Below are 57,671 nucleotides of genomic sequence, written 5' to 3'. Positions count from 1 at the left end.
CGGGAACGCCGCCTACGCCGCTGCCGTCACCGGTGCCCCAATCGCCACCACCCCCATCGCCGCCACCCTCTGTGCCGTTGCTTCCGCCGCTCCCGACGTTTTCGCCACCTTGGTCGCTGCCATCAGCGCCATTTTCACCATTCCCGCCGACATCGGCGTCGTCCGCATGGGCGGCGGAAATCCAGGAAAAACCCGCGGCAAAACTCCCGCTGTCGTCGAGGCGTGGCAGATCTCCAGCGAGTGCCACAAGGCCGCCTATCGACAGGGCCGTCAGTCTCAGCAGGCGTGTCCTCAAGTCATTCTCCTCGTAAACGGCGTTTTTTTCGTCGTCCTGCAAGAGCGCCGCAGAGGACGGCAGCTTGGCGTGAATGACGGGTCCGCCGGCGGCGACTTTTGCGTGAGTTTTACATATCGTTCAACCGATAAGGGAGCAAGCTATTCCCCCAGGGCCCAGCATCCGCCTTGCCGTCGGAAGGGACTACGAGGCGTCCCTCCCGACGTGTTGCGCTTTAACTCTTAGCTTCGACCTCAGCGACCGGCATATAGAGATCGCCGCCCTCGCGGTATTTCGCGGCCATTGCCTCCAGCCCTTCCTTCTGCGCTTCCGCACGAATGTCGTGCGAGATCCGCATCGAGCAGAATTTCGGGCCGCACATGGAGCAGAAATGCGCGACCTTGTGTGCCTCCTTCGGCAGGGTCTCGTCGTGGAAGTTTCGGGCCGTCTCCGGGTCGAGAGAGAGGTTGAACTGGTCCTCCCAGCGGAACTCGAAGCGGGCGCGCGAGAGAGCGTCGTCGCGCACCTGGGCGGCCGGGTGACCCTTGGCGAGATCGGCGGCGTGGGCGGCGATCTTGTAGGTGATGACGCCCACTTTGACGTCGTTGCGGTCGGGCAGGCCCAGGTGTTCCTTCGGCGTGACGTAGCAGAGCATGGCGGTGCCGAACCAGCCGATCATCGCAGCGCCGATGCCTGACGTGATGTGGTCGTAGCCCGGAGCGATGTCCGTCGTCAGCGGCCCAAGCGTATAGAACGGCGCCTCGCCGCAGACGGCGAGCTGCTTGTCCATGTTCTCCTTGATCTTGTGCATCGGCACGTGGCCGGGGCCCTCGATCATCACCTGACAATCCTTCGCCCAGGCGATCTTGGTGAGTTCGCCGAGCGTTTCGAGTTCGGCAAACTGCGCCGCGTCGTTGGCATCGGCGATCGAGCCCGGGCGCAATCCGTCGCCGAGCGAGAAGGAGACGTCATAGGCGCGGCAGATGTCGCAGATCTCCTCGAAATGCTCGTAGAGGAAGCTTTCCTTGTGGTGATGCAGACACCACTTGGCCATGATCGAGCCGCCGCGGGAGACGATGCCGGTGACGCGATCGACGGTGAGCGGGATGTAGTGCAGGCGTACGCCAGCATGGATGGTGAAATAATCGACGCCCTGTTCGGCCTGCTCGATCAGCGTGTCGCGATAGACCTCCCAGTTGAGGTCCTCGGCAATGCCATTGACCTTTTCCAGAGCCTGGTAGAGCGGCACGGTGCCGATCGGCACCGGTGAATTGCGGATGATCCATTCGCGGATGTTGTGGATGTTGCGGCCGGTCGAAAGGTCCATAACCGTATCGGCGCCCCACCGCGTCGCCCAGACCATCTTCTCGACCTCCTCGGCCATCGACGAGGTGACAGCGGAGTTGCCGATATTGGCGTTGATTTTCACCAGGAAGTTCCGCCCGATGATCATCGGCTCGGATTCCGGATGGTTGATGTTGGCGGGCAGGATCGCTCTGCCGCTGGCGATTTCCTGGCGCACGAACTCCGGTGTCACATGGTCGGGGATATGGGCGCCGAAGCTTTCGCCGTCGCGAGCTATCGCGCGTGCCGCATCGCGGCCGAGGTTCTCGCGGATCGCCACGAACTCCATCTCCGGCGTGATGATGCCGGCGCGGGCGTAGGCAAGCTGCGTTACCGCCTTGCCGCCAGTCGCCTTGAGCGGCGCGTGCTGGAACGGGAAGGTCGGCGTCAGCCGGTCGCCGCTGGCAAAACCGTTGTCTTCAGGACGGACGATGCGCCCCTCGTAGGTTTCCACGTCGCCGCGCCCGACGATCCAGTTGCGACGGAGTCGCGGCAGCCCCGCCTCGATGCTGATCTCCGCATCGTCGGCGGTATAGGCGCCGGAGGAATCGTAGACGGTAACCGGCGGCTCGCCGGAGGTCGGGTGCAGCGCGATCTCGCGCATCGGCACGCGGATATCCGGGTGGAGGATGCCTGATTTGTGGACCTTGCGGGAGGCGGGAAGCGGGCCTTGGGTGACCGTGAGAGGGGTGGGCTTTGTGGCAATATTCATGACGAGGCTCCAAGTTTGCGATTGGAGACCCAGTTCTGATGCCGGAAGGATGAAAGACGCTCCGCCAGGTGCTGGACGCACGGAATCCTGGCTTCGATATCTGCACCGTCCCTACGCCAGTATGAACTGGATCAGGTTCAACGGGTCACTGCGCCACAGCCGGTAAGCCGGCCATCCAGCAGAATCTCAGCCCCTTGCGGGACCCCCCTGGTGAATGCCCAAGAGATAGCCATCGAACGGCACGGGTCGTCAAGCGCGAATTCGCCCGTCGACGAAGATGCAATTTTTGGGTGTATTTTGGCCGCTGACGAGAGTTAGCTGCCGGATTTTTCCGGAACGCCGCGCTCCGCATAGTCGGCTCGGTTGATGCCGTGGCGCTGGAGCTTGTCGTAGAATGTCTTGCGCGGAATACCGAGCGCCTCGATCGTCGCCTTGACGTCGCCGCGCTGGGCGCGAAGCACTTCCTTCAGGATCTCTGCCTCGTAGTGTTCGAGCCGTTCCGGTAGCGCGAAACCCGGCTGTTCTGCTGGCGCAACCGGCTGTCCCAGCGGGCCTTCGACGCCGAGCGCCACGCGTTCGGCAAAATGTGAGAGTTCGCGCACATTGCCGGGCCAGGCATGGGTCATCAGGTGTTGCTGCACTGCCGGCGAGACGTGAGGCACGTCCCGCTTGAAGCGCTCCGCCGCCCGCGTCAGGAAGTGCGAAAAGAGCAGCGGGATATCATCGCGGCGCTCGCGCAGCGGCGGGATCGACAGCGTTACGACGTTCAATCGGAAGTAGAGATCTTCACGAAAGTCCCCGCGCTGGGCCGGGTCGCCGAGATCGATCTTGGCGGCGGCGATGACGCGAATATCGACGGGGCGCACCTGGTTGGTGCCGAGCGGCGTGATCTCGCGGGCTTCGAGAACGCGCAGCATCTTGACCTGGGTCGCCGGCGGCATCGCCTCGATCTCGTCGAGGAATAGCGTGCCGCCGCTCGCGTGTTCGATCCGGCCCACACGCTTCTTCAGGGCGCCGGTGAAGGCGCCCTGTTCGTGACCGAAGAGTTCGCTCTCGATCACCGTTTCCGGCAGCGCGCCGCAGTTCAGCGCCACGAAATTGCCGTCGCGGCGCCGGCTCCAATTGTGGAGCAGCGTCGCGACCACCTCCTTGCCGCTGCCGGTTTCACCGGCGACGAGCACGTCGACATCCGTGTCGGCGATGTGCCGGATCGTCTGGCGCAAGCGCTCCATGACCGGCGTCTGGCCGATCAGCGGCAGGCTGTCGCCGGCCGTTTCGGCCGCCCGTTTGAGCGCGCGGTTCTCCATGACGAGACTGCGCTTTTCCAGCGCGCGGCGCACGCTCTGCACCAGCCGGTCGGCGGCAAAGGGTTTTGGGATGAAGTCGTAGACGCCATCCTGCAGCGCCTGAACTGCCATCGGTATGTCGCCGTGGCCGGTCACCAGGATCACGGGCAGGTCGGCATCGAAGGCAGCGATGCGGCGAAAGAGCTGCAGCCCGTCGATGCCGGGCATGCGGATATCACTGACGACAATGCCATCAAAATTCGCGTCGAGGGTTCCCAAGGCTTCGGCGGCGCTTGCAAGCGAAGTGACGGCGAATCCGGCGAGCTCCAGCGTCTGCGTCATCGCCTTGCGCAGATCGTTGTCGTCGTCGATGAGGTAGACGGATGGCTGCATCGCTCAGGCCCTCTTCAGGCGCACCGTGAAGACGGTGCCCTTGTCGCTGGTTTCGACTGATATCTCGCCGCCATAGTCGGCGACGATCTCCTGGGAGATGGCGAGTCCAAGGCCGAGCCCTTCGTCCTTCGAGGTGTTGAACGGCGTGAACAGATCCTCGCGGATATGCTGTGGTATGCCGGGGCCGTTGTCGGTAACGACAAGCAAGACCGTGCCGGAAGGGTCCTCCTCACAGCGCACGCGGATCTCGGCATCGCTGCGCTCGCCGAGTGCCTCCAAGGCATTCTGCAGGAGATTGATCAGGACCTGTTCAAGACGGATGCGGCTGCCGTAAACGCTGAGCCCGTTTTCCGGCAGGTCGATGACGATGGCATCCATGCGGCCGGCAAAGCGGCTGCGAAGCAGCATCAAGGCGCCCTCGATCACCTCGCGCATCGGTGTCGGCTCGGCGACGAAGCGGCCCTTGCGGGCAAAGCTGCGGAGTTCGTCGGTGATTGTACCGACCCTTTCGGTCAGCTCGGCGATGCTGACGAGGTTCTCCACCGCCGTTTGCTGCTGCCCCCGGTCGAGGAAGGTGCGGGCATTGTCGGCATAGGCGCGGATGGTCGCGACCGGCTGGTTGATCTCGTGGGCGACGCCGGCGGCCACCTGGCCGAGGATCGCCAGACGGTTCGCCTGAACCAGTTCCTGCTGCACGGCCTGCAGCTTCTCGCCGGTGCGCCGGTGATCGGCAATCTCCGTTTCGAGATGATCACGCGCAAGGCTGAGATCCTGGGTGCGCTCCGCCACGCGGTGCTCCAGTTCATCGCGCGCGGCACGCTCCCTTGTCGCAACCAAGGTCAGGGCCTGGCGACGACGCAGGAGGAAGGCCGCAAGCGCAAGCAGCGGCACGATCACGGCCAGCGCAATCAGCCGGGCCTCGCGGGTTGCCGCCGAGACCGCCCCATCCAATGGCGCCAGTTGCTCCAGCCGCCAGCTCGTGGTCGGAACCATGGTTTCGACCCGCAGGAACCGCCGCTCGCTGTCGCCGGGCAGCAGCGCATGCAGCTCGCTGGAGCCGTCGCTGGTCGGCCCGATGTCGCGGAACGGCAGCGGCAGCAGCGAGGCATCGCCGAATTGCAGGCTGTCGCGGATCGCAGCGACACGATCGCGCGGAATGGTTCTGGTGGTCATGAAGCGCCAGGACGGGAAACTGGTGATGAGCACGATGCCGCGCCGGTCGGTAACATAGACCGGCTTGCCGGAGGCGAGCCACTCCGCTTCCACATCGTCGAACTCGAGCTTGGCGACGACGACGCCGATCGGGCCGTCCTGCCCCTGCACCCGCCGGGAGATATAGAGTCCCGGCCGTTTGCTGACCGTGCCCATGGCGAAATGCTCCGCCTTGCCGTCCCGCATCGCCATGCGGAAATATTCGCGGAAGGCGTAGTCGTTGCCGACGAAGCTCGTCGGCTCACGCCAGTTGCTGGCGGCGACCGCGACGCCGTCGTTGCCGATCACATAAATGACGGCGGCGTCCGTGTTGGCGGCAAGTGCCTGCAGCTTCTCGTTCAACCGCTGCAGCGCCTGGCCGTCGCGGGTCGAAAGCGCTGCTTTCACCTCGACGTCGTCGGCCAGCACCAGCGGCGTCGAGCGCTGACGTTCGAGCACGGCGCGCAGCAGCGAGGCTTTCAGATTGGCATCGATCCGGCTCTGGGCGTCGACGGTTTCGAGCGCCTGGTTGCGTCCATATTCACCGGCGAACAGAAGGCCGGCGACGAGCAGCGCCAGAGCGAGGCCGGCGAACACCAGCCAGGTGCGGCGCATCGACCGGTCGAGATCTGCCAGGTTGAGGGGGGCGGATAGGGCACTGAACATGGCGCGATTGTGCATTTTTTCGCTCAGACTTCCAGGTGACCTGTGCGGAAATCCGCTCAACTCTTTGTGCGTGTCGAGCCGTGTGAACGAAACATCCACGTCGATTCAAGGGCTTGGCTCTCGCCGCAGAGAACTGGCACGCCCGTTGCAAATGACATCCTCATGACAGCCCGAGCTGTCGCGCATCGGAAATTGACCCGGGAGGCCCGGCATGACGCCGGACTGGGTCCAGTGGAGGATATCATGATTATCGACCAATCCGCGGAACCGCGCGGCAAGACACCTTTCTATCGTCATCTCTATGTCCAGGTGCTGGCGGCGATCGCCGCGGGCATCCTGCTCGGCCATTTCTATCCGTCGCTCGGCACCGAGCTGAAGCCGCTCGGCGATGCCTTCATCCGCCTCGTCAAGATGATCATCGCCCCGGTCATCTTCCTCACGGTTGCGACCGGCATTGCCGGCATGACCGATCTCGCCAAGGTCGGCCGCGTCGCCGGGAAGGCGATGATCTACTTCCTGACCTTTTCGACGCTGGCGCTGATCATCGGCCTGATCGTCGCCAATGTCGTTCAGCCGGGCGCCGGCATGCACATCGATCCGGCGTCGCTCGACGCCAAGGCGGTGACGACCTTTGCCGAGAAGGCACATGAGCAGACGATCACCGGCTTCCTGATGAACATCATCCCGACGACACTGGTCGGTGCCTTTGCCGATGGCGACATCCTGCAGGTGCTGTTCATCTCCGTGCTCTTCGGTCTTGCGCTGGCGATGGTCGGCAAGAAGGCTGAGCCAGTCGTCGATTTCCTGCACGCGCTGACGCTGCCGGTCTTCAAGCTCGTCGGCATCCTGATGAAGGCCGCCCCGATCGGCGCCTTCGGCGCCATGGCGTTCACCATCGGCAAATACGGCGTTGCCTCGATCGCCAATCTGGCGATGTTGATCGGCACCTTCTACTTGACGTCCTTCCTCTTCGTCTTCCTGGTTCTCGGCGCCGTCGCCCGCTACAACGGCTTCTCGATCATCGCGCTGATCCGCTACATCAAGGAAGAACTGCTGCTGGTTCTCGGCACATCCTCGTCGGAAGCGGCACTGCCGGGCCTGATGAGCAAGATGGAAAAGGCCGGCTGCAAGCGCTCGGTCGTCGGCCTGGTCATTCCGACCGGCTACTCCTTCAACCTCGACGGCACCAACATCTACATGACGCTGGCGGCCCTCTTCATCGCCCAGGCCATGGATATCCAACTGTCGCTCGGCGACCAGGTGCTGCTGCTGCTCGTCGCCATGCTGAGCTCCAAGGGTGCCGCCGGCATCACCGGCGCCGGGTTCATCACGCTGGCCGCAACGCTCTCGGTCGTTCCCGCCGTTCCGGTTGCCGGCATGGCACTCATCCTCGGCATCGACCGCTTCATGTCGGAATGCCGCGCACTCACCAACTTCGTCGGCAATGCGGTCGCGACGATCGTCGTTGCGAAGTGGGAAGGCGAGCTGGACGAGGCACAGATGGCGGCTGTCCTTGGTGGTCGCACGCCGGAAGCGCTGCCGCAGCCGGCACTGCAGCCGGCCGAATAAGCTTGCCTCCCAAGGCATGACTGCCTAAGCGCAGTCCGAACGCGGCCCGTGGCAACACGGGCCGCGTCGTCGTTTGGGCTCATTGCCCGCTCAGCGTCATCTTCGGTTTATCAGGCGCACCACCGTTCAAGTAGGCGATGAACTCCCTAAGCATCGGCACCCGGCGCGGGCGGAAGCTCTCGTCCGCCATGCGGACATCGGCGATGCGATCGACGCGGAATTTGCGGTAGTCCTGCCGGAGGCAGCACCAGGCGAGCAGCACCAGCACCCGCTCCAGATAGACGATCGCCAGCGGCAGCACCTGCCGGTCGGTCCTCTGTTGCCCAGCGTCCACATAGCCGATGACGACCGCGCGCTCCTGCCAGCAGGCTTCGCGCAGCAGGCTGACATCGGCCACCGGTGGATCCCGGCGTTCGAAGCGATAGACCTGCGATGCGGCGTGCAGCGCCTGGCGCTGCAACCGGTCGGGCAGCGTCGCCGTGATCTTCGAAAGCACAGCGCCTGCCGCGGCCGCGAGATCAGGCTCGCCCATGTGCTGCACTTCGGCGAGGCCGAGCACCAGTGCCTCGATTTCGAGACGTGTGAAGGTCTGGGGTGGCAAGGCGATGTCCTCCGTCAGCCGGTAGCCGAAGCCCCGCTCGCCATCGATGACGGCGCCGGCGGCGCGCAGGCTGTCGATGTCCCGGTAAAGCGAGCGCAACGACACACCGGTCTCCTCGGCGAGCCGAGCGGCCGTCACCGGGGAAGGGAGGGTGCGCAGCGCCTGCAGCAGGCGGAACAAACGATCACTACGGGCCATGACTGAAGATAGACGAAGCCTACTGACGGAAACTGACAGTTGGGCAACTGTATAGGTTCCGCATTCGCTAACGCAACCGAGGACTTCATCATGCTGACGCTCTTTCACGCCCCGCGCTCGCGCTCGTCGCGCATCATCACGCTGCTTCGCGAACTCGACGCCCTCGACAAGGTCGAAATCAAGATCGTCGACATCACCCGCGGCGACGGCAGTGGCCGGAAGGACCCGGCGAACCCGCATCCGGAAGGCAAGGTGCCGCTACTCGTTCATGACGGCGTCGTGCTGTGGGAAAGCATTGCGATCATTCAGTATCTGACCGATCTCTTTCCGGAAAAGAAGCTGGCGCCGCCTGTCGGCGACCCGCAGCGCGGCCGTTATCTGAGCTGGCTTGCCTGGTATGCCGGCGTCGTCGAGCCGGTGCTGATCACGCAGGCGGCGGGGCTTTCGCATCCCTATCTGGATAGCACCTTCCGCGGTCCGGAACAGATGGCACAGCGCCTTGAAAACGCGCTGAAGGACAGGCCCTATCTGATGGGCGAACACTACTCGGCGGTCGACCTGCTGCTGCATTCGCCCTTTGCCTGGTATCCTGCAGCGACACCGGACAGCGCGGTCGTCAAGGCGTGGGTCGAACGCTGCGGGCAGCGCCCGTCGCTGCAATGGACAGCCGACTACGACACTCGCACCGCGGCCGCGGCCTGACTGCGCTGAGTGGCCGCTCTCGTCGAGGGCGGCACTTTTTCCGCTATTTTCGCTTGAGGTTGATCTCGCTCGTCACCACCCGCTTGCCGGAAGCTGGGTCGACATCAACCGTCGTCAACTGCATGCCGTCGGCGCCGATCTTGCGTACGGTCAGGTCGGCGCGGCGGTCGCCGTTGACTTCCTTAGCCCAACGGATGGTCAGATTGATCGCATCGCCGCGGCGACTGCCGTTGAGACCGGCACGGCCGCCGCGCGGGCCGAGATAAGAGCCGCTATAGGTTGAGCCTGTATAGCGAAGCTTCGCGTCGATGGAGCGTGAGATCAGCAACATGCCCCGGCAGACACCGGCCATCGACAGCGCGAGGCCGATTGCTTCGGAATTGAAGCTGCAGGACACGTTGACTGGCGACATGTTGGTCCGGATACGGACGACGCCGCTGCCCGCCCAGCTCCCGCCCAAGGACTTCAGGAACGCGCCCTCGTCCGCGCGCGCAACGCCGGCGGCGCATGCGGTCATGACGACAAGCAACAGCCATCGTGGCATGGATGCAACCCTCCGTTCAGCGGCATCAATAGTACATCAGTGGGCATCTGGGTCACCAGCCGAACGTGTCAGCGTGGCAGATGTTCCGTTCTTCGCTTCAGATCCCGTGCAGAACCTGCGTTGCCTTGACGGCGGCCGATGCCCGGTTCTCGACGCCGAGCTTCACATAGATCTGTTCCAGATGCTTGGTCACCGTACGCGCGCTCAGGCCCAGGATCTCGCCGATGTCGCGGTTCGCCTTGCCCTTGGCGATCCACAGAAGCACCTCGGATTCCCGCTGCGTCAGCGCGAAGTGCTGGCGCAGCATTTCGTCGTCCGTCAGCCGGTTCTCGGCCGTCAGGCGGAAGAGATATTCATTCGGGCCGATGCCGCCGAGATAGGATATCTGCAGGCCCGCTTGGCCGGGTTGGTCGAGCGTGAAGCTCTCTTCGGGCGATGACGGCCCGCGGGTGCGGTTATCCATCCAGCGCGCTATGCGTTTCGTGACCGTGCTCAGTCCATCGTCACGGCCGGTTGCGGCATTGACGAGGCGGGTTGCCTGCGGCGTCGACCAGCAGATGCTGCCATCTGCGCGCACAGCCAGGAGATGGCGCCCGGCCGCATCGAGCGCGACGCGGGCGCTCTGGGCGGAGCGCGCGTTGGAGAGATGGACGCGGATGCGTGCCCGGAGCTCGTCGATGTTGATAGGCTTCGTCAGATAGTCGACGCCGCCGGCTTCAAGGGCGCGGACAACATGCTCGGTCTCGGTCAATCCGGTCATGAACAGTACCGGCGTCTGGCCGACGGCGGCGTTGGCCTTGAGGCGCCGGCAGGTTTCGAACCCGTCCATGCCCGGCATGACCGCGTCAAGCAGAATGACGTCGGGAGTAATGCGCTCCGCGATCGAAAGCGCGGCGTTGCCCGACGTTGCGATCAGCGCGGAGAAGCCCGATTGCTCCAGCGCTTCGGTCAGGAAGCCGAGAGCTTCCGGCGAATCATCGACGAGCAGAACGATGTCGCGGCGGTCATAGGTCTCAGCCACGGGCCTCGCCTCCTTCTTGGGTGTTGTTCCTGAGGAAGGCGTCGTAGCCGGAAAGATCGAAGGCCTGCACATAGGTCCGCGCCTCCTCGACGAAGGATTGGTGTTCGGGTGCGAGCGCGATCTCCGTCAATTTGGCCTCGATGCCCCTGATGTAACCGATCTCGCCGAGGCGGATCAGTTCCTGCACATGATGAAGATCCGGACGCGTCATCGATCGGACCGGTGGCGCGGCATGCGGCGGCTGTTCCTCGTCTTCGTGGATCCAGGTGAGGTCAAGATGCACCGCAAGTTTGTCGACGAGTTGGCCGACGACGAAGGGTTTGGCGAGCGTGTCGTTGTGGCCGGTGAAGGCGCCGGTGGTCGAGCCGTCGCCGATATTGGCCGACAGCATGATGATCGGCGCCGTTTGTCCTGCTTCACGCAGCCTGGCGGCGAGTTCCCAGCCGTTCATGCCCGGCATCGAGATGTCGATCAGGAAGAGGTCAGGGCTGACGTCCGCAAGGAGGGACAGGCAATCGGCCCCGGATGGGATGGCGAAGACCGTGAAATCCATGGGCACCAGGATCTCGCGCATCAACGTGCGATGATCGGCATTGTCGTCGACGACGACGATCGTGCGCCGCGAGCCGAGATAGGAAGTGACGCGCCGGACGGGTGCCGCGAGCGCCGGACGGTCGACGGCCGAAAGCATCAGCCGGACGCGGAAGGTGGTGCCTTTGCCAAGCGTGCTCGTGACGGCGATTTCGCCGCCGAGCGTCTGCGTCAAAAGCCGGGTGATCGTCAGGCCCAGCCCGAGGCCTGGCATGCTGCCTTGATGCTCGGCCTCGCCGCGCTGGAAAGGGTCGAAGATGCGCGGCAGGTCCTTGTCAGCAATGCCACGACCGCTATCGATAACGGTGAAGGTCGCCACCTGGCTTCGATAGGCGACATCCAGGCGGATGCCGCCGCGCTCCGTGAATTTCAGTGCGTTGGAGAGAAGGTTGACGAGGATCTGGCGCAGGCGCTTCTCGTCGGTTTTCACATAACGCGGCAGGCTGGCGGCGCGCTCGTGCTCAAAGGCGATGCCTTTTGCCTGCGCCTGCGGCCGGAACATTTCGACGATCTGGTCGAGGAAATCGAAAATGTTGATCTCGTTGGAATAAACCTGCAGCTTGCCGGCCTCGATCTTGGAGATATCCAGCAGCCCGTCTATCAGGCCGGAGAGATGGTCGGCGCTGCGCTTGATGACCTTGATCGCGCCCTGTCGCGCCGGCGGAATGGTCTCGTCGCGCTCCAGCACCTGGGCGTAGCCGAGCACGGCGTTGAGCGGCGTTCTGAGCTCATGGCTGAGGCCGACGACATAGCGGCTCTTGGCGCGATTGGCGGCTTCCGCAGTTTCTTTTGCCTGCTGCAGGGCGGCGTCCGTCTTCTTGTGGGCGGCGATTTCTTTGAGCAGCAGCGTGTTCTGGCGGGAGGATTCTTCTTCGGCCACCACGCGGCTGTCATGGGCGAGCACATAGAACCAGGAGACGATGCCCGCGAGCACGGCGAAGACAAAGAAGACGACGGCGACGGTACGCTCGACCACCGCGGCGACCTCTGGGGATGATCCGGCCGTCTGGTGGGCGATCATAGCCAAAATCAGGCCGATGCCGGCGATCGACAAAACGGCGGAGATCGCGTAGCGGCCGAGACGGGTCGCCAGCTTTTCGGTGATCGCGCTGGGCAGCAGCGTGTTGGCGACGGTCGCGACCTGGGCGTTGAAACGCGCCTTCGGCTTGCACATGTCGTGGCAGCGGCTGTCGAGCGAGCAGCAGAGCGAGCAGATCGGCGCCGCATAGGCCGGGCACCAGGCCATGTCCTCCGGTTCGAACGGATGTTCGCAGATCGAGCAGGTGATCTCGGTCTTGCTGGCCCAGCTCCGGCGTGGCTTGCGGGCGAGGTAGAACTTGCCGTCGGTACCCCAGGCAATCAACGGCGAGGCGATGAAAGCCACAACGAGTGCGATATAGGGTGCGAGCGAAGCGGCGATGTCGCCGAATACGCCGAAATGCGCCGTCAGCGCCACCGTCGCCGAAATCGCCATGGCGCCGAGGCCGACCGGGTTGATGTCGTAGAGATGCGCGCGCTTGAATTCGATACCGGGCGGCGATAGGCCAAGCGGCTTGTTGATGAAGAGGTCGGCCGAAATCGTGCAGAGCCAGGCCATGGCGATGATCGAAAAGACGCCGAGCGTTTCCTCGAGCAGCCGATAGATGCCGAGTTCCATCAGAAGAAGCGCGATCGCGACGTTGAAGATGAGCCAGACGACGCGGCCCGGATGGCTGTGCGTCAGCCGCGAAAAGAAGTTCGACCAGGCGAGCGACCCGGCATAGGCGTTCATCACGTTGATCTTCAGCTGCGAGACGACGACGAAGGCGACCATCAGCAGGAGGGCTGCCGTTTCCGACGGGATCATGTAGCCGAAGGCGGTGTAGTACATCTGCGCCGGATCGGCCGCCCTGGTCGAGGGCACGCCGGCAGAAAGCGCCAGAACCACGAGGAAGGAGCCGGCGAGCAGTTTCGGCGCGCCGACGAGCACCCAGCCGGAGCCGGCAAGAAAGATGGCGATGCGGTGATGCAGCTTGCGCTGGCCGTCCGGCGGCAGAAAACGCAGGAAGTCGACCTGCTCGCCGATCTGCGCCATCAGCGCGAAGATCACGGCCGATGCCGCCCCGAATTCGACGAGATCGAAAGGGGCGATCGTACCGGGCGGCCCTGATGCGTGATGAATGCCGGAATAGGCAAGCCAGGCGCCGACTTTTTCCCAATCGGCAAAGGCGATGAACGCGAAGGGCAGGATATTGAGAACGATCCAGAAGGGCTGGGTCACGAGCTGGAACTTGCTGATCAGCCGCACGCCGTGGGTGACGAGTGGGATGACCATGACGGCACTGACGATGTAGCCGATCCACAAGGGGATGCCGAGTGCGAGTTCGAGCGCTCCCGACATGATAGAGGCCTCGATCGCAAAGAGGATGAAGGTGAAGCTCGCATAGATCAGCGAGGTCAGCGTCGAGCCGATATAGCCGAAGCTGGCGCCGCGGGTCAGAAGATCGATGTCGACGCCGTGGCGGATGGCATAACGGCTGATCGGCAGCCCAACCGTCAGGATCATCAGGCTCGCGACCAGGATCGCGACGATTGCGTTGGTGGTGCCATAGGACATGGTGATCGCGCCGCCGATCGCTTCCAGCGCCAGAAAGGAGATCGCGCCAATCGCCGTCTGGGAAATGCGTTCGGAGGAAAAGCGTCGCGCGCTCTTGGCGGTGAAGCGCAGCGCATAGTCTTCCAGCGTCTGGTTGGCGACCCAGCGATTGTATTCACGCCGAACGGGGATAATGCGCTGGCGTGCCGCCATGGGGTTCCTAACGTGCCGTCGAGGGAGGTCCTGCCTTTTTTCTTAGCACGGATGTTTTCTGCTTAAAATTACTGCAACGGTGAAAATGTGCGGTGCAGCAAAGAAAAAGCGCGACCAGCGGATTCGGCTATGGGGATAGCCGAATGCGGTGATCCGGGCGCATTTGAGGTCTGATGGTCTCGGCGGTCAGGCGGGGATGCAATAAACCGGATTGCTGATGGCGCGGCGAACCGTGCGCTGCGCGAGATCGTCATTGGAGAGTTGCCACGGCAGGCTATTTCCGGGCAGCGCCTCGCGGAAAGCAGCGACGATGGCGTCTCGGCTCGCGAACGCGACGATCTCGGCTCGCAGGAAAATCGACGGCGAACCCATATAGTGGCCCGTCCAGTCGTCTGCCTCGATCATCTGCTCCCCGACGATGCCGGAGGCATCGAGCCACAGGAGTTTGTCGCCCTTGGCGCCGCGAACCAAAGCCTCTGCCGCAACTTGCCCGGTGACGGTCGATCCCATGGGCTGGCCGTTGGCGGTGAGTTCCAGATGCGGTCCCGTTGGGCCTTCGGTGACATAGCCGTGGCCGGATTTCATTGCGCCGAGCACGGCCTCTTCCGAAAGCTCTGCGAGAAAGAGCACCGTCGTCGGGCGTGCGAGCACCAGAGGCCCCTCCGGCATCAGTCGCGCCGGCTGATGGAAGTCGCTACCGCCGATGGCAGAGATCTTCAGGCCGGAGGCCAGCCGCTGCTGGTAGCGCTCCAGCGATACCCAGTTCCAGGCAAGCCAATGGGATTGCCAGACCTCCATGCAGTCGATCTTGGGCAGGTCGTAATCCCAGGGGATGGTCGGCTTGTCGTGGTTGATCGACAGCAGTCCGCCGCGCTCATGCACGAGACGTTCGAGCGTATGGGCATGCTCGGGCCTGGTCATGCGGAAATCGATCCAGTCGTCGACGCCGAAGACATTGGCGTGGCCGACGGCGGTGGTGATTTCCATGGCGCGGATGAAGACGAGGTCGGCGGAGGAATGCGGATGGAAGTAGCGCCGCTGGGTTATGGTGTTGTGGTCGGCGACCGCCAGGAAGTCGAGCCCTGCCTGTCGCGCGGCGGCGTGCAGCAGTTCCGGGGAACCGGCCGCATCCGAATGGAACGTGTGGCAATGAAGGTCGCCGCGATACCAGCCGGCCCCCTTGCGGACCGGAAACTGTCGCGACGGCTGCGGCGCGATCGCACGCCGGCTGCTGTCATGGTCTACGATCACCAGCACGTCGACGCCGCCTTCGGGGACTTTATAGAGACCCAACATGACCTTCCACCGCCCGGAGGGTATCTCGCCATGGATGTAGCCGGGGGTGGCGTCGTCGGTGGCGACGAAAAAGTGGTCGCGCGCGCCGCCGCTCCAGCCGCGAAATCCCTGATCGGTCGGATAGTCGGTTGCGCGCGGGTCAAGCACGCCGAGATCGATGATGCACTGCTCCGACTTCGGATAGCTCAGCGTCACGTCGATCCGCGTCACGCCCTCAGGTACATCGAAGGGGACGTAGAAATAGGGATCGGCCGCCTGATCCCTGCGGGTGATCCTCGCGGAAAATTCCAACATAGCGGCCTCAGCGCTCGTCGGCTGCGGGAATGCGCGCGCCGGTGTCGTCAAAGAGGGTGACGTGCCTGGCGTCAAAGGCGAGGTGCACGGAGGTTCCGACCTTGATTTCGTCATCGGTGAAAATGCGCGCCGTGACGCGGCCGTTGTCGCCGCGCTCGAGCGTAACGAGGCTTTCCGGCCCCATGTTCTCGTTGGCGAAGAGCTCGCCGGAAAGAATGTTGTGGTCGGTGGCGCCGGCGATGCGTAGGTGCTCCGGGCGCACGCCAAGCGTCATCTTGCCTGATCTCGCCGCCTTGGCGACGGCGTCGGTGAGTTCGATCGGCGCAACCTGAAGTCCGTCGGCGCGCAGATGCAGCGCGCCGTCGCCTACGGACGCCTCGACCGGAACCAGGTTCATCGGCGGGTTGCCGACGAAATTGGCGACGAAAGTGGTCGCCGGCCGGCGATAAATCTCGATCGGCGGGGCGAATTGCACGATCCGTCCCTTGTCCATGACGGCGATGCGGGTCGCGAGCGCCATCGCTTCCGCCTGGTCGTGGGTGACGTAAACGGCAGTCATGCCCATGTCGCGCTGCAGATGGTTGAGGAAGCCGCGGGCTTCGAGCCGGAGCTTCGCGTCGAGGTTCGAGAGCGGTTCGTCGAAGAGATAGACTTCGCTCGGATAGACCAGTGCGCGGGCGAGCGACGTGCGCTGCTGCTGGCCGCCGGAAATCTGGCTCGGCAACCGCTTCAGAAGGTCGCCGATCTTGAGCACGTCGGCCACATCCTTTGCCCGGGCATGACGCTTGGTTTCGGCCTCGCCGCGCACCTTCAGCGGATAGGCGATGTTGTCGGCGATGTTCATGTGCGGATAGAGCGCATAGTCCTGGAAGACCATGGAAATGCCGCGGTCCTTCGGATGCAGATAGGTGACGTCCCTGCCGCCGATCATCACCCGGCCGGAGCTTGGCGTTTCGAGACCCGCGATCATGCGCAAGCTCGTCGTCTTGCCGCAGCCCGACGGGCCGAGCAGGCAGATGAACTCGCCGTCGGCGATCTGGAAGCTGATGTCGGGCACGGCGACGAAGGCGCCGAAGGTCTTGGAGATGTTCTGGAATTCGACAGAGGCCATGACAGATTTCCGATTACGACTTGATGCCACCGAAGAACCGGAAACCGAATTTCCAATTCACGAAGAGATAGAGGGCGATGACGGGCAGCGAATAGATCAGCGAATAGGCAGCCAGCAGCGTGACGATTGGTGTGCCGGCCTCCGAATAGAAGGAGTAGATCGCGACGGATGCCGGCATCAGCTTGTCGCTGCGCAACAGGATGAAGGGGATGAGGAAGCTGCCCCAGATGTTGACGAAGGCCCAGACGACAACCACGACGATGCCCGGCCGGATGACCGGCAGCGCCACATCGAAGAACGCCTGCAGCGGCGAGGCGCCGGCGACCATGGCGCTCTCCTCATAGGAGCGCGGGATGGCGTCGATGAAATCGCGAAGAATGAACATCGCCGTCGGCAACAGCCCGCCGGCAAAGACGAGAATGACGGCAAGATGGGTATCGATCAGGCCTGCCGCCGAGATGATGAGGAAAATCGGCACCATCGCCGCCGAGCCTGAAACGACCGACGAGAAGAGCAGCAGGATATAGGTGACGGCGCCCTTGCCGGGGATCGGCGAGCGCGACAGTGCGTAGGCGGCAAGCGTTGCCGCCCCACCAACCAGAACCACGCCGCCCGCCGCCTGGATGAGGCTGTTCAGCAGCGCCTGCATCGCGAAGGTGTTCTGGAAGACGGTGGCGAAGTTCGAAAGCGTGAAGGGCGACGGTATGGCAAGGCCAAGTTCGGCACGGGCATTGAACGGCGCAAAGACGAACCAGACGAGCGGCAGCGCAAAGACCGTGCCGAGGAAGGTGGCAGCGGCCGCAAAGATCGCGCGCCGCACGAAGATGTTCTGAGTCTTCTGCATCATTCCGCCTCCACCGGCTTCTTGTGGGCAAGGCGAAGATAGACGAGCGCGAAGGCGAGATTGATCAGCATGATGACCACGCCGACGGCAGCGCCCTTGCCGAACTCGAAATCCTTGAACGCGATGCGGTAGGTGTAGATCGACAGGATCTCGGTGCGATAGGACGGCCCGCCATGGGTGAGCAGGAACGGCGTGAAGACGTTAAAGGTCCACATGGTGATGAGGATCAGATCGGTGACGACATGGCCGCGGATCAGCGGCAGCGCAATGTCGCGCAGCTTCTGCCACGAGGTGGCGCCTGCGACATCGGCTGCCTGGAAATAACTCGGCGGGATCGACTGGAAGGCCGAATTAAACAGCATCATCGAGAAGGCGGCGCCCCGCCAGGTGTTGAAGAACACGATCACCCAGAACGGTTGTTGCAGCAGCCAGTCGCCCGGCGGCAGACCGAGGCCGCGCAGGATCATGTTGAGCGTGCCGTTGTCGTAATCGAGGAACGCGAACCAGGCAAAGCCGATCACCACCTCCGGCAAGATCCAGGCGGCGATGACCGCGGTCTGCAGGAAGGATTTGAGCGTCGGCGTGACCGTCTGGCTGAGCCAGGCGAGCAGCAGCCCGAGCAGCGCCTGGCCGATCAGCGCCGAGAGCAGCACGAACTGGATCGTCAGGATCAGCGAAAACCCGAACTGGCCGCGGGTAAAGAAGGTCGCCGGATTGAAGAGCGCGAAATAGTTCTGCAGGCCGACGAAATCGGGGTCGACGGCCGTGCGGCCGAGCAGTGTGCGGTTGGTGAAGGAAACGAAGATCACCCAGAAGAAGGGAACGATGACGAAGACCCCGACGAGGGCCGTGGCCGGTGCCAGGAAAAGCGCGCCGGCGCGCGTCGAAAGCAGGGAGAATTTCTTCATGCGCGTTTCATGCCCATATCCTGGATCGGGAGCCCGGCCACGGATGGCAGCCGGGCGCTCTGTCGTTGGATCGAAGCGGGATGAGGGCCCCGTTGCGGCCACATCCCGCATTGGCTTTAGAGCGTGCTGACGGTGTTTTCTTCGCCGACGATGGCGATGACGGCCGCCTTGTACTGGGCCATCGCGTCCTCGGGCGAGAGCTCGCCGGAAACGACGCTTTCGGTCATGCGCTGGATCTCGGTCGAGACCTTGTTGTAATTGGCGTCGTTCGGACGGGCCGTGGTGATCGGCAGCAGCGTCGTTGCCGTTTCCGTCAGGAACGGCGAGTTCGGGATCGCCACGTCGTCGCGGATACGGATGGCCGGCTGGATTTCCTGGAACGCGTCGAGCTGCTCCTTGCTGTTCATGAAGGAAAGCAGCGCCCAGGATTCGACAGGCGCGTCCGTATGCGGATTGATGACGAAGCCGGTGCCGCCGGACATCGTGACGAAATCCTGGCCGCGTAAGCCCTTTCCGGGTGCTGCGGCGGGCATCTTCTTCCAGGTCATGGTGTTGTCGCGATCGGCGACGGCGAATTCGGCGCCGGGTGCTGTGACCGAGCGATAGAACCAGTCGCCCTCGACGAGCATCGCAGTCTTGCCATCGCGGAAATTGGCGAAGGTGCGGTTGCGGCCGTCGGCAAGCAGCTGCGCGCGCTGGTCGCCGAGCTTGTCGTCGACATAGATGGTCTTGTAGAGCTTCAGCGTGTCGAGGATGCCCTGGCTCGACACGATATATTTGCCGCTGTCGTCGGTGACCTGTTCGCCGGTGCCGAGCAGCGCCATCCAGTAGCCCTGCATGGTGGTCGCCTCGCCCATGGAGACACCGGCGTTGAGCTGCAACGGGAAGCTGTCGGGGGCGGCCGCCTTGATCTTGCGGGCGGCGTCGAGCAGCTCTTCCCACGACTTCGGCTGCCAGCTGTCGGCATCGAGGCCGGCCGATTTGAACAGGTCCTTGCGCACGAAGATCATGCGGGCGTCGGTGCCGAGCGCGATGCCATAGGGCTTGCCCTGGTAGCTCATCAGCGCCTTGGTGCCGTCGGAGATATGCCGCCAGCCCTCCCACTTCGGAACGTCTGGGCCGGCCACTTCCTCGAGCGACTTCAGGAGATTGCCCTGGACGAAGCTCGGGATCAGGAAACCGTCGAAGCCGGAGACATCAGGGCCGGCGCCGGTGGAGAAATCGAGCGCGAGCTGCTGCGTCAGCTGCTCGTCCTCGCCGCCGAACTGGGTGAGCTTGACGGTGACGTCCTTGCCTTCGGCCTTCATCTTCTCGGTAAAGGCCGGAATGACCTTCTTTTCGATCCACTCGGCCATGCCGCTGTTTACGCCGCCGATGATGCAGCGGCAGGTGATGTTGAGTTCGGTGGCGCTCACCGGCGCGGCAAAGGCGATGGCCGCGGCTGCGCTGAGCAATAGGGAATGAAACCTGGTACGCATGTTTTCTCCTCCCGGTCGATCCTCTCAAGGACCCATGTGTCTGGCTGCGACAGTCCGGTCCTCCTCCAGGTCCGCTGTCCCGACGACGATCAAGAATGAACACGCTTTCATCTTTGTCAACACGGACCAGGAGTTCTTTCTGCGATTGTCGGGAGAATTTCTATTCCACTTGACGAAATCGGCGAGTTGTCCTCTTTTGTGAGTGAACACGTTTTCATTTTGTGACGGATAGATGAACGATCGCGCCGAAAAGAAAGCTGCCCGAGCCACCGCAGACCAGGTGGCGCGCGCGGCCAATGTCTCCCGTGTCGCGGTGTCCCGGGCCTTCAACCCGAACGCCTCGCTGAAGCCGGAAAAACGTGACCGCATTCTCAAGGTGGCGCGCGAGTTAAACTACACGCCCGACATGGCGGCGCGTTCGCTGGTTACCGGACGTTCGCACCTCGTCGGCATGATCGTGCCGGATGTCTGCAGTCCCTGGGAGAGCCAGGAGATCGACGCGCTGACGACCGCGCTTCAGGCAGAAGGCTTCGCCACGCTGCTGTTCAAGGTGAAGGCCGATTTCAGCATGGATCCGCGGCTGCTCACCTATATGCGCGGCTTCAATCCGGACTCGGTGATCGCCTTTACCGAGAACATCCTGCCTGATGTGCTCTGTGGTTTTCTCGATCGCGCCGTGCCGATCTACGTCATCTACGACGACGTCGAGCAGTTCGCGGGCGCGGCTTCGGGCACGCTCTACGATCGGCTGCTTGTCCGACAGAAGAACGGCATCGAGCAGGCCGTTGCATTGCTTCAGGGTTACGGCGCGCGCCGCATCGCCTACCTCGGCGGCAAGGCGCAGTCACTCGCCAATGCCGAGCGCGAGCGCACTCTCAAGGAGACGCTCGCCGAACGCGGCATGGATGCGCCGATCGTGCTTGCGGGTGATTACACCTATGACACAGCCTATCAGGCGACGCTCGACCTCTTCCGGGTCGGCGATGGTGCGGACGCGATCTTTGCGGCCAATGACGTCGGCGCCTTCGGCGCGATCGACGCGCTGCGCCACGAGCTCGGGCTTTCGGTGCCTGAGGACGTCAAGGTCGTCGGTTTCGACGACATCCCGCAGGCGCACTGGAAGAGCTACAACCTCACCACCGTGCGCATCGACCTCGAAGAGCGCGTGCGTGCGCTCGTCCGCCTCATCCTGATGCGGCTTCGTGCGCCCGATGCCGAGCCGTTTACCGAGACACTCAACACCCGCCTGATCGTGCGGGGCACCGTCGGCTGAAGGTAGCGAACATGACCAAAAAACGCATCCACGTCGTCTTCAAGACCCATCTCGACATCGGCTTTACCGATCACGCCGAGAAGATCCGAAAGCAGTATCACGAGCGCTTCATTCCGCAGGCGATCGAAACCGGCGCACACTTCTACAATGAGAACCCGGACGAGCCGCTGTTCGTCTGGACGACAGGCGCCTGGCTGATCTGGGATCACCTGAATTCTCGCTCGAAGGAAGAGGTCGCGCGGCTGGAGCAGGCGATCGAGCGCGGCCTGATCCGCTGGCACGCGCTGCCGTTCACGACGCATACGGAGTTGATGTCGCCGGACCTTTTTCGCACCGGGCTTTCCTATGCGCAGGAGCTCGACCGCCGCTTCGGCCTGAAGACGATCGCCGCCAAGATGACCGACGTGCCCGGCCATACGCTCGGCATGGTGCCGCTCTTGGCGCAAGCCGGCGTACGCTTCTTGCACATCGGCGTGAACTCGGCCTCGCCGCCGCCGGAAATCCCTGACGTTTACCGCTGGCGGGCGCCTGATGGCGCGGAAATCGTCGTCATGTACCAGCGCTCCTATGGCGAGACTTATTTCCCGGAGGGGATTTCCGACGGCCTGAGCTTCGCCCATACGAGCGACAATATCGGACCGCAGAGCGTGTCGCAGACGGCCGAAGCCTATCGCGAGATCCTGAAGCACGAGCCCGGCGCCAGCGTGCGCGCCGCGACGCTTGAGGACTACGGCGCATTGATGTGGGAGGCACGCGAGCGCTTCCCGGTCGTGGAAAAGGAACTCGGCGATAGCTGGATCCACGGCAGCGGCACCGATCCGGAAAAGATCTCCCGCTATCTCGCACTGCAGCGGCTCTACGGTCGCTTCGCTGAGGAGCGGATGACGGCGAGCCGTCAGGCCTTCGGGCGCAAGCTGGCGCTGGTTGCCGAACACACCTGCGGCGTCGATATCAAATCTTTCCTGCGCGACGAAAAGGCCTGGGCGCGCCCGGCTTTCGAGGCGGCGCGAAAGACGGATCCTCGTTTCCACTATACGGAGGCATCCTGGGCGGAGCAGCGCGCCTATCTCGACCAGGCCGTTGCGGAGCTGGATGCGGAGGATGCCGCGCGCGCCGAAGCGGCGCTTGCCGAGCTTGCCGTTTCGCCGCGGCCCGAACCTGGCAGTGCTGCAGCAAGACTTGACGTTGGCGGCTGGGTCATCGACCTCGATCCGGTAACGGGCGACGTTGCCGCGCTGACAGCGCCCGACGGTCGAACGATCCGCGGCGCCAACGGCTCGCTGATCGCCTATCGCTACGAAAGTTATGATGCCGGCGATGTGCGCCGTCACATGGATACCTACCTGACGCATTGGATGGACTGGGCGGTGCTCGATCATGACAAGCCCGGGCTTGCCCAGGTCGCGGAGGCCCGTTCGCAAACCTATTCACCTAAGCTTCGGGGCACGACGGCGACGTCGATCGTCGCGGCAATGCCGGCCGAGGCGGTCGAGCAATTCGGCGCACCGGCTGAGATCGCCATTGAATTCTCCGGCGGGAAGGACGGCCTCGATATCCGGCTGACGCTCTACGGCAAGAATGCCAACCGTATGCCGGAAGCAAGCTTCCTGTCGTTCACACCCGAGGGGCGCTCTGAGTGGATCGTGCGCAAGATGGGGCTCTGGCACGCGACCGACAATTTCGCCCGCGCCGGCGGTGCCCAACTTCAGGCGGTCACGGCTGTCCGCGGGCGAACGGAAGAGCGCGCAGAACTTTTGGTCGAGAACCTCGACACGCCGCTCGCCGCACCTCAGGCGTGGCCGTTCATGGCCTTTTGCAAGGACCTGCCCGACTATTCCGGCGGGGTCCGGTTCAACATCCACAACAACAAATGGGGCACCAACTTTCCGATGTGGTGGGGCGGTGATTTCACCACACGCTTCAAGCTCAGCCTCGGTGGCCGGTAACAGACGAGGCATGGACTATTACGTGCGGGTGTCGGTATCGGTTGATTGGAAAACCGGTCCCCTGAGAGCGGTTTGCATGGTGCCGCTCTCATAGGGGGACGTCGACGCGGCGGACATGCTGCCGGCGTGGCGGGGCAGATACCAGACATCGACAGGCAGCCTGCGACCGGGTAGCGAGACGTCGTTCTGCGCCACCCAGTTGGCGGGTGGAACCGGAGCCCTGAGGCGCGCCATCAGCGCGGCCGACACCACCAGTGGCGCGTCGAGTGCTTTGGACAGGCTTTCCAAGCGCTGGGCGACATTGACTGCATCGCCGATGACAGTGAATTCGCTGTGGCAACCGCTGTCCAGAACGCCGCCGACGACCTTGCCGTAGTGCAGGCCGATGCCGGCATCGAGGGCGGGGTGGCCGTTTAGCGCATTGTGGTTCTTCCAGTCGTTTAGCGCGTCGACGAGATCAAGCGCGCAGGCCATCGCCCGATCCGCGTCGTCGTCCATCGGCCTCGGCTGGCCGAAGACGGCCATCACACCGTCGCCAATGAATTTGTCCACCGTGCCGCCATGCTCGAAGATCGTCTGGGAGACGAGCTGACGGTATTCCGCCAGGACGAAGGCGAGTTCAGGAGCAGGGGCTGTCTCGGAAAACAGGGTGAAGTCGCGCAGGTCGACGAACATGATCGCAGCGTCTCGGCGTTCGGGGCCAAGCGCATCGCCTTTTTTCTGCAGCGCCGAGACCACCAGCGGCGAGAAAAACCGGGAGAGGTTCTGGCGTCGTTGATCCGCTTTCAGCGCTTCCTTGCGGGTCCGGTCGTGATCGCGCGGGAGAAGATAGATGGCAAAGGCCGTGAAACCGAAGCTGACAGTCAGGCCGAGATCCTGGTTGAAGAACGACCCGAGCAGGGAAAGCGTGCCGGCGGCCTGATGCCTTGCGGCGGTCGTAGCGAGCATCGCCACCCAGGCAACGAGCACGATGCTTGAAAAGATGAGAACGAGCCGTCGTTCGAGCTTCAGGCCGACATGGACGAGCAGGATAAAGGCGACGACCAGGCCCGTGGTCGTCAGATTGTGGTTTTCCGTTACCGGCCCGGCGAGGATGTGCGCGTAGAGCAGCAGCGCGACCAACAGGGCGTCGAGGACCACGAAAAAGGTCTTCAGCCACGAACGGCCAGGCAGGTAGTGGGCCGTCGCCACGGAGGCGATGCTGATCGCGAGATAGCTGACGACGACGATCGCGTGCATCCGTTCTGCGCCCTCGTTGCCGCCGAGCAGCAGGTTTGCGAGCAGGATGCCGAAAGCGACGAAGCGAAGCAGGATCGAACGCATCTCGCGGGCGAAGTCCCAATGGGGATGTAATGAAGACGTCATGCCTGTCGGCCCCGAGATTTGAAACACCCTGCCCCCCGCGCAAGTTCGACCGTTGCTGTCGTTGCCAGCCTTTGCTGACAGTCGATTCACGTCGATTCCGTGACGCGATCGCTCGGTCCGATGCCGTTGGCCTGTCCGTTTCTAGAGCTTCCAACGGTGGCAAGGTCAAGCATGGACGGGGACGATTGCGCGTGAGCTTCGGCCTTCCCGTCGTCGGCCGTTCCTCTTTGCCCCCGGCGCCTACGTAGAATGACGTATGTGCAGTGCAGTGTGGCTGTCCGATGATCCCCTCAAGCAACGGCTAAAAAGCACCGAAAGCCCAGTTGCTCCAGAACGAGAGGGGTTCCATCAGATGAATATCAAGGCAAGCGTCACCGGCGCATTCCTAGCTGCCGTCCTGTCGACGACGGCGTTCAACGGCGCCTTCGCCGCCGATGACACGATCAAGGTCGGCATCCTGCATTCGCTCTCCGGCACCATGGCGATCTCCGAGACGACGTTGAAAGATGCCATGCTGATGCTGATCGACGAGCAGAACAAGAAGGGCGGCCTGCTCGGCAAAAAACTAGAAGCCGTCGTCGTCGACCCGGCGTCCGACTGGCCGCTCTTTGCCGAAAAGGCGCGCGAACTGGTCTCGGTCGACAAGGTTTCGGCGGTCTTTGGCTGCTGGACCTCGGTGTCGCGCAAGTCGGTCCTGCCGGTGTTTGAGGAGCTCAATTCGATCCTCTTCTATCCGGTCCAGTACGAGGGCGAGGAAAGCCAGCGCAACGTCTTCTATACCGGTGCCGCTCCGAACCAGCAGGCGATCCCGGCCGTCGACTACCTGATGGCGAACGAAAGCGTCGAGCGCTGGGTGCTCGCCGGCACCGACTATGTCTATCCGCGCACGACCAACAAGATCCTCGAGGCCTATCTCATCTCCAAGGGCGTGAAGCCCGAGGATATCATGATCAACTACACGCCCTTCGGTCACTCCGACTGGCAGACGATCGTTTCCGACATCAAGAAGTTCGGTTCGGCCGGCAAGAAGACCGCCGTCGTCTCAACCATCAACGGCGATGCCAACGTACCCTTCTACAAGGAACTGGCGAACCAGGGCGTCAAGGCCGAGGATATCCCGGTCGTCGCCTTCTCGGTTGGCGAAGAGGAACTCGCCGGCCTCGATACCACTCCGCTCGTGGGGCATCTCGCCGCCTGGAACTATTTCCAGTCGGTCGACACACCCGCCAATGCCGAGTTCATCAAAACCTGGAAGGCCTATACCAAGAACGACAAGCGCGTGACCAACGACCCGATGGAAGCGCATTACATCGGCTTCAACATGTGGCTGAAGGCAGTGGAGAAGGCAGGCACCACCGATACCGACGCCGTTCTCGACGCGATGATCGGCGTCTCCGTGCCGAACCTCTCGGGCGGCTATTCGACGATGATGCCGAACCACCACATTACCAAGCCGGTGCTGATCGGCGAGATCCAGGGCGACGGCCAGTTCGAGACCGTCTGGGAAACCCCCGGGCTCGTCGTCGGCGACGAATGGTCCGACTATCTGCCCGACTCGAAGGACCTGATCTCCGATTGGCGCGCGCCGATGTCGTGCGGCAACTTCAACGTCGCCACCGGCAAATGCGGCGGCAAAGGCTCCTGATTTCATCACCGAGTCATAGACCGGGCGGGCAGTCCGCCCGGCCAATCCTTGCATGACGAAATCCGGGGGCAAGCATCCCTCCGTCCGATGATGCGGCCGGGCGGAGGGATCTTAACGTGAAATCCTCGACCGAAACGCCCGTCGCCCACGCGACACGGCAAGACCCGAGCGAGAGGGTAATGTACCGAATTCTGCAGATCCTGTTTGTTGCGCTGTGCCTGTTGATATCGACCCACGTGGTCGGTCTGCGTGCGGCGGACGACCTTGGCGCGCTGGTCGACCAGCTCGGCGCCGCGAAACTTTCGGAAATGGACGAGCGGATCTCGGCGCTCGCCAAGACCGGTGACGCCAAGGTCATTCCCGTTTTGGAGGCACTGGGCGAGGGAGAGCTCTATCAGCGCAAATCCGATGGCAAGGTCTTCCTCGTCAAGGCGCAAGGCGCGGACCTGCTGCTCGTCGATCCCGTGACGGGAACGGAAGCTGGGCAAGCGCCAAAGGCGGCGATGCAGAAGGTCAAGGTGAACAATGCGGTGCGCCGCGCCGTGCGCAGTGCGCTCGGCGGCCTGACCCTTTTCAGCGATGACGCCGGCGCCCGACTGAAGGCGGCGCAGTCGATGCTGCAGACGCCGAATGCCGATGCGCTCGAGGCGATCGAGACCGCGATTGCGGCCGAAAAGGATGCAACAGTTCGCAGGGTTCTCGACGAGGCGAGAGCCGTGACGCTCCTCCTGTCGGAGCGAGGCGACGATGAAAAGCGCCAGGCGATAACACTCCTTGCCGAGGGCAATGGGCGCAACGGGCTTGCCGTTCTGACATCCGCGCTGGCCACTGCCGATGCTTCCCTCAAACCCGATATCGAGGCGGCGATCGCCCGCATCGAACAGACCCAGGCGCTTTGGAGCGCCGGCCAGAATGTCTGGTACGGCCTGTCGCTCGGCTCCGTTCTGCTGCTGGCGGCGATCGGGCTTGCCATCACCTTCGGCGTCATGGGCATCATCAACATGGCCCATGGCGAGATGGTCATGCTTGGCGCCTACACGACCTTCATGGTGCAGGAGGTCGTGCGCAATTCCTATCCCGCGCTTTTTGACTGGTCGCTGGCGATCGCCTTGCCGCTTGCCTTTCTCGTCACCGGGGCCGTCGGCTTTGCAATCGAACGCGGCGTCATTCGTTTCCTCTATGGCCGCCCGCTGGAAACCCTGCTTGCCACTTGGGGCTTGTCGCTGATCCTGCAGCAGTCGGTGCGCTCGATCTTCGGGCCGACCAACCGTGAGGTCGGCAATCCCTCCTGGATGTCCGGCGCCTTCGATCTCGGCGGGCTGACGATCACCTGGAACCGGCTGTGGATCATCGTCTTTGCGCTGGCCGTCTTTGCCGCTCTGCTCTTCCTGTTGAAACGGACATCGATGGGCCTGCGGATGCGGGCCGTGACCCAGAACCGCCGCATGGCTTCCTCCATGGGCATCCGCACGCCCTGGGTCGATGCGCTGACCTTTGCGCTCGGCTCCGGCATCGCCGGCATGGCCGGCGTCGCGCTCTCGCAGATCGACAACGTCTCGCCCAATCTCGGCCAGGGTTACATCATCGACAGCTTCATGGTCGTCGTCTTCGGCGGCGTCGGCAATCTCTGGGGCACGCTCGTCGGCGCCTTCTCGCTCGGCATCCTCAACAAGTTCCTCGAACCCTATGCCGGCGCCGTGCTCGGCAAGATCCTCGTGCTCGTGTTGATCATCCTGTTCATCCAGAAGAAACCGCGCGGGCTCTTCGCACTCAAGGGAAGGGCGGTCGAAGCATGATCACGTCGTTTCTCATGAAATCGCTGGACCGCAGCATCCTCGTCGTCGTGGCGATCCTCCTCGGCCTCGCCATCCTCGTACCCGCGCTCAACCTTCTGACCGCGCCCGATCATCCGCTGCACGTGCCGACCTATCTGGTCTCGCTGTTCGGCAAGTATCTTACCTATGCGCTGCTGGCGCTGGCGCTCGATCTTGTCTGGGGCTTCTGCGGCATTCTCTCGCTTGGGCATGCCGCCTTTTTCGCGCTCGGCGGCTATGCCATGGGCATGTATCTCATGCGCCAGATCGGTGCGCGCGGCTCCTACGGCAATCCGCTGTTGCCGGATTTCATGGTGTTCCTCAACTGGAAGGAACTGCCCTGGTTCTGGTACGGCTTCGACATGTTCTGGTTCGCCGCGCTGATGGTGGTGCTGGTTCCGGGCCTGCTCGCCTTCGTCTTCGGCTGGTTCGCCTTCCGCTCGCGCGTCAACGGCGTCTATCTCTCGATCATCACCCAGGCGATGACCTATGCGCTGCTGCTCGCCTTCTTCCGCAACGACATGGGCTTCGGCGGCAACAATGGGCTGACCGATTTCAAGGATATCCTCGGCTTCAACATCCAGGCGGATGGCACACGCGCCACACTGTTCGCGGTCTCGGCGCTGATACTGGCGCTCTGCCTCATCCTCACCTCGGCGATCGTTCGCTCCAAATACGGCAAGGTGCTCGTCGCCGTGCGCGACGCGGAAAGCCGCACCCGCTTCCTCGGATACCGGGTGGAGCACATCAAGCTCTTCGCCTTCACCGTCTCGGCGATGATGGCCGGCATCGCCGGTGCGCTCTATGTGCCGCAGGTCGGCATCATCAATCCCGGCGAGTTCGAACCGGGCAATTCGATCGAGGTGGTGATCTGGACGGCGGTCGGTGGGCGCGGCACGCTGATCGGCCCAATCGTCGGCGCCATCCTCGTTAACGGCGGCAAGAGCATCTTCACCGCTGCGTTTCCTGAATTCTGGCTCTTCGCCCTCGGCGGTCTTTTCGTGCTCGTCACCCTGTTCCTGCCGAAGGGCGTCGTCGGAACGGCCAGCGCCTATTTCGCCCGCCGGCGTGCTGAGCGTAGGGCGCAGACGGGCGAAACGCCGGACAATCTTGCTGTTGAACCCATTGCGGCGGAGTAGGCGACATGAACCAGACGATCGGCCAGACCAAACCGACCAGCCTTCTCTATCTCGATGGCGTCTCCGTCTCCTTCGACGGCTTCAAGGCGCTCAACGCGCTCTCCTTCGTCATCGAACCCGGCGAACTGCGGGCGATCATCGGCCCAAACGGGGCCGGCAAGACGACGATGATGGACATCATTACCGGCAAGACCCGACCCGACGAGGGGCAGGTTTTCTTCAAGGGCGGGATCGACCTGACGAAGAAGGACGAGGCTGAGATCGCCTCGCTCGGCATCGGCCGAAAGTTCCAGAAGCCGACGGTCTTCGAAAGCCATACGGTGTGGGACAATATTGAACTCGCCTTGAACCGAAGACGAGGCGTCTTCGCGACGCTGTTCTATCAGCTGACGGCCGCGGACAAAGCCCGGATCGAGGAAATCCTTGCGACCGTCCGGCTTTCTGCGCGTCGCGACGATCTCGCCGCCAACCTCTCGCACGGCCAGAAGCAGTGGCTGGAGATCGGCATGCTGCTTGCCCAGGAGCCGGAACTGCTTCTGGTCGACGAGCCCGTCGCCGGGATGACGGATGCGGAAACGGCCGAGACCGCGGTTCTGCTCAAGGAGATCGCAAAGACCCGATCCGTGGTGGTCGTCGAGCACGACATGGGCTTCATCCGCGAATTGGGGGTCAAGGTTACCTGCCTTGCCGAAGGTGCAGTGCTGGCGGAAGGCTCGATCGACTTCGTCAGCAGCGACCCGAAGGTGATCGAGAACTATCTCGGCCGGTAATGCCCCATCCAGCAAACGTCATAGGAGGGCGCGCCATGCTGAGCGTCGAAAACGTCAATCTTCACTACGGTGCCGCGCAGGCGCTGCGCAACGTGTCGATCACCGCCGAGATGGGCAGGATCACTTGCGTGCTCGGCCGCAACGGCGTCGGCAAGTCGAGCCTGCTCCGGGCCGTTACCGGTCAGCATCCGGTTAGCGCCGGCGCGATCGGCTTCAACGGCGTAGCACTCGCGGGTATGGCGCCCTACCGCCGTGCCAAGGAAGGCATCGGCTACGTGCCGCAGGGCCGTGAGATTTTTCCGCTGCTGACGGTCAAGGAGAATCTCGAAACCGGCTACGCCCCGTTGAAGCGGGGCGATCGCTCGATACCGGAGGACGTCTTCAATCTCTTTCCGGTTCTTCGTTCGATGCTCGGGCGTCGCGGAGGCGACCTCTCCGGCGGGCAGCAGCAGCAACTGGCGATCGGCCGGGCACTGGTGACACGGCCGAAGATCCTGGTGCTCGACGAGCCTACCGAGGGCATTCAGCCTTCGATCATCAAGGATATCGGCCGGGCGATCCGCTACCTCCGGGATTCGACCGGAATGGCGATCCTGCTGGTCGAGCAATATCTGGATTTCTGCCGGGAACTCGCCGATCACGTCTACATCATGGACCGCGGCGCCGTGGTGCACGAGGGGCCGCCAGAGACGTTGGATACGGCCGAGGCCCGACGACATCTTACGGTTTGATCACCCGCTACCGGCATCTCTGGTGTCAGGTGTCCTGCAAGGGGCGCCATCGTTCGCGTGCGCAGGTGCTGGCGCCGCGGACCGAACCTCAATCCACCGAAGGCTCATTTATGAGAAATCGCGGTCTCTGCCATGAAAGCGCCAAGAAAGCGCACTAAATCTATGCAGTAACTCACGTAATTTCTTGAGAATGGTACGGTTTGGGTGTAGGACATCCTAAGCGAAAGAGTGCGGCCGTCACAACCCGTTGCCTCCGGCAAATGCCTGAGGAGCGGAATTGTGGCGGCCTTCTTGTTCACGAAAGCGAAGTGACATGTTGACCAAAAAAGGAAAATACGGGCTCAAGGCCCTTGTCGACCTGGCTCAACTGGAGCCAGGAGAGACCGCCTTCATCACCGAGATCGCCACGCGGAACAATATTCCGAAGAAGTTCCTGGATGCGATCCTTCTCGAACTGCGCAATGCCGGCATCCTGCGCTCGAAGAAGGGTCCGGGCGGCGGCTATTCTCTGTCTCGACCAGCCTCCGACATCCGCATCGGCCAGGTCATCCGGACGCTGGATGGCCCCTTGGCGCCGATCCGCTGTGCCAGCCGCACCGCCTTCGAGGCCTGCGACGACTGCGCAGATCCGGTCAACTGTCATGTGCGCAAGTCGATGAGCAATGTTCGCGACGCGATCGCCTCGATCCTCGACAACATGACGCTGGAGCAGTTCGCCGCCAATGACAACGCCTCCGAGATCGTAGCGTTGCGCGATGCCGAGGCGGGCTGAGGCGGCGCGGAAGCGGGTAGGACATTTCCAACGGCCGCGCCGCCGTGGAACTGGATTGCTGTCTTTATCTATATAATATGTGCATTATTTCGCCTCAACCATGGAGAGGCGGATGAGCAACGTACATTTCCTCAAAGAGCTGGTGGCGGCCGACAACAGCGAACATGATCAAAAACGGCGGGAGCTGTTTGCCCGCGCCGAGACGCTGTCTAGGGATCTTGCCCGGCGTGGCGCCGAACTCGACCGCGTCGGAGCGCCGCCGCGGGAAGAGGTCGAGGCGCTCCGTCAGGCCGGTCTGCTGACGGCACTGCATTCGCCCGAGATTGGCGGAGCGGGGCTGAGCTGGGTCGACGGGCTGCGGCTGGTACGCATCATCGCGCGCGGCGAAAGCTCGATCGGCCAATTGCTTGGCTATCACTACGTCAACAGCCAATATGTATACTGGGCCGCTGCCGATCCGAAGCAGGCCTGGGTGCTTGGGGCGGAGACCGTCGAGCGGCAGCTCTATTGGGGTGCCGCGGTCAACCCGCGCGATCCGGGCCTGACATTGGAACGACGTGGTGGCCACTATGTGCTGAACGGCCGCAAGACATTTTCGACCGGCGCGCATGTCTCCGACCGCATCAACGTCAACGCTGCGATCGGCGGCAAGATCGCCAACTTCGTCGTGCCGACCGATCGGCCGGGTTACATCACCAACGACGACTGGGACAATATCGGCCAGCGCCTGTCGGACAGTGGCAGCGTCGAGTTCCGCGATTTCCCCGTCTACGAGCGTGATTTCATCCTGCCGCTTGCTGATCCCTCCGATCCGCCAGTGGTGCAGGCGACGTTCAACACGCCGTTGATCCAGCTCGTCTTCGTCAATTTCTACCTCGGCACGGCCGAAGGTGCGTTTGCCGCGGCCCTCGACTACGTCCGCAGCACGACGCGTCCCTGGGTGACATCGGGTGTCGAGCGCGCCGGCGATGATCCCTATATCCTCGAACGGATCGGCGAGTTGCAGGCAAGCCTGAAGGCGTCGGTCGCTTTGGCCGATACGGCGGCGGCAACCGTCGAGGCGGCACTGTCGCAGGGGAGGTCGGTGACGGCTGAGGCGCGCGGCGAGGCGGCGATCCAGGCCTATGCGGCCAAGGTGCACTCGACCCATGTCTCGCTCGACGTGACGACGAAGGTCTTCGAACTGATGGGCGCACGCGCCACGGCCGGGCATTATCGCTTCGACCGCTACTGGCGCAATGTCCGCACTCACACGCTGCACGATCCGGTCGCCTACAAGGCGCGCGAGGTTGGCGATTTCGCATTGAACGGTCGGATCCCGCCGGTAAGCCTTTACAGCTGAGCGCCGCCCCGCAGGCGCGATTACCTCGGCCTGAACTAAAAACGCCGCCTGGACCAGGTCCCGGCGGCGTTTCTTGGATGGCCCCGCCTTAAGCGGAGGCTGCGATTGCTTGTCGCTGTCCGCCGAGATCCCGATAGCCGGCGCCCGGATGCGGCGCTGCAAGCCTTGGCCCGGCGCCGAACAGCTTTTCCCTGAGCGTGCCCTGGCGATAGCCGGTCTTGTAGACGCTGCGTTTCTGCAGTTCCGGTACCAGCAGGTCGACGGCGTCCTCGAAGGTCTCGGGCGTGACCGCATAGGCGAGGTTGAAGCCGTCGACATCGGTGTCCTCGACCCATTCCTGCATGAGGTCGGCGACCGTCGAGGGCGAGCCGACGAAGACCGGTCCGAAGCCGCCGATGCCGACCCAGTCGGCCATCTCGCGTACCGTCCACACGCGATCCGGATCGATGGTCGTGAAGGTCTCGACGGCCGATTGCACAGCATTGGTGTAGCGGTGGCGCAGCGGTTCGTCCGGCGCGAACTGGCCGAAATCTATGCCCGTCCAGCCGGAGATCAGCGCCAGAGCGCCCTCATAGGAGACGTGCTTGCGGTACTCGTCGAACTTCTTCTTCGCCTCGGCATCGGTTTCGCCGAGGATCACCGTCTGCAGATTGAAGGCAAGGATTTCGCGCGGGTTGCGGCCGGCGCGCTCTGCCGCCTCCCGGACATTGGCGACATAGCGTTTCAATACGGTCTTTGAGGGCGCGGCGACGAAGATGCATTCGGCGTGCTGGCCGGCAAAGTCCTTGCCTCTGCTCGAAGAGCCAGCCTGGTAGAGCACTGGCGTGCGCTGCGGCGAAGGCTCGCTCAAGTGGATGCCCGGAACGGTGAAATGGCGGCCGCGGTGGTCGATCGGGTGCACCTTGTCGGGGTGGGTGAAGATGCCGGTTGGCCGGTCGCGGACGACTGCACCGTCTTCCCAGCTGCCTTCCCAGAGCTTGTAGCAGACCTCGAGATATTCCTCAGCGAGATCATAGCGGTCGTCATGGCGCGTCTGCTGCGCCTGGCCGACATTGAGGGCGCCACTGTTCAGATAGGAGGTGACGATGTTCCAGCCGATCCGCCCCTTGGTCAGATGGTCGAGCGTCGAGATGCGGCGGGCGAAGGTATAGGGGTGTTCGAAGGAAAGCGACGCCGTCAGGCCGAAGCCCAAATGTTCGGTTTCGTGGGCCATGGTCGGCACCAGCTGTAGGGGGTCGTTGACCGGAACCTGGGCCGAATGGCGAAGAGCCGCGTCTGCATTGCCGTTCAGCACGTCGTAAACGCCGAGCACATCGGCGATGAAAAGGCCGTCGAACTTGCCGCGCTCGAGCGTTTTTGCCAGATGCACCCAATAGTCGAGGTCCTTGTAGCGCCAGGACTGGTCGCGCGGATGGGTCCAGAGCCCCGGCGACTGATGGCCGACGCAATTCATGTCAAAGGCATTCAGCCGGATTTCGCGACTCATGGAGTTCTCCTTCGAGCAAGGTTTATGCGTTGCCCGAAGCGTTGGTCACGCCTCGAGCCGCTTGTGCGCGGTCAATGGGATCAAAGTGCGCCGTTCTTCGGCGGCTTGACGCCGTTCAGGTGGTAGTTGCCGACGACGTGATGCTTCCAGCGCACCGGGTCGTGCAGCGTGTGGGTGCGGGCGTTGCGCCAATGCCGGTCGAGGTTGAGGCCGATCTTCGTCGAGGCGGTTCCGGCGAGTTCGAAGAGCGTGTTGCTCGCTTCCAAGGCGATCTCGGTCGTCAGGACCTTCGCCGCAGCAACGGCCAGCGTTGCCTCGACGACGCTCTCCTCGGTGCCGTTGATCTGGGCGACATCGACCTTTTTGCCGGCGCGTTCGACGGTTGCGGTTGCCGCCTCCAGCCGGATGGCGAGCTGGCCGATGCGGGCGATGGTCAGGGGATCATCGGCAGCGCGCTCGACGCCGCTGTCCATCCAGGGCCGCGCATGATCACGTACGAAATTGAGGGTTTCGGCAAAGGCCGCCCGGGCGATGCCGAGGTCGATGCCGGCATGAATGATCTGGCCGACGGAGCCAATCGTCGTCGGGCGCTCGAAGCCGCGGTGATGACGCACCACCGCATCGGCGGTGACGTAGACATTTTGCAGCACAGTCGTGCCGCTGCCGGTCGTGCGCTGGCCGAAGCCGTCCCAGTCGTCGATGACCTGCAATCCTTCGGCGCCGCGCGGCAAAAACGACATGGTCAGCTTGTCGTTTGGATCCAGAGCGAAGACCACGATCCATTCGGCAAACAGCACGCCGGTCGAATAGTACTTGCGCCCGTTCAGCCGGAAACCGGGACCATCGGGCGCCAACCGCGTCGCGTAGTCGCCGACAGTCTTCGTGCCGCGCTCGGAAAGGGCGTTGCCGAAACGGTCGCCGGCAAGCGCACGGCCGAAGAAGAACGCCTTCTGCTCCTCGGTGCCGTCAGTGCGCAGCGCTTCCAGAATGTAGAAGTGGTTCTGCGGGATCTGGCCGATCGAGCTGTCTGCTTCCGAGAGGATGGCGGTGATCTCTGCCAGAACCGCATTGGAGACGTCGATGCCGTCATATTCCGGCGGCACTGTGATCGCGAGCAGGCCGGATTGGGCCAGCGCATCGAGCTCGTCGAAGGGCAGGATGCGGTCCGTATCCCGCTCATTGGCGCTCTTCGCAAATTCCGCCGCCAATTCGCGGGCGATCGACAGCGCTTCCTCCTCGCTCTCGATCCGGTGCGCCGGGGCTCGTGTTTTCTCGGAAAGCCGCGAGATCGTTCCCATGTGACTGCTCCCTGTCGATTGAGGTGCATATCAGTGAATTATCTGGCAGAGCCGGGTAAGATAGTATATTCTATAGAAATTATCGATTTGAGATTTTCGTTTCTGCCGCGGTGGCGGCCCGGTGTTTACCTTTGGGGCGGGATCGTTAATATCGAGTCGGGGGGAGGCCGCGGGGGAAACCTTGGCCGCGGCGCGCGACGTGTATGCGTGCCGATTTCCCGCCAAAATTGACTGCGGCTCAGGGAACTATCACCCGATTTGCGCATTGCGTCATCGCCTGCAGTTTAACCAGTCGCGTGGCCACAGAGTATCGGCCACCCGGCACGAACACAAACACATGCTGACAGAATTGGCCATTCGCGTTTCCCGGCCTTAACCACTGAAGGAGACACAAATGACGAATTTCCTGCCTGCTCTACATGAAGGGCACGCCTCCATCACGCTGCAGAACCTGTTTCGCGATGCTCTGGAGGCCTATGACGACTGGGGCGCAAACATGCCCGAGCCGTTCGTTGCGTTCGAAGGTAAGCTGCTTCCGATCAGCGAAGTCTTCGACTGGATGAAACCTTGTACCGACATCATGCCGGCGAACCTCCTCGGCATCGTCACGGACCGGCTGAACAAGCCTTGGAGCGGTGAAGGTCCGCTCGACGCTATGACCGTCTCGACGGCGGCACGCGTGATGGCTGTTCTCACGCGACGGCAGTTGCGCAGCTTCGGTCGTGGCTCGATCGAGGTCTTTGCCGAGCGCTTCAACCATCCGGTGCAGGCCAACGCCTGATCGGTGAATCCCTGAGGAGCGCGTTCGCGCGCTCCTCACCAATGGCGAGCCGCTCGGTGATCGATTTGGCTACGCTCGGTGTCGCACCCCTTTCTTGCCGGATCGCCTTCCCGTAAACACGGGAGCTAGCGGATGTTCGAACGAACCGGGGGCGGCGTGAATTTTCGACAATTGGAAGTGCTGCGCACGCTTCTTGCGACCGGATCGACGATTGCTGCCGCCAAGACCATGGGCCTCAGCCAGTCCGGTGTCAGCCGGTTGTTGCAGCAGCTCGAGGAAGACCTGTCGCTGACGCTCTTTGCTCGCGACAAGGGCCGGCTGATCCCGACGCCGGAGGCGATGAAACTCGCCGAGGATGCCGAGCACATTCTGTTGGGCATCGACCGCTTCACCAATCTGGCGCAGGATCTGCGCAGCGGCGCCGTCGGCCCCGAGGTCGTGCGCATCGGTCTGCCGAACAGCATGTCCGAGACTTTCGCGCCGGCGATGCTCGCCGACTATGCCAAGGATTTTCCGGGCGTGCGCATCGAGACTTTCTTCGATACGACCGTCGCGATCGCGCGGCTGGTGGAGCAGCGCATCATCGACTTCGGCTTTCTGCGCTATGAGGGGCAACTCAGCGCCGGCATCGAAATGCAGCCGGTCGCCACCGGCGTCAGCGTCTGCGTGATGGAAAAGGGGCATCCGCTCTCTGCGCTCGATACCATCACGCCCAAGGAATTGCGCGGGGTGCCTCTGATCCTCATCGGCCGGCGCCGGCCGACGCGCGTCATGCTCGACGAGATCTTCCGCAAGGCCGGCGTGCCGCAGAAGGTCAAGATCGAGACCCACAGCAACAGCTCTGCCTGCGCCTATGCTGCCTACGGCCTCGGGGTCGCGATCATCAGCAGCTTCTTTGCCAGTTTGCATCGGCATCTGCCGATCGAGATCCGCCGATTCTCGCCGCATCTCACCCAGGATTTCGGAGTCGCAACGGCGGCCGGCGTTCCGCTGTCGCTTGCTGCCCAGGCCATGATCGATTGCCTGAAGCGTCAGGTCGCCGCCGTCCACGACCTGTAGACTGTGGGTCGCCTCGGCCCAGGGCAGCTACTGCATGTCTCCTTAAATCGGCTTCGATTTAAGGACAAAGACATGCAGAAAATCAAAGTGCTACAGCGACTTTTGCGCGTCTGATAAGACGCGCGGCGCTGTAGTAATGCCTTGTTTTATATTCAGTATCCTGTTCGTCGGAGCGATCCATCGATGCTCGCCCGGCGTGTCATGTCCTTGTCATAGAGGTATGACGATTACTCATAATATTGCGCGATTTTTTCCAATCGATCATAGTTCCATCAACAAGAGCCGACGGGCGGGAGAATCGCGGTAACGCGTGCGGCCTGCCTCAGTACGGGGAACCCATGATCAAGTTCATTCTCAATCGCCTCGTGATGGCGATACCGACGATCGTTATCGTCTCGGTGGCCGTCTTCACGCTCATCCGCCTCATTCCCGGCGATCCGGCAGCGCTGATGCTCGGCGACATGGCCGAGCCGCAGCAGATTGCCGCGATGCGCACGGAGCTCGGTCTTGACCGCAGCATCCCCGAGCAATTCGTCATCTGGGCCGGCAATATCCTCTCCGGCGATTTCGGCACGTCGATCGTCACCGGCGAGCCGGTGCTGCATCTGGTCCTCAGCCGCTTCATGGTGAGCGCCGAGATCGTCGTGATCGCCGTGTTTCTCGCAAGCCTCATTGCGGTACCGGCTGGCGTCATCGCCGCCTGGCGGCAGAACAGCCTGACGGACCTTGCGCTGGTCGGTACGGCGACGGTGCTTCTGTCGATCCCGACCTTCTGGCTTGGTCTGCTTCTGCTGCTCGCCTTCGGCCTCAAGCTCGGCTGGCTGCCGGTGCTCGGTTATGTGCCGATCACCGAGAACTGGAAGGCCGGGCTTCTCTATCTGGTCCTCCCGGTCATGACCCTTGTCATCCACGAGATGGGCGTGATCATCCGCATGGCGCGCGCCTCCACACTCGAAGTGCTGAGACTCGATTACATCACCCACGCCCGCGCCAAGGGGCTGTCGGAAAGTGCGGTTCTCTGGCGCCACGCTTTCAAGAATGCCTTCGGTCCCACCTGGACGATGATCGGCCTGATCCTCGGCAACCTGCTCGGCGGCATTGCCGTCATCGAGACGGTTTTTACCATCCCCGGCCTCGGCCGATTGATGGTCGATGCCATCTTCCAGCGCGATTACCCGGTGATCCAGGGCTGCCTTTTGCTCGTCGCCTTCTCCTATGTCGTCGTCAACCTCGTGGTCGACCTTCTCTATCCTCTCTTCGATCCGCGGGTGGTGGCAGAATGAGAAAGTTCACCTTCAATGGCGTCATCGGCGGCGGCCTCATCGGATTGCTCGTGCTCATCGCGCTCATCGGTCTCATCTGGACGCCCTATGATCCGATGGCGCTCGGCTTCACCGCGCGCCTCGCCGCTCCCGGTGCCGCGCACTGGCTCGGCACCGACGAGTTCGGCCGCGATGTCGCAAGCCGTCTGATGGTCGGCGCCCGCGCCAGCGTCTGGATCGGCTGCCTCACCGTCACCTTCGCCGTCGTCTGCGGTACCTTCATCGGCATCGTCAGCGGCTATGCCCGCGGCTGGGTCGATGGCGTCATCATGGCGATCAACAACGCGCTGCTGGCCTTCCCCGGCATCCTGCTCGCCCTCGGCCTGCTCGCCGTCTTCGGCGCCAACCAGTACGGTATCATCTTCGCACTCGGCATCGCCTATACTCCGTCGATGGCCCGCGTGGTGCGCGGCGCAGTCCTTTCACTGCGTGAGCGCGAGTTCATCGAGGCGTCGCGGGTCATGGGCAATGGCGAGATCTATACGATGCTGCGCCATATCCTGCCGAACTGCGTGGCGCCGATCACGGTCCTTGCAACCTCGATGTTCGGCTGGGCGATCCTGTCGGAAAGCGCACTTTCCTTCCTTGGCCTCGGCGTGCCGCCACCGGCGCCCACCTGGGGCAACATGCTCGCCGCCGGCCGTCCCTTCATCGAACAGGCCGTCTGGCTCGGCTTCTTCCCCGGTCTTTGCATCGCGCTCACTTTGCTCGGCATCAACCTCTTGGGCGATGCGCTGCGCGACAAGCTCGACCCCCGCATGCGAGGCCTGAAATGACCGGCAAAACTCTTCTCAGCGTTCAGGGCCTTTCGCTCGCCGTTACCCATTCCGGCAACCAGGTGGTCAGGAATGTCAGCTTCGACGTCGCGCCCGGAGAGATCGTCGGCATCGTCGGCGAAAGCGGCTCCGGCAAGACGCTCGCGACCCGGGCGATCATCGGCCTGATCCCGCCGGCCGTGCGCCATGCCGGCGGCACCATCCTCTACCGGGGCAAGGATGTGCTCGGCATGAAGGACCGCGACCTGCGCGCGCTTCGCGGCGGCGAGGTCGGCGTCGTCTTCCAGGAGCCGATGACCTCGCTCAACCCGTCGATGACCATCGGCCGGCAGCTCGAAGAGGGCCTGATACTGCACACCAAGATGTCGGGCGAGGAGCGTCGCACGGCGATCCTCTCGATGCTCCAGCGCGTTGGCATCCGCGAACCGGAGCGGGCGCTGTCTGCCTATCCGCACGAGTTCTCAGGCGGCATGCGCCAGCGCATCATGCTCGCTTCTGTCATGCTGCTGAAACCGGCCTTGTTGATCGCCGACGAACCGACGACGGCGCTCGATGCCGTCGTCCAGCGCGACGTTATGGAACTGATGGTCGAGTTGACCCAGGCCGAGGGCACGGCGGTGCTGTTGATCAGCCACGATTTGCCGATGGTGGCGCGATACACCAACCGCTTCGTCGTGATGGAAAAGGGCGTCGTCGTCGAACAGGGCCTGACCGAAGAAATCCTGCAGGCGCCGCAACACCCCTATACCCGCAAGCTTTTGTCGTCGCTGCCGTATCGCGGCGCGGCGCGCGAGCTCGACATGACCCGCACGCCGATGGTTTCGGCCCGCAACATCGTGGTCGATTATCCCGGCCGCAAGGGGCTGTTCCGAAAGCACGAACCGAAACGGGCGCTGCACGGCGTCAGCGTCGACATCCATGTCGGCGAGGTGGTGGCGCTGGTCGGCGGCTCCGGCTCCGGCAAGACGACGCTTGGGCGAACGATCGCCGGCCTCGTCGAGCAGAGCCAGGGCGAGATACTCTTCCAGGGCCGCGAGCGCAGCGCCGACTGGCGCGATTATCGGCTGAACTGCCAGATGGTGTTTCAGGATCCCTATTCCTCGCTCGATCCGCGCATGACCATCCAGGCGCTGGTCGAAGAAGCATTGCGGCTGGTGCCGGATCTCGACGGTCCCGCGAAACGCCGCCGTGCTCTTGAAACGCTGGAAGAGGTCGGGCTTAGCGCCGATTTCGCCAACCGCTATCCGCACGAGCTTTCCGGCGGCCAGCGCCAGCGGGTGGCGATCGCCCGTGCCATCGCCCGGCGGCCGAAGTTCCTGATCGCCGACGAGCCGGTCTCGGCCCTCGACGTCACGGTCCGGGCGCAGGTGCTGGAGCTCTTTTCCAGCCTGCAGAAGCGCTACGGTTTCTCGTGCCTGTTCATCAGCCACGACCTCGGCGTCGTCGAGCAGGTCGCCGACCGCGTCGTCGTCATGCAGGACGGCCGCATCGTCGAAGAAGGCGACCGTGACCGGATCTTCGACGCGCCGCAGGAGACTTACACCCGCAAGCTCCTATCCGCGATCCCGGCGCTCGATCTCAACCAGACCGGTGGCGTCACCCTCAAATGGCGGCTGGAGGCCTGAGATGAGCAACGAATTCAAGACCGGCGCGATCACGGCCGAACTCAACGCCATCGCCGATGCCCAGCCCTTTGTTACGCGCTTCCTCGTGCGCAATCTGCAAACCGGCGAAACGATCGGTCGTGGTGAGCGTGATGAAACGCCGTCCGCCAGCACCCGCAAGACCTCGATCATGATGGCGGCGCTGAAGGCGGTATCGGAGGGGCGCCTGGATCTTGATGAGCGCATCACCTTCGAAGCACGCCTCGCCCAAGAAGTGGCGAGCGGCATGTTCCGCTACCTGACGCCGGGCATCGTCATTTCGCTGCGCGACGCAATCGTCGGCATGATGGTGCTGAGCGACAATGTCTGCACGAAGATGGTGTTCGAACGGCTGACGCTCGAAGAGGTCGATCGCTATTGCAAGGCGCTCGGCATGGTGGGCACGCACCACCGTTTCCTCATTCCGCCGCTGGCGCTGAAGCCCGATCATTCGCTTGCCGACGTTACAACCACGACGGCGGCCGACCAGGTGATGTTGTTTGAACTGATCCTGGCGGCTGAGCACGATGCCGTAGCAGCAGCCAAGCTCGGTATCTCCCTCGAGCTCGCCAGTTTTGCCGTGCAGACGCTCAAGAACCAGGTGCTGCGCTACGGCATCCGTTCGCGGCTTCCCTTCCAGGTGGTGGCCGCCTGCAAGGGCGGTCGGGGAAAACGCGGCCGAATGGATGCCGGCGTCGTCTATCGCGATGGCAAGCCGCTCTACGCCATCGCTGCCTTTACCGACGGCGTGCCGATGCTGATGCCGGACGGAACGCCCGGCTACACCATCGCGCTCGAAACGATCGGCAAGCTGTCGCAGGCCTGCTGGCGCGCCTTTTGAACCGACAACCAACAACAAGAGAGAGGAACCCATGAAAACCATACTTCTTGCCGGCACCATGCTGATGAGCGCGATCGCGCTCGGCCACGCGCGCGACCTGACGGTGGCGCAAAGCTCCGACATCCGCAGCAACGAGCCCGGCGTCAACCGTGACGGCAATACCGACTCGGTGATCTTCCACATCGTCGAAGGTCTCGTCGGCTATGCCGAGAACGGCGAAGTGAAGCCGCTGCTCGCCAAGAGCGTCGAGGTTTCCGCCGATGGTCTGACTTATACGTTCAAGCTGCGCGACGACGTGAAGTTCCACAACGGCAAGGCGCTAACCGCGGAAGATGTGGTCTGGAACTGGACCCGCTACATGAAGCCGGAGACCAAGTGGACCTGTGCCGGCGATTTCGACGGCGGCAAGTCGATCAAGGTGACGAACGTTGCCGCAGCCGATGCTTCCACCGTCACCATGAGCATCGAGAAACCGTCCGCGGTCTTCCTCGGCCTGATGGCGCGCCCGGAATGCGGCTACACCGGCATTGTCTCCAAGGATTCCGTCGGCGCTGACGGCGCCTTCGTCGCGCCTATCGGCACCGGTCCGTTCAAATGGGCCGAGTGGAAGAAGGGCGAATATGTCCGGCTCGAGAAGAACGCCGACTATGTCTCGCCCGACAATGACGGCAAGCCCGATGGCATGGTCGGCTCGAAGCGGCCGCTCGTCGACGGCATCAAGTTCATGGTGATCCCGGACGCTTCGACGGTGAAGACCGGTCTGCTTTCGGGCGCGCTGGATACCGCCGAGGTCTCGGCCGATCTCATCGCCGAGTTCAAGGGCAGCGACACGATGCAACTCATCGTCAAGCGCAACAACGGCAAGAACCTGCTCTACTTCCAGACCCGCGACAAGGTGCTGAGTAACGTGGCGGTCCGCCGCGCCATGGCCGAGGCGCTCGACCTCGATCAGCTCGTCGCCGCCGTTTCCAACGGGACCGGTGAGGCCAATTCGTCAATGGTCTCGGCCGACTCGGTCTTCTATTCCGACGTCCAGAAGAAGAAGATTCCGATGGACTTGGAAAAGGCGAAGAAGAACCTCGCCGATGCCGGCTACAAGGGCGAGCAGATCACCATCATCGCCAACAAGCGCGGCAACGTGCCGAGCTTCCCGGCGGCCGTCGTCGCCCAGGCGATGATGCAGCAGGTCGGTCTCAACGTGCAGATCGAGGTGCTTGACTACGCCACCCAGGTCGATCGCCGCCGCTCCGGCAATTACCAGGTGATCTCGCAGTCGGTCTCGCCGCGCCTCGATCCCGCGCTGATGTACGGCTTCTATGTCGGCAACAAGGACAAGAACGCCTCGCTGATGTGGGACAATCCGAAAGCGGTCGAACTGATGAAGGCGGCTTACATCGAGGCCGACCAGGCCAAGCGTCAGGCGATCTTCGACGAGTTCCACCAGTTGATGCTCGACGAGGTCCCCGGCATCTTCATGTACGACATGGTCGACATCTGGGGCGCCACCAAGAAACTGCACGGCCAGCCCGTCTGGCAGTCCAATACCCGTCTATGGGAAGTGACGCTTGATGACTGATCCGGCGCTGGCCTGATCTGACCAAAGAGATGGCGGCCGCTCTGCCGCCATCTTCAATCCACCGATAGCAATACTGATGCGACCGCGCACCGCGCCGTTGCAAAAGGAAGATTCATGCCAAAATCATCCGCACTGACCGCCCTTGTCGAAACCGTCGAGGCGCTGAAGCCCGAATTCGCCGCGATGAGCGACGCGATCTGGGAACATGCGGAACTGAGCTTTCACGAGGAAAGGTCGGCTGCGACCCAGATCGCGATGCTGGAGAAGTACGGATTTCGCGTGTCGCGCGGGCTGGCCGAGATCGATACGGCCTTTGTCGGTGAGGCGGGCGCGGGCGGTCCGGTGATCGCCTTCCTTGGTGAGTTCGATGCGCTGGCGGGCTTGAGCCAGGTGGCCGGCGTCGCCGAAGCACGGGCAGAGGTCGAAGGCGCTACCGGCCACGGTTGCGGCCACAATCTGCTCGGTACCGGCTCGTTGCTCGCTGCCGTCGCGCTTGCCCGCTACCTGAAGGACAACGGGCTGCCGGGCACGGTGCGCTATTATGGTTGCCCCGGCGAGGAGGGCGGTTCCGGCAAGACCTTCATGGCGCGCGCCGGCGTCTTCGCCGATGTCGATACGGCGCTGACCTGGCATCCCGCACCCTTCAACGGCGTTCGCTCGACCAACAATCTCGCCGTGCTCGAAATCTATTACCGCTTCAAGGGTGTGGCGGCGCATGCGTCCAACGGCGCCCATCTCGGCCGCAGTGCGCTCGATGCGCTGGAACTGATGAATGTCGGCGTCAACTTCCTGCGCGAGCACATGCCGCAGGATTGCCGTGTGCACTATGCGATCACCGATGCGGGCGGCAAGGCGGCAAACGTCGTCCAGGCGCGTGCCGAGGCGCTCTATCTGGTGCGGGCGCCGCAGATGCCGGAAGCACTGGCGCTGGCTGCGCGGATCGACAAGATCGCCAAGGGCGCGGCGATGATGACCGAGACCGAGGTCGAGATCGTCTTCGATCGGGCGGCGACGAACCTTCTGCCCAACATCGCACTGGAGACGGCAATCCATCAGAACATGGTGGCGCTCGGCCCGATGCCTTTCGACGAGGCCGACATCGCCTTTGCCAAGGACATCCAGAAGACGCTGACGCCGGAGGCGATATCGAGCAGCATCCGGCTCTACCAGATCAAGGGCGACGTCTTCGCCAGCAGCCGTCTCGACGGTTCGACCGGCTTGCATCTCGGCCTTCGCGATTTCGAGGGGCAGTCGCATTTCCGCGCCGGCTCGACCGATGTCGGCGATGTGAGCTGGATCACCCCGACCGCGCAATGCTGGGCACCCGCCTGGGCAATCGGCACGGCGCCGCACACCTGGCAGGTGGTGGCGCAGGGCAAGAGCCCGGCCGCGCACAAGGCTTTCGCCCATGCGGCGAAATCATTGGCGGCAACGGGTCTCGATCTGATCCTCGATGCCGATCTGCTGGCGCGCGCAAAGGCGGAGTGGCGCGAAAAAACAGAGGATAAACCCTATCAGTGCCCGATCCCGGATCACATCGGCCCCAAGCTCTGATTGCTGATTTGACGGTTTTATCGAACGCCCGCGCCGCCGTCGCGGGTGTTTTCTTTTGCGAGATTGGCACCCCCAGCGTGTCGCTCGCCATTGCCGCCGATCGCGGTCGAAGTCTTGACGCGAATCAGAAGCTTCGGCATCTCTGTTACGGAGTTTTTCGAATAAGTGCTGATTGGCCGTATTTGGATTAAATCTCTGTTAGTGCATCGCCGCAGCGTTGTGCCGCGATGCATGCAAGGAGTAGGGCGAAATGACGATGACGGCAACCCAGGCAAGGCAGGACGCGGATCACTCCCAGGCTCGCCGTCCGGCCGACGAAGCGATCGCGGCCGATGCGCGCGCGCTTTCCGACCAGTTGAAGGCCATGCGCGAGCGGCTCTTCCCGCCGACGGCGATGAAGACGCTTCGCAGCTTCACCTCGGGCGAGGCGGCCAAGCTGATCGGTGTCTCCGACGGCTATCTGCGCCAGCTTTCGCTTGCCGGCGAGGGCCCACAGCCGGATACGGGGCTCGGCGGTCGCCGGTCCTATTCGCTCTCCGACATCAACGCGCTTCGCCGTCATCTCGCCGAACAGGCGCTGGCCAAGGGCAATGCCGTCAAGGCGCGTAGCTACCTCAAGTGGCGTGACCGGGGAGCAGGCGAGCACCTGCAGGTGATCTCTGTCACCAACTTCAAGGGCGGCTCCGGCAAGACGACCTCGTCGGTGCACATCGCGCAATATCTCGCCATGACAGGCCATCGCGTACTGGCCGTCGACCTCGACCCGCAGGCCTCGCTTTCCGCCCTCTTCGGCTATCAGCCGGAGCTCGACCTCACGGGCAACGACACGCTCTATGGCGCGATCCGCTACGACGCCGAAGCGCGGCCGCTGAAGGACATCATCCGCAAGACCTATTTCGACGGTCTCGATCTTGTGCCCGGCAATCTCGAGCTTCAGGAGTTCGAGCATACGACGCCGCAGGCGCTGAGCGCCCGCCACAATGGCAGCGATGCCGGCCCGCTGTTCTTTGCCCGCGTGCAGACAGCGCTCGCCAGCGTCGCCGATGACTATGATGTCGTCATCATCGATTGCCCGCCGCAGCTCGGTTATCTGACACTCTCGGCCCTTTGCGCTTCGACCTCCGTCATCGTCACGGTGCATCCGCAGATGCTCGACGTCGCCTCGATGAACCAGTTTCTCTACATGACGTCGGATCTCTTAAGCGTCGTGCGCGAGGCCGGTGGCGAGCTGAATTTCGACTTCCTGCGCTATCTCGTCACCCGCTTCGAGCCGAACGACGGGCCGCAGGCACAGATCGTCGGCTTCATGCGCTCGCTGTTTGGCGAGCGGGTGCTGACCTCGGCCATGGTGAAATCGACGGCGGTCTCGGACGCCGGCCTGACGAAGCAGACGCTTTACGAGGTCGGGCGCGAGAATTTTACGCGCGCCACCTACGACCGTGCGGTCGAATCGCTGAACTCGGTCAACGGCGAGATCGAAGCACTCATTCATGCGGCATGGGGGCGCTGATCGAATGGCTGGCAATCGCAAGAACGAACTGCGCGCCCTCTTCTCCGGCAATGTCCAGCCGGCAGGTCCGGCCGCGCCGGCTGATGAAACGCAGCCTGCCACTGCGGCGAGCGCCCAGCCCGCCCAGCCCATGGCCGCCAAGGCACCGCTTGCCGAAGTTCCCCGCGCCGCTTCCGGCGCGATCAAGGCCATGGGCCTTTCTCTCGGCAGCATCACCCGTGAGGCGGAAGAGGCGCGCGCGCTGCGCGAAGCCCTGACGCAGGGCGAGCGTGTCGTCGAGCTCGATCCGGACCTGGTCGATGCCTCCTTCGTCGGCGACCGCCTGACGGATGGCGAAACCGACGACCCGGATTTCCTGGCGCTTGCCGACAGCATCCGCGACAGCGGCCAGCAGTCGCCGATCCTGGTGCGTCCGCATCCGGAGAAGCACGGCCGCTACCAGACGGCCTATGGCCACCGGCGCCTCAACGCCGTGCGTAGCCTCGGCATCAAGGTCAAGGCGATCGTCCGGCCGCTGACCGACGATGAGCTGGTGCTCGCCCAGGGCAAGGAAAACGCTGAAAGGCGCAACCTCTCCTTTATCGAGCGGGCGATGTTTGCCTCCGCGCTTGCCGACCGCGGCTTCGACCGCAAGGTGATCGGCGAGGCGCTCGCCGTGCAGAAGAGCGAGCTGTCGCGTTTGATCCAGGTTGCTGAAGGCGTGCCGCCGGTTATCGCCCGCGCCATCGGCCCGGCGCCGAAGGTCGGCCGTGAGCGCTGGATGGCGTTTGGCGCCCTGCTTGAAGACGAGGCCGCGGTCCAGACCGCGCAGGAGGAGTGCCGCTCACGGCGCTTCCTCGAAGCCGAAAGCGACCACCGGTTCCAGATCCTGTTCACCCGGCTATCGCGCAAGCCGAAGGTGGAAACGGTGAAGCCTGAAACGCTGGTTGACGCCGGCGGACGGGCCTTTGCCAAGCTCAAGCGCGACGGCAAGAACGCCCGCATCGAGTTTGCCGCCGATGTCGATCCCGCCTTCATCGACGAGGTGGCCGAGCTGCTTGCCAAGCATCACGCGGCGTTTGCATCGGGCCGCGAAGGCTGACCGACACCAGCCTCTCTCAAGTTTCCAATCGGGCCTGCGTGACGCCCTCACGCAGGCCCGATTCGTTTTCTCGGTGGTACCGGTAGCAGGTCACCACAGACACCCCTTTCCAGGCGTCGATAGCGCGCCTGTCCAAGAAATATTTTCACGTTGTGGCAAATGGCGACGGAACGCCGCGGTGGCCATTGGCATGCCGGGGGTTGCGCGTGCTTCAGTCCGTGATCGACGAGGTTGGTTACCCCTGGTTTCGGGACGAAACGGGGCGTTGGAAGGGACTTGTTAACCTTCATTTCCTATCGCTTAGAAGGCCCCTCGGCGATGTCTCTAGCTCTTCCAGGACCCATGCGTATTCCCAGGACAAACTTCTCACAGGCTGCTTTGCATGATGCAAACCAGGCGGATTATTTCGATGGTCCGCAGGATGATGCGTTGAGCGGTATGCCCACCCATGAGGCGGCGACCGCCGACCCCTATCAGTTGTACGAGGCGCCCGCAGCGCCCCGCAAGCCGGCCAACCAGCAGACCGAAACCATGAGCCGCGCGACGCGGCTCTATGGGCAGGGCTCTGCCTATGCGCCTGCACAGGTGACGGCGACGACCAGCGAGCCGCTGCCGACCCTCTCAGAGATCGCCGGCCACTACGGTGACTCCACCTGGGAGAGCCATTTCTTCCTGGCACCGAATGTGCGGTTCACCCGCACGCCCGAGCGCGAGTTCATGAAGCGGCGCGCGCCGCAGATGGACGAAAGCGAAGTGGCCTCCGAGGAGGCGCCGGTGCTCGTCGAAACAGACGGGGCAACCGTCGAAGCGACGATGGAGCCTGCGCCGGTTTCCGCCGACGCCGTAGTGCCTGCCGTACCGGTCTTGGCTGACGAGACACCCATGGATGCTGCGGTAGACGACGCGCCGCAGTCTGAAGTGACCCTGCCATCCTACAGCCCGTCCGAACTTTTGCGCATGCTGACCAACCAGCTACCGACCTGGACCGCGGCGCAGAACACGATCGAGCCGCCAATGCTCGATCGCGTCGAGGCTTCGGCTGATGACGGCGTGGCGCTTGTGCCGGTTCTCACGGCGCCGATCGCCGTTTCCGAGCCTGTCGTGGAGGCGCAGTCCGTGACCGCTCCAGAAACGGCTGCCGCCGATCGCGGCGCGGCACAATCGAGTTTCCTCTCCGATTTTGCCTTCTTCGAATTCGGTCCGGCCGAAGACACCGAGGCAGCCGGCGAAGAAATCGCCCACCCGAAGCCTTTTGTCGAGACGCCTGCTCCTTTGCCAATGGTCCCGGTCGTCACGCCCGTTGCCGTCGCGCCGCCGGCACCCGTTCGTCCGGTTGAAATCCGCCGCATGCCGCCGACCGGGATCACCTCGCTGTTCCGCGTCGTCGATGTGCGTGGCGCAAAGCCAGAAGAGATTCCGGCACCGCAATCGCTTGCCGCCGCTGCCGAGGTCGTTGCCGACGTTGCGCCGGTCGCCGTTGCCGCGGAACCCGTGTCCGTCGCCCCAGCTGAAATTGCCGCAGAACGCGTCGAAAGCGAACCGGCACCCGTCGCGTCGAAAGCCGCGATCACCATGCCGGCACAGGTCACCCGCGCGCCGAACACAATGCCGGCGATCGGGGTGGTTGAACGCACATTTGCCGGCGATGCCTACGAGTTTCCGTCCGAGGAGCTCCTGCAGGAGGCGCCCCAAGGTCAGGGCTTCTTCATGACGCAGGAGCAGCTCGAACAGAATGCCGGCCTGCTGGAAAGCGTGCTGGAAGATTTCGGTGTCAAGGGCGAGATCATTCACGTCCGCCCCGGTCCGGTCGTAACCCTCTATGAATTCGAACCGGCGCCGGGCGTGAAATCGTCCCGTGTCATCAACCTCGCAGACGATATCGCCCGCTCCATGTCGGCACTTTCAGCCCGCGTCGCCGTTGTTCCCGGCCGCAACGTCATCGGCATCGAACTGCCGAACGCGACCCGCGAGACCGTCTATTTCCGCGAGCTGATCGAATCCGTCGATTTCCGCAAAACTGGCTACAAGCTGGCGCTTTGCCTCGGCAAGACGATCGGTGGCGAGCCGGTGATTGCTGAACTGGCGAAGATGCCGCATCTGCTCGTCGCCGGCACCACCGGCTCGGGCAAGTCGGTCGCGATCAACACGATGATCCTGTCGCTGCTCTACCGGTTGAAGCCGGAAGAGTGCCGCCTAATCATGGTCGATCCGAAGATGCTCGAACTCTCCGTCTACGACGGCATCCCGCACCTGCTGACGCCCGTCGTCACCGACCCGAAGAAGGCGGTGATGGCGCTGAAATGGGCCGTGCGTGAGATGGAGGACCGGTACCGCAAGATGTCGCGGCTCGGTGTCCGCAACATCGACGGCTACAACCAGCGTGCAGCCGCCGCCCGCGAAAAGGGCGAGCCGGTGATGTGCACCGTCCAGGCCGGCTTTGAGAAGGGCACCGGCGAGCCGCTGTTCGAACAGCAGGAAATGGACCTGGCGCCGATGCCATATATCGTCGTCATCGTCGACGAGATGGCCGACCTGATGATGGTCGCCGGCAAGGAGATCGAAGGTGCGATCCAGCGGCTTGCGCAGATGGCGCGTGCCGCCGGTATCCACCTGATCATGGCGACACAGCGTCCCTCGGTCGACGTCATCACCGGCACGATCAAGGCCAACTTCCCGACCCGCATCTCGTTCCAGGTCACCTCGAAAATCGACAGCCGCACGATCCTCGGTGAACAGGGCGCCGAACAGCTGCTCGGCCAGGGCGACATGTTGCACATGCAGGGCGGCGGGCGCATCGCCCGTGTACACGGTCCCTTCGTCTCCGATCTGGAAGTCGAACACGTGGTCGCGCATCTGAAGACCCAGGGACGCCCGGAATACCTCGAGACCGTCACGGCCGACGAGGAGGAAGAAGAGCCCGAGGAAGAAACGCCGGTTTTCGACAAGAGCGCGCTTGCGTCCGAGGACGGTAACGAACTCTACGACCAGGCGGTCAAGGTGGTCCTGCGCGACAAGAAGTGCTCGACCTCCTACATCCAGCGCCGCCTTGGCGTCGGTTACAACCGCGCCGCTTCGCTGGTCGAACGCATGGAGAAGGAAGGCCTCGTCGGACCGGCGAACCATGTCGGCAAGCGCGAGATCATCTACGGCAACCGCGATCATATGAGCGCACCCGACAACGACGATATGGATTGATTTCGGTCGGTTGGTGTGCCGGCGGACTACTTCGACACTATCGCATTAAAACCAGCGCCGCCGTCGACAAGTTGTTGGCGGCGGCTTTCTTATGCAGATTTCGGTGATAACTTCCCCGCGGCACGGGGCCTTCTACCGTATTTTGGGCGTCACCAATTGGATGATGTGATCCATGCACGCAGCAGGGCAGCGCCGTCATGGCGCAACGATTTGGTGCAGTCTTGCGCTCGCCATTGTCCTTCATGCCATCGTCATCCTGGCACTCTGCTTCGTTCCTGAACCTGAGGCCCCAATTCCTTTCCCGGAGGAAAGCGTCGCCGTTGAAATAGTGAAACTGCCGACGGTTGCTGCGGAAACAACCAAGCCCAGGTCCGGTGCTTCTCACGTCGGTGAGGCAGTTGCGCAAGAAGCCGCGCCCGAACGGGCCGTACCGGCGGCGACATTGCCGGACGTGCAGCCGGCAATTCAAGCCAAGCGGTTCTTTTCGGCGGCAATTCTCGCCGACCCGCGCAGCAAGCAGGCGCTGAAGGGGCTCTCCCAGCTCGCGGCGGATGAACGCATTGTCCAGATTTGCAATCTCGAGGCTATGGAGCAGGTTCATCGCTGGCGAGTTGATTTCAAACCGGATTTTCTCGTTGCCTACGCTATGGCGGATATCCGATTGGTAGGTACGAACCTCCGCGCCGATGGTGCTGCATTTTGCAGCAACGACCGCTGGTACAACATTAAGTTCGACTGCGAAGCTGCCCCGGATATCAAGCGTCGTCGCGTTCGAATTTCAGATGGGCGATGAGATTCCTGAGAGTGAATGGGAGGGGCACTTCCTCTCCGCTGGCACCAAAGCCCGCTGATCGCGGCAGTGGTCGACGTCCGACCGCTTGGTGCGTGCTTTGGCCCTATCCCACGGGAAGCTGGCTGCGGGGCGGATCAAGCCGAGGCTGTCCCGCCTTTTGGGTGACCTGCGCGGCAGCAGTGCTTGAGCATCTTGCCGGATCCGCAAGGGCAAGGGTCGTTGCCGCGCAGTTGCAGGCGGCCAATCAGCGGCAATAGCGCCGCGGAGGGGAGGATCCCTGAAATCAGGATCGCCAATCTGGCAGACATGCCGGGAATGACTAGCCGTCGGCGGGCTTTGAAGCCGCGCCAAGCGCAGTTCGCCACGTATTCCGGAGTGGCTTTCGGCAAAACCTTGAACAATGCAGCCCTGTTGGCGCCTGATTTTTCAAGGAATTCGGTCGACACCGGCCCCGGCGCGACGCAGGTCACCGTTACACCCGTCTTCCGCGTCTCCTGGTACAACGACTCGGAAAAGGAACGCACGAACGCCTTGCTCGCGTAATACATGGCCATGTACGGGCCGGGGGTGAAGCTGGCCACAGAGGCGAGGTTGATAACGCCGCCACGGCCTCGCTCGACCATGCCCGGCAACAGGTGCAATGTCAGGTCAGCGAGGGCACGGATATTGACGTCGATCATTCCAACCTGGTCGGCAATCGGCAAAGCGGTTGCCGCGCCACGCAGGCCATAGCCGGCGCTGTTGACGAGGACGTCGCAGAGAAGGCTTTCCCGCGCGAGGAACTCTTCGAGAATCGTCTTCGCATCGTCGGCGGTGAGATCGACTGGTAGGGAGAATGCCTCGCCGCCCGCCTGCTTGATGGAGGATTCCACGGCGTGCAGCCCCCCAAGTGATCGTGCGACCAATACGACAGGTGCACCATCTCGCGCGGCAAGCTCGGCAATGGCTCTGCCTATGCCTCGTGACGCTCCGACTACAACAATTGCGAGTCGTGGTTTTTGATCCGATATCATGCTGACGGTTCCGGCGCCGTGCTTGGCAGGATTTGAGCAGCGGAAAGGCTAGCCACCTCGTCAGCGATCTCCCCGTTCAGTATTTCCTCGAAACGAGCCAATGCGCGCGCGACATTGGCGCCGTCCATGACGCGGTGGTCGTAGTGAATGCGTACGGTGACCGATCCGTCTTCGCCGATCGGGCCATAGTTGAAGATCGTCGTGAGCGGCGTCAGCGGATTGAGCGACTCGGCACCCAGGCCGGAATAGACCGACAACTGGAAAGTCCCGAATCGGTGGCCCCGCTGACGTCCCATGTTGAGGCCGAGCCACATCAACAACCTCCGCAGCGGCGCGGGCAAGCGCGCAATTTTCAGCGCACGCCGGAATTCCCTGATCTCAAGAACGGGACGGGATCGAGCCTCCTGAAGCAGGGCGCTCAACTCGGGGATCGACCGCTGCTCGGGTGTCTTGATCGTACTGAGAAGCACAACCCGTTCACCTTCGTGTTCGCGCTCGTGCGCCACGGACGCGACGCTTCCCGGGTACTCATAGAGTTGCGATCTTGGCAGCTTGACATAGGCCCGGCGGAGCTCCGGTGTCTCCTTGGAAAGTAGCCCGTACCCCTTGAGGAACAGCACTGTCCAGGAGGGGCGTTCCGTCTGGCTCGTCCTGGCTTCCTGCAATCCACTGATATTCATCTGTCGCTGTACCGTGACCCGCGGCACGGCGATCGAAAATCGCATCAGATCCCCGACAAGGCGTCGTGCCGCAGAAAGCTTGACCGGTCGGCCTCGCATCGTGCCACCTCTAGTAAAGATAAGGTATAATGCGCTTGGTCCTGTCCATGTAGGCGCGATACTCAGGACCGAAGAATTCCAGCATCAGGCGCTCCTCCTTGTCCACACGCAGGAAAAAAAGCACGGCGAAACCAGCGACTCCCAAGAGGCCCGCCACCCAGTTCGACAGCAGAAACATCTGGCCGATCGCCATGAGCAGGAAGCTTGTATACATCGGATGGCGCACGACGGCATACGGGCCCTTGCTGATCAGTTGATGCTTTTCGCGGATTTCCAGCGAGATCGACCAGTTTCGGCCGAGTTCCTTGTGGGTGCGACGGAACGTCCACAGAGCCAAAGCAAAGATCAGGCCCCCAAGCCCCACCATCCAGGCATGCGCGGGATAGTCGGCAAATGCGGGAATTCCTGTTGCAACGTAGAACCCAGGCAAAATCGCAAGGCCTAGTAAAGCGGCAGCCAAGCCAATCGTATCGGTCACCGAGCGGCGGCTGCTCATCACCCGCACACGCTTTGCACGGCGCTCGAATGGGTAACGAACCACATACCAGGCAACGATGCCTATGACCCACACGATTTCGCCAATGGAAGCGACAGACATGTTCACGTTGATTCACCTAAGCTTTTGTTGGGCTTCTGTACGCCGCAACGGCAAAGGACGAGACTGCCATGCGCCGCTTCGACCTGACAAGGTGCTAAAGTTGAGGAGTGCGCGCCAAGGCTGATGTCGGCTCGACCATGAGGGGCGCTGGTCGTAGCCAACGATGGCGCATCTGACCCTTGGTCGCCTGATAGCCGAGGAGTCTGTGCCCTCGTCAGCCTACCCGCCATTCATCTCGCGTAGCCTTGTGATGAATTGCTGGGGCCTGAGCCAGATGCCCGGTGTCTTGTATCCCATGGAACGCGCGATATCGGCCACAAACGCGTTGCAGTTGTAGAGCGACGCATGCCAGAACTTGGCTTCGGCCTTGAGTTTTCGGATTTTGGCGACGACGTCTCTGTACTCCGGTTCGGTCAACATGACGCGCCAGCTCGCAGACCTGTATCGGTCCTCAAGGTCACCGTCGCTCACGCCCGTCTCGGCCGGGACGGGGAGAACATGGCCCAGCACGTAGGGAGCGGTGTCGTTTGTTGCAGGAGCAAGTCCCGCCACTTCCGGATTGACCATCGCTCCCGACTTGGTCAGGCGGCCAAAAACCACATAGGAATGGCCGTAACTGAGCGCATAACGCGAGCGGAATTCGATGAAGTAGCCCTGATCGCGCTGTTGCGATGGGCTGCCCGCAACGCTTGAGACATAGCGTGGCTGCGGGCCCTTGTCTTGCGATTGGCACGCCGTAACCGCCATGGCGGCTAAGACGACGAACGGAATGCGACCTAGTACACGCGTCATTACTGCGCCAAATCTCCCGAATTCCAATGGGCACTTGAACTTGCCGCCTGGGCTTATCGATCCACGCGCCACGACGCATGGCCAAGGCGGCCACGATCATTCAGGGCGGGGAGGACCGTGAGATCCTCCCCGAATTAGCGTCAGTCACTATTTGTAGACGGGCGCCGGTTCTTCGGCCACCGGTGGCGGGGCCTTGCCTTTGCCTTTGCCGATTGTTCCGCAAGCGGAGAGGCTGGCAACGGAAAGCAACGCAACTGCTACGATTAGAATTCTGCTCATCAATATTTCCTTCCCTCTGTGATCGGAATGGTTATTCGAAGGCAACATTCATAGTATTAGTGGCATTTCGAGATTCGGCCTAGTGCGGAAAGGGCACACTCGTCAGTCGGATTATCGTTACCAAACTTTGAAGATTTAAATGCATGTCGGCCTTACCCCAATACCGCACTCAGATAGAGTACATCATCAAATGATCAATACCGGAGTTCCAACAGGCGTCCGCGCGTAGAGATCAACGATATCGTCGTTCGTAAGTCGGATGCAGCCGTTGGAAACCGCCTGCCCTATGGTCCAAGGTGCGTTCGTGCCGTGGAGGCGGAACTTGGTATCCTGACCGTTGCGATAAAGGTATAGGGCTGAGGCCCCCAACGGGTTGTGGGGACCGCCGGAAACTCCACCGGCGTATTGCGCCAGCTCCGGCTTGCGTCTGATCATGCTTGCGGTCGGCGTCCATGACGGCCATTCGGCCTTTCGGCCGACAACGGCCTGGCCTTTGAGGGTAAGGCCCTCCTCTCCGACGCCTATTCCGTAGCGCATCGCCCATCCACCATCTTCGATCGAGTAGAGGTAGCGTTGCGTAGTGTCCACAACAATCGTTCCGGCTGGCTCGTTGCCGTCGTATCGGACGTGTTGTTTTCGGTAGCGGCGATCGACGCCGGGCGTTCCGCCATACAGGGATGGAAACGAAACGCGCGGCCAACTTGAACTGCACCCGGCCAACAGCCCAAGGCTGCCGATGACCAGGAATCTCCGTGTAATGCGGTGATTGTCCATCTTTACCTGCTGAGAAAAATGGTGCGCCCCGATTCGTTTTTTAGCATTACAATATTCTCTGTCCAAGTTCCAATGAACTACACCCGGCAACAGGATAGATAATGACACTCCAGGTTTTTCACCCGCGTTCCGGGTGAATTGGACAGAAAGGACTGTATATCTGGAAAGAGGGCCTGGGTGCAGTGCATGAATCGGGTAAAAAAATATCGCGATTCTTGTGTGTTGCTGCTGCTGTTTGATTGGAAGATCGGGGCTTCGAGTGCATTTCATGGAATGACTTGCGATGTCGCGCGCGCTGGATTGGTCGAAAGCTAAACGTTAGGAATGACAGTATGAATCTAGGCTTCGCTGGGAAGGTTGCGCTTGTGACGGGCGCCGGTTCCGGAATTGGCGCAGCCGTGTGCCGGCAACTCGCTGCTGAGGGAGCGGAAGTAGTTGCTGCGGATGTTGACGCTGCCGCCGTGCGCCTGGTTGCCGAAGAAATTCGCGCGAACGGGGGCAAGGCCCACGATGTCGCGGCCGATGTCGCCGATCCCGCCGCGGTGGAAAAGCTGGTGGCGTTCGCCGTGCAGACCTGTGGTGGTCTGCATCTGGCGGTCAACAACGCCGGCATCGAAGGCATCCGCAAGGCGACAGCCGACTATCCACTCGATGGCTGGCATGCATTGATGAACGTGAACTTGCATGGCGTTTTCTACTGTATGAAGTACGAGATCGCGGCCATGGTGGCGCAAGGTGGGGGCGCCATCGTCAACACGTCTTCCATTCTGGGCTCAGTCGCGCTGCCGACCGCTGCCGCCTATACGGCCGCCAAGCACGCAGTGGTTGGGCTGACGAAGGCGGCCGCGATCGAGTATGCCCGAGCTGGGGTTCGCATCAATGCCGTGGCGCCTGGCTGGATCGACACGCCGCTCTCTTCAGAGAATGCGGACGTGGCAAGCAGTAGACGCATGATGTCGCTGCAACCAATGGGACGTCGCGGTACGCCAGACGAGGTAGCGGCTCTGATCTGTTTCCTGTTGTCGGAGCAGGCGAGTTTCATCACCGGAAGCGTTCACCTCGTAGACGGCGCCTATACTGCTCACTGAGCTAGCTGCATCTCTCAATCGTTGAAAAATTGATGCCCCGCTGGTCAAGGCCGGTGCCGCTAGCGGCGACCGCGCCTTTTCTGCATGCGTATCATCCAAAATAAAAACGTTTTTATTTTCCTTGAAAACGTTTTTATTGGCTGCTACCTCTAATCTCCAGGAGAAGGCCGGGGCCTGGGAGGGTGCATGGCGACTGAGATCCACAGGGTGCGGCGCACACCGACGCCGACAATCAAGACCTTGGCCGAGATGACGGGCTATTCCATCGCCACGATCTCGAAGGCGCTGCGCGAATCTCCCGTGGTCGCCCCGGCGACAAGAGACATCATCTACAAGGCGGCACGCGAGGTCGGTTACCAAGCCAACGCGCGCGGGATGGCGCTTCGCACCGGCAAGAGTTTTCAAGCCGCCGTGCTGATGCCGGTCACTGCCGCGCGTGACTACGAGTGGGACGGCGTCGAGTACACCCAGACCTTGAGCGGCATCAGCCAGGCGCTCGATGGCACGGACTATCGCATGTCCGTGCATGTCATCCGCGATGCGGCCGATGGTGCTGAAGCCGCGCGCCGGATCGTCGATCAGGGGCTGGCCGATGGCCTGATCTTCTCTGGCATTCTCGCCGAAGACCCGCGCATCGATCTGCTCGTTGCCGAGCATTTCCCCTTCGTCTCGATGGGGCGCTGCCACAAGGATCTCGACTATGCCCATGTCGACATCGACAACGAATGGGCCGCCCATGCGGCGACCGCGCGACTGATCGCCGGTGGCCACCGTCGCATTGCGCTTGTCAATCCGGAGCGGCGGCTCTCGTACGCGATCGACAGG

At 62.7% G+C, this 57,671-nt stretch carries 47 protein-coding genes and 1 riboswitch (2 of these 48 running past the window's edge); of the genes, 25 read left to right on the top strand and 22 right to left on the bottom strand.

The genetic code is table 11. The annotated features are described in order from the left end of the window. The 4 genes from ASE60_RS17230 to ASE60_RS17215 form a co-directional block, all read right to left on the bottom strand. Nucleotides 1-295 carry the 5' portion of a hypothetical protein gene (locus ASE60_RS17230; RefSeq protein ID WP_156414670.1) on the bottom strand. Its footprint begins 221 nt before the window's first position, so only the first 295 of its 516 coding nucleotides appear in the window; its start codon is at nucleotides 293-295; its stop codon lies off the left edge, out of view. A 214-nt stretch (nucleotides 296-509) separates the two neighbouring features. After that, complete coding sequence (gene thiC / locus ASE60_RS17225) at nucleotides 510-2,330, bottom strand: phosphomethylpyrimidine synthase ThiC (RefSeq protein ID WP_057251765.1); 1,821 nt, start codon at nucleotides 2,328-2,330, stop codon at nucleotides 510-512. A gap of 90 nt (nucleotides 2,331-2,420) precedes the next feature. Beyond that, nucleotides 2,421-2,549, bottom strand: a riboswitch (TPP riboswitch). A gap of 95 nt (nucleotides 2,550-2,644) precedes the next feature. Next, nucleotides 2,645-4,009, bottom strand: a complete 1,365-nt coding sequence (locus tag ASE60_RS17220) for a sigma-54 dependent transcriptional regulator (protein ID WP_057251764.1) — start codon at nucleotides 4,007-4,009, stop codon at nucleotides 2,645-2,647. A 3-nt stretch (nucleotides 4,010-4,012) separates the two neighbouring features. Then, a complete protein-coding gene (locus tag ASE60_RS17215) occupies nucleotides 4,013-5,866 on the bottom strand; it encodes an ATP-binding protein (RefSeq protein WP_057252096.1) in 1,854 nt (617 codons plus the stop codon). 243 nt (nucleotides 5,867-6,109) lie between these two features. On the opposite strand from ASE60_RS17215, the gene ASE60_RS17210 reads away from it, so the two are divergent. After that, a complete protein-coding gene (locus ASE60_RS17210) occupies nucleotides 6,110-7,435 on the top strand; it encodes a dicarboxylate/amino acid:cation symporter (RefSeq protein ID WP_057251763.1) in 1,326 nt (441 codons plus the stop codon). A 79-nt stretch (nucleotides 7,436-7,514) separates the two neighbouring features. On the opposite strand, the gene ASE60_RS17205 is transcribed toward ASE60_RS17210, so the two are convergent. Next, nucleotides 7,515-8,234, bottom strand: a complete 720-nt coding sequence (locus ASE60_RS17205; protein ID WP_057251762.1) for a YafY family protein — start codon at nucleotides 8,232-8,234, stop codon at nucleotides 7,515-7,517. A gap of 90 nt (nucleotides 8,235-8,324) precedes the next feature. On the opposite strand from ASE60_RS17205, the gene ASE60_RS17200 reads away from it, so the two are divergent. Then, on the top strand, nucleotides 8,325-8,936 hold the full coding sequence (locus ASE60_RS17200; protein WP_057251761.1) for a glutathione S-transferase family protein: 612 nt from the start codon (nucleotides 8,325-8,327) through the stop codon (nucleotides 8,934-8,936). Between the two features lie 43 nt (nucleotides 8,937-8,979). Here the strand turns inward: ASE60_RS17200 and ASE60_RS17195 are convergent, their stop codons facing one another. From ASE60_RS17195 to ASE60_RS17160, 8 genes are all read right to left on the bottom strand, one after another. Then, a complete protein-coding gene (locus ASE60_RS17195; protein ID WP_057251760.1) occupies nucleotides 8,980-9,480 on the bottom strand; it encodes a hypothetical protein in 501 nt (166 codons plus the stop codon). A 97-nt stretch (nucleotides 9,481-9,577) separates the two neighbouring features. Beyond that, entirely contained in the window at nucleotides 9,578-10,501 is a 924-nt protein-coding gene (locus tag ASE60_RS17190; RefSeq protein ID WP_057251759.1) for a response regulator transcription factor, read from the bottom strand. Further along, entirely contained in the window at nucleotides 10,494-13,880 is a 3,387-nt protein-coding gene (locus ASE60_RS17185) for an ATP-binding protein (protein WP_057251758.1), read from the bottom strand. The genes ASE60_RS17190 and ASE60_RS17185 overlap by 8 nt, the downstream gene beginning before the upstream one ends. 186 nt (nucleotides 13,881-14,066) lie before the next feature. Beyond that, a complete protein-coding gene (locus ASE60_RS17180; protein WP_057251757.1) occupies nucleotides 14,067-15,470 on the bottom strand; it encodes a CehA/McbA family metallohydrolase in 1,404 nt (467 codons plus the stop codon). 7 nt (nucleotides 15,471-15,477) lie between these two features. Next, nucleotides 15,478-16,581 carry an ABC transporter ATP-binding protein gene (locus tag ASE60_RS17175; RefSeq protein ID WP_057251756.1) on the bottom strand — a complete coding sequence of 368 codons (1,104 nt, stop codon included), beginning with the start codon at nucleotides 16,579-16,581 and terminating at the stop codon, nucleotides 15,478-15,480. A gap of 13 nt (nucleotides 16,582-16,594) precedes the next feature. Next, a complete protein-coding gene (locus ASE60_RS17170; RefSeq protein WP_057252095.1) occupies nucleotides 16,595-17,425 on the bottom strand; it encodes a carbohydrate ABC transporter permease in 831 nt (276 codons plus the stop codon). Continuing rightward, nucleotides 17,425-18,333 carry a sugar ABC transporter permease gene (locus ASE60_RS17165; protein ID WP_057251755.1) on the bottom strand — a complete coding sequence of 303 codons (909 nt, stop codon included), beginning with the start codon at nucleotides 18,331-18,333 and terminating at the stop codon, nucleotides 17,425-17,427. The genes ASE60_RS17170 and ASE60_RS17165 overlap by 1 nt, the downstream gene beginning before the upstream one ends. Nucleotides 18,334-18,449: 116 nt before the next feature. Further along, a complete protein-coding gene (locus tag ASE60_RS17160; protein WP_057251754.1) occupies nucleotides 18,450-19,811 on the bottom strand; it encodes an extracellular solute-binding protein in 1,362 nt (453 codons plus the stop codon). A gap of 232 nt (nucleotides 19,812-20,043) precedes the next feature. Between ASE60_RS17160 and ASE60_RS17155 the strand changes: the two genes are divergently transcribed. Further along, nucleotides 20,044-21,084: a LacI family DNA-binding transcriptional regulator gene (locus tag ASE60_RS17155; protein WP_057251753.1), complete on the top strand. Its 1,041-nt coding sequence runs from the start codon at nucleotides 20,044-20,046 to the stop codon at nucleotides 21,082-21,084. Nucleotides 21,085-21,095: 11 nt separating this feature from the next. Next, complete coding sequence (locus ASE60_RS17150; RefSeq protein ID WP_057251752.1) at nucleotides 21,096-23,030, top strand: DUF5054 domain-containing protein; 1,935 nt, start codon at nucleotides 21,096-21,098, stop codon at nucleotides 23,028-23,030. 18 nt (nucleotides 23,031-23,048) lie between these two features. Here ASE60_RS17150 and ASE60_RS17145 read toward each other — a convergent pair whose 3' ends face one another. Beyond that, the gene (locus ASE60_RS17145; protein WP_057251751.1) at nucleotides 23,049-24,395 is read right to left on the bottom strand and encodes an adenylate/guanylate cyclase domain-containing protein; all 1,347 of its coding nucleotides are present in this window, start codon (nucleotides 24,393-24,395) and stop codon (nucleotides 23,049-23,051) included. Nucleotides 24,396-24,747: 352 nt separating this feature from the next. On the opposite strand from ASE60_RS17145, the gene urtA reads away from it, so the two are divergent. From urtA to ASE60_RS17110, 7 genes are all read left to right on the top strand, one after another. Next, complete coding sequence (gene urtA / locus ASE60_RS17140) at nucleotides 24,748-26,040, top strand: urea ABC transporter substrate-binding protein (RefSeq protein WP_057251750.1); 1,293 nt, start codon at nucleotides 24,748-24,750, stop codon at nucleotides 26,038-26,040. A 179-nt stretch (nucleotides 26,041-26,219) separates the two neighbouring features. Next, the gene (gene urtB, locus ASE60_RS17135) at nucleotides 26,220-27,836 is read left to right on the top strand and encodes an urea ABC transporter permease subunit UrtB (protein ID WP_057251749.1); all 1,617 of its coding nucleotides are present in this window, start codon (nucleotides 26,220-26,222) and stop codon (nucleotides 27,834-27,836) included. Continuing rightward, nucleotides 27,833-28,993 carry an urea ABC transporter permease subunit UrtC gene (gene urtC / locus ASE60_RS17130; protein ID WP_057251748.1) on the top strand — a complete coding sequence of 387 codons (1,161 nt, stop codon included), beginning with the start codon at nucleotides 27,833-27,835 and terminating at the stop codon, nucleotides 28,991-28,993. The genes urtB and urtC overlap by 4 nt, the downstream gene beginning before the upstream one ends. A 5-nt stretch (nucleotides 28,994-28,998) precedes the next feature. After that, entirely contained in the window at nucleotides 28,999-29,763 is a 765-nt protein-coding gene (gene urtD, locus ASE60_RS17125) for an urea ABC transporter ATP-binding protein UrtD (RefSeq protein ID WP_057251747.1), read from the top strand. 35 nt (nucleotides 29,764-29,798) lie between these two features. Then, entirely contained in the window at nucleotides 29,799-30,494 is a 696-nt protein-coding gene (gene urtE, locus ASE60_RS17120; protein ID WP_057251746.1) for an urea ABC transporter ATP-binding subunit UrtE, read from the top strand. Between the two features lie 313 nt (nucleotides 30,495-30,807). Next, nucleotides 30,808-31,266, top strand: a complete 459-nt coding sequence (locus ASE60_RS17115; RefSeq protein WP_029742909.1) for an Rrf2 family transcriptional regulator — start codon at nucleotides 30,808-30,810, stop codon at nucleotides 31,264-31,266. A gap of 112 nt (nucleotides 31,267-31,378) precedes the next feature. Further along, nucleotides 31,379-32,608, top strand: coding sequence for an acyl-CoA dehydrogenase family protein (locus ASE60_RS17110; RefSeq protein ID WP_082615905.1), 1,230 nt, complete (start codon nucleotides 31,379-31,381; stop codon nucleotides 32,606-32,608). 88 nt (nucleotides 32,609-32,696) lie between these two features. Here the strand turns inward: ASE60_RS17110 and ASE60_RS17105 are convergent, their stop codons facing one another. Further along, nucleotides 32,697-34,094 carry an LLM class flavin-dependent oxidoreductase gene (locus ASE60_RS17105; RefSeq protein ID WP_057251745.1) on the bottom strand — a complete coding sequence of 466 codons (1,398 nt, stop codon included), beginning with the start codon at nucleotides 34,092-34,094 and terminating at the stop codon, nucleotides 32,697-32,699. 80 nt (nucleotides 34,095-34,174) lie between these two features. Next, a complete protein-coding gene (locus tag ASE60_RS17100; protein WP_057251744.1) occupies nucleotides 34,175-35,392 on the bottom strand; it encodes an SfnB family sulfur acquisition oxidoreductase in 1,218 nt (405 codons plus the stop codon). A 394-nt stretch (nucleotides 35,393-35,786) separates the two neighbouring features. Here ASE60_RS17100 and ASE60_RS17095 point away from each other — a divergent pair, with 394 nt between their 5' ends. From ASE60_RS17095 to ASE60_RS33890, 12 genes are all read left to right on the top strand, one after another. After that, nucleotides 35,787-36,173 (top strand): hypothetical protein, encoded by a 387-nt coding sequence (locus ASE60_RS17095; protein ID WP_057251743.1) that lies wholly within the window; start codon nucleotides 35,787-35,789, stop codon nucleotides 36,171-36,173. Between the two features lie 156 nt (nucleotides 36,174-36,329). Beyond that, nucleotides 36,330-37,232 (top strand): LysR family transcriptional regulator, encoded by a 903-nt coding sequence (locus ASE60_RS17090; protein WP_057252093.1) that lies wholly within the window; start codon nucleotides 36,330-36,332, stop codon nucleotides 37,230-37,232. 338 nt (nucleotides 37,233-37,570) lie between these two features. Next, nucleotides 37,571-38,515, top strand: a complete 945-nt coding sequence (locus ASE60_RS17085; RefSeq protein WP_057251742.1) for an ABC transporter permease — start codon at nucleotides 37,571-37,573, stop codon at nucleotides 38,513-38,515. Continuing rightward, complete coding sequence (locus ASE60_RS17080) at nucleotides 38,512-39,330, top strand: ABC transporter permease (RefSeq protein ID WP_057251741.1); 819 nt, start codon at nucleotides 38,512-38,514, stop codon at nucleotides 39,328-39,330. Before ASE60_RS17085 ends, ASE60_RS17080 begins: the two co-directional genes overlap by 4 nt. Beyond that, a complete protein-coding gene (locus tag ASE60_RS17075; RefSeq protein ID WP_057251740.1) occupies nucleotides 39,327-40,955 on the top strand; it encodes an ABC transporter ATP-binding protein in 1,629 nt (542 codons plus the stop codon). Before ASE60_RS17080 ends, ASE60_RS17075 begins: the two co-directional genes overlap by 4 nt. A 1-nt stretch (nucleotide 40,956) precedes the next feature. Beyond that, nucleotides 40,957-41,814 (top strand): serine hydrolase, encoded by an 858-nt coding sequence (locus tag ASE60_RS17070; protein ID WP_057251739.1) that lies wholly within the window; start codon nucleotides 40,957-40,959, stop codon nucleotides 41,812-41,814. 31 nt (nucleotides 41,815-41,845) lie between these two features. Beyond that, nucleotides 41,846-43,390, top strand: a complete 1,545-nt coding sequence (locus ASE60_RS17065; RefSeq protein ID WP_057251738.1) for an ABC transporter substrate-binding protein — start codon at nucleotides 41,846-41,848, stop codon at nucleotides 43,388-43,390. A 114-nt stretch (nucleotides 43,391-43,504) separates the two neighbouring features. Then, entirely contained in the window at nucleotides 43,505-44,944 is a 1,440-nt protein-coding gene (locus ASE60_RS17060) for a M20 family metallopeptidase (protein ID WP_057251737.1), read from the top strand. 256 nt (nucleotides 44,945-45,200) lie between these two features. Then, on the top strand, nucleotides 45,201-46,454 hold the full coding sequence (gene repA / locus ASE60_RS17055) for a plasmid partitioning protein RepA (protein WP_113133081.1): 1,254 nt from the start codon (nucleotides 45,201-45,203) through the stop codon (nucleotides 46,452-46,454). 4 nt (nucleotides 46,455-46,458) lie between these two features. Continuing rightward, the gene (gene repB, locus ASE60_RS17050; RefSeq protein WP_057251735.1) at nucleotides 46,459-47,535 is read left to right on the top strand and encodes a plasmid partitioning protein RepB; all 1,077 of its coding nucleotides are present in this window, start codon (nucleotides 46,459-46,461) and stop codon (nucleotides 47,533-47,535) included. A 342-nt stretch (nucleotides 47,536-47,877) separates the two neighbouring features. Beyond that, entirely contained in the window at nucleotides 47,878-50,730 is a 2,853-nt protein-coding gene (locus ASE60_RS17045) for a DNA translocase FtsK (RefSeq protein ID WP_057251734.1), read from the top strand. Nucleotides 50,731-50,902: 172 nt separating this feature from the next. Next, nucleotides 50,903-51,523: a DUF930 domain-containing protein gene (locus tag ASE60_RS33890; RefSeq protein WP_082615904.1), complete on the top strand. Its 621-nt coding sequence runs from the start codon at nucleotides 50,903-50,905 to the stop codon at nucleotides 51,521-51,523. 134 nt (nucleotides 51,524-51,657) lie between these two features. On the opposite strand, the gene ASE60_RS17035 is transcribed toward ASE60_RS33890, so the two are convergent. The 6 genes from ASE60_RS17035 to ASE60_RS17015 all read right to left on the bottom strand — a co-directional run bounded on the left by ASE60_RS17035 (nucleotide 51,658) and on the right by ASE60_RS17015 (nucleotide 55,758). After that, nucleotides 51,658-52,536, bottom strand: coding sequence for an SDR family NAD(P)-dependent oxidoreductase (locus ASE60_RS17035; RefSeq protein ID WP_057251733.1), 879 nt, complete (start codon nucleotides 52,534-52,536; stop codon nucleotides 51,658-51,660). After that, nucleotides 52,533-53,315 carry a hypothetical protein gene (locus tag ASE60_RS17030; RefSeq protein ID WP_057251732.1) on the bottom strand — a complete coding sequence of 261 codons (783 nt, stop codon included), beginning with the start codon at nucleotides 53,313-53,315 and terminating at the stop codon, nucleotides 52,533-52,535. The genes ASE60_RS17035 and ASE60_RS17030 overlap by 4 nt, the downstream gene beginning before the upstream one ends. A gap of 10 nt (nucleotides 53,316-53,325) precedes the next feature. Then, nucleotides 53,326-53,913 carry a protein-S-isoprenylcysteine O-methyltransferase gene (locus tag ASE60_RS17025; protein ID WP_057251731.1) on the bottom strand — a complete coding sequence of 196 codons (588 nt, stop codon included), beginning with the start codon at nucleotides 53,911-53,913 and terminating at the stop codon, nucleotides 53,326-53,328. Between the two features lie 219 nt (nucleotides 53,914-54,132). After that, a complete protein-coding gene (locus ASE60_RS17020; RefSeq protein ID WP_057251730.1) occupies nucleotides 54,133-54,705 on the bottom strand; it encodes a hypothetical protein in 573 nt (190 codons plus the stop codon). Between the two features lie 147 nt (nucleotides 54,706-54,852). After that, nucleotides 54,853-54,984, bottom strand: a complete 132-nt coding sequence (locus ASE60_RS33885; protein ID WP_082615903.1) for an ABC transporter — start codon at nucleotides 54,982-54,984, stop codon at nucleotides 54,853-54,855. 186 nt (nucleotides 54,985-55,170) lie between these two features. Then, nucleotides 55,171-55,758: a L,D-transpeptidase gene (locus ASE60_RS17015; protein ID WP_057251729.1), complete on the bottom strand. Its 588-nt coding sequence runs from the start codon at nucleotides 55,756-55,758 to the stop codon at nucleotides 55,171-55,173. Between the two features lie 332 nt (nucleotides 55,759-56,090). Here ASE60_RS17015 and ASE60_RS17010 point away from each other — a divergent pair, with 332 nt between their 5' ends. Together ASE60_RS17010 and ASE60_RS17005 are read left to right on the top strand one after the other, a co-directional pair. Then, entirely contained in the window at nucleotides 56,091-56,846 is a 756-nt protein-coding gene (locus ASE60_RS17010; protein WP_057251728.1) for a glucose 1-dehydrogenase, read from the top strand. A gap of 186 nt (nucleotides 56,847-57,032) precedes the next feature. Further along, a protein-coding gene (locus ASE60_RS17005) for a LacI family DNA-binding transcriptional regulator (protein WP_057251727.1) crosses the window boundary here: on the top strand, nucleotides 57,033-57,671 show its 5' portion. 435 nt of this gene lie beyond the right edge of the window; only the first 639 of its 1,074 coding nucleotides appear in the window; its start codon is at nucleotides 57,033-57,035; its stop codon lies beyond the right edge, outside the window.

This window comes from Ensifer sp. Root278, assembly GCF_001429285.1.
Taxonomy (GTDB): domain Bacteria; phylum Pseudomonadota; class Alphaproteobacteria; order Rhizobiales; family Rhizobiaceae; genus Ensifer.
Note: the sequence above shows the minus strand (reverse complement) of the source record. Positions and strands in the feature narration are given on the sequence as shown.

What these genes read in the sequence shown, in the direction of transcription:
- ASE60_RS17025 (WP_057251731.1), bottom strand. Translation starts at nt 53,913, where the DNA reads ATGTCTGTCGCTTCCATTGGCGAAATCGTGTGGGTCATAGGCATCGTT.
- ASE60_RS17105 (WP_057251745.1), bottom strand. Translation starts at nt 34,094, where the DNA reads ATGAGTCGCGAAATCCGGCTGAATGCCTTTGACATGAATTGCGTCGGC.
- ASE60_RS17085 (WP_057251742.1), top strand. Translation starts at nt 37,571, where the DNA reads ATGATCAAGTTCATTCTCAATCGCCTCGTGATGGCGATACCGACGATC.
- ASE60_RS17220 (WP_057251764.1), bottom strand. Translation starts at nt 4,009, where the DNA reads ATGCAGCCATCCGTCTACCTCATCGACGACGACAACGATCTGCGCAAG.
- ASE60_RS17030 (WP_057251732.1), bottom strand. Translation starts at nt 53,315, where the DNA reads ATGCGAGGCCGACCGGTCAAGCTTTCTGCGGCACGACGCCTTGTCGGG.
- ASE60_RS17100 (WP_057251744.1), bottom strand. Translation starts at nt 35,392, where the DNA reads ATGGGAACGATCTCGCGGCTTTCCGAGAAAACACGAGCCCCGGCGCAC.
- ASE60_RS17155 (WP_057251753.1), top strand. Translation starts at nt 20,044, where the DNA reads ATGAACGATCGCGCCGAAAAGAAAGCTGCCCGAGCCACCGCAGACCAG.
- ASE60_RS17070 (WP_057251739.1), top strand. Translation starts at nt 40,957, where the DNA reads ATGAGCAACGAATTCAAGACCGGCGCGATCACGGCCGAACTCAACGCC.
- ASE60_RS33890 (WP_082615904.1), top strand. Translation starts at nt 50,903, where the DNA reads ATGCACGCAGCAGGGCAGCGCCGTCATGGCGCAACGATTTGGTGCAGT.
- ASE60_RS17095 (WP_057251743.1), top strand. Translation starts at nt 35,787, where the DNA reads ATGACGAATTTCCTGCCTGCTCTACATGAAGGGCACGCCTCCATCACG.
- repB (WP_057251735.1), top strand. Translation starts at nt 46,459, where the DNA reads ATGGCTGGCAATCGCAAGAACGAACTGCGCGCCCTCTTCTCCGGCAAT.
- ASE60_RS17210 (WP_057251763.1), top strand. Translation starts at nt 6,110, where the DNA reads ATGATTATCGACCAATCCGCGGAACCGCGCGGCAAGACACCTTTCTAT.
- ASE60_RS17080 (WP_057251741.1), top strand. Translation starts at nt 38,512, where the DNA reads ATGAGAAAGTTCACCTTCAATGGCGTCATCGGCGGCGGCCTCATCGGA.
- ASE60_RS17180 (WP_057251757.1), bottom strand. Translation starts at nt 15,470, where the DNA reads ATGTTGGAATTTTCCGCGAGGATCACCCGCAGGGATCAGGCGGCCGAT.
- ASE60_RS17045 (WP_057251734.1), top strand. Translation starts at nt 47,878, where the DNA reads ATGCGTATTCCCAGGACAAACTTCTCACAGGCTGCTTTGCATGATGCA.
- ASE60_RS17170 (WP_057252095.1), bottom strand. Translation starts at nt 17,425, where the DNA reads ATGCAGAAGACTCAGAACATCTTCGTGCGGCGCGCGATCTTTGCGGCC.
- ASE60_RS17200 (WP_057251761.1), top strand. Translation starts at nt 8,325, where the DNA reads ATGCTGACGCTCTTTCACGCCCCGCGCTCGCGCTCGTCGCGCATCATC.
- ASE60_RS17010 (WP_057251728.1), top strand. Translation starts at nt 56,091, where the DNA reads ATGAATCTAGGCTTCGCTGGGAAGGTTGCGCTTGTGACGGGCGCCGGT.
- ASE60_RS17115 (WP_029742909.1), top strand. Translation starts at nt 30,808, where the DNA reads ATGTTGACCAAAAAAGGAAAATACGGGCTCAAGGCCCTTGTCGACCTG.
- ASE60_RS17060 (WP_057251737.1), top strand. Translation starts at nt 43,505, where the DNA reads ATGCCAAAATCATCCGCACTGACCGCCCTTGTCGAAACCGTCGAGGCG.
- repA (WP_113133081.1), top strand. Translation starts at nt 45,201, where the DNA reads ATGACGGCAACCCAGGCAAGGCAGGACGCGGATCACTCCCAGGCTCGC.
- ASE60_RS17020 (WP_057251730.1), bottom strand. Translation starts at nt 54,705, where the DNA reads ATGACGCGTGTACTAGGTCGCATTCCGTTCGTCGTCTTAGCCGCCATG.
- ASE60_RS17075 (WP_057251740.1), top strand. Translation starts at nt 39,327, where the DNA reads ATGACCGGCAAAACTCTTCTCAGCGTTCAGGGCCTTTCGCTCGCCGTT.
- urtB (WP_057251749.1), top strand. Translation starts at nt 26,220, where the DNA reads ATGTACCGAATTCTGCAGATCCTGTTTGTTGCGCTGTGCCTGTTGATA.
- thiC (WP_057251765.1), bottom strand. Translation starts at nt 2,330, where the DNA reads ATGAATATTGCCACAAAGCCCACCCCTCTCACGGTCACCCAAGGCCCG.
- urtC (WP_057251748.1), top strand. Translation starts at nt 27,833, where the DNA reads ATGATCACGTCGTTTCTCATGAAATCGCTGGACCGCAGCATCCTCGTC.
- ASE60_RS17145 (WP_057251751.1), bottom strand. Translation starts at nt 24,395, where the DNA reads ATGACGTCTTCATTACATCCCCATTGGGACTTCGCCCGCGAGATGCGT.
- ASE60_RS17015 (WP_057251729.1), bottom strand. Translation starts at nt 55,758, where the DNA reads ATGGACAATCACCGCATTACACGGAGATTCCTGGTCATCGGCAGCCTT.
- ASE60_RS17205 (WP_057251762.1), bottom strand. Translation starts at nt 8,234, where the DNA reads ATGGCCCGTAGTGATCGTTTGTTCCGCCTGCTGCAGGCGCTGCGCACC.
- ASE60_RS17215 (WP_057252096.1), bottom strand. Translation starts at nt 5,866, where the DNA reads ATGTTCAGTGCCCTATCCGCCCCCCTCAACCTGGCAGATCTCGACCGG.
- urtA (WP_057251750.1), top strand. Translation starts at nt 24,748, where the DNA reads ATGAATATCAAGGCAAGCGTCACCGGCGCATTCCTAGCTGCCGTCCTG.
- ASE60_RS17175 (WP_057251756.1), bottom strand. Translation starts at nt 16,581, where the DNA reads ATGGCCTCTGTCGAATTCCAGAACATCTCCAAGACCTTCGGCGCCTTC.
- ASE60_RS17165 (WP_057251755.1), bottom strand. Translation starts at nt 18,333, where the DNA reads ATGAAGAAATTCTCCCTGCTTTCGACGCGCGCCGGCGCGCTTTTCCTG.
- ASE60_RS17150 (WP_057251752.1), top strand. Translation starts at nt 21,096, where the DNA reads ATGACCAAAAAACGCATCCACGTCGTCTTCAAGACCCATCTCGACATC.
- ASE60_RS17185 (WP_057251758.1), bottom strand. Translation starts at nt 13,880, where the DNA reads ATGGCGGCACGCCAGCGCATTATCCCCGTTCGGCGTGAATACAATCGC.
- ASE60_RS17110 (WP_082615905.1), top strand. Translation starts at nt 31,379, where the DNA reads ATGAGCAACGTACATTTCCTCAAAGAGCTGGTGGCGGCCGACAACAGC.
- ASE60_RS17065 (WP_057251738.1), top strand. Translation starts at nt 41,846, where the DNA reads ATGAAAACCATACTTCTTGCCGGCACCATGCTGATGAGCGCGATCGCG.
- urtD (WP_057251747.1), top strand. Translation starts at nt 28,999, where the DNA reads ATGAACCAGACGATCGGCCAGACCAAACCGACCAGCCTTCTCTATCTC.
- ASE60_RS17195 (WP_057251760.1), bottom strand. Translation starts at nt 9,480, where the DNA reads ATGCCACGATGGCTGTTGCTTGTCGTCATGACCGCATGCGCCGCCGGC.
- urtE (WP_057251746.1), top strand. Translation starts at nt 29,799, where the DNA reads ATGCTGAGCGTCGAAAACGTCAATCTTCACTACGGTGCCGCGCAGGCG.
- ASE60_RS17035 (WP_057251733.1), bottom strand. Translation starts at nt 52,536, where the DNA reads ATGATATCGGATCAAAAACCACGACTCGCAATTGTTGTAGTCGGAGCG.
- ASE60_RS33885 (WP_082615903.1), bottom strand. Translation starts at nt 54,984, where the DNA reads ATGAGCAGAATTCTAATCGTAGCAGTTGCGTTGCTTTCCGTTGCCAGC.
- ASE60_RS17160 (WP_057251754.1), bottom strand. Translation starts at nt 19,811, where the DNA reads ATGCGTACCAGGTTTCATTCCCTATTGCTCAGCGCAGCCGCGGCCATC.